Source organism: Mesorhizobium hawassense (assembly GCF_003289945.1).
GTDB classification, from domain to species: Bacteria; Pseudomonadota; Alphaproteobacteria; order Rhizobiales; family Rhizobiaceae; genus Mesorhizobium; species Mesorhizobium hawassense.
This window is the reverse complement of the sequence record NZ_QMBP01000024.1, coordinates 1-54037: the sequence shown is the minus strand read 5'-3', so window position 1 is coordinate 54037 and position 54037 is coordinate 1. Positions and strand designations below refer to the sequence as shown.

The 54037-nt window shown below is 65.5% G+C and carries 62 protein-coding genes and 1 pseudogene (1 of these 63 cut by a window edge); 34 read left to right on the top strand and 29 right to left on the bottom strand.

Features of this window, described 5'->3' with window-relative positions; all coding sequences use genetic code 11:
- From DPM33_RS31785 to DPM33_RS31775, 3 genes are all read left to right on the top strand, one after another.
- Positions 1 to 832, top strand: partial view of a tagatose kinase gene (locus tag DPM33_RS31785; RefSeq protein ID WP_112101314.1) — the 3' portion only. Its footprint begins 146 nt before the window's first position; the window shows 832 of its 978 coding nt (coding positions 147-978); the start codon falls outside the window, past its left edge; it ends in the stop codon at positions 830 to 832.
- Positions 829 to 2106 (top strand): D-tagatose-bisphosphate aldolase, class II, non-catalytic subunit, encoded by a 1278-nt coding sequence (locus DPM33_RS31780; protein WP_425373606.1) that lies wholly within the window; start codon positions 829 to 831, stop codon positions 2104 to 2106. The genes DPM33_RS31785 and DPM33_RS31780 overlap by 4 nt, the downstream gene beginning before the upstream one ends.
- 65 nt (positions 2107 to 2171) lie before the next feature.
- Complete coding sequence (locus tag DPM33_RS31775; protein WP_112101312.1) at positions 2172 to 3173, top strand: aldo/keto reductase; 1002 nt, start codon at positions 2172 to 2174, stop codon at positions 3171 to 3173.
- 12 nt (positions 3174 to 3185) lie between these two features.
- Here DPM33_RS31775 and DPM33_RS31770 read toward each other — a convergent pair whose 3' ends face one another.
- From DPM33_RS31770 to DPM33_RS31750, 5 genes are all read right to left on the bottom strand, one after another.
- Complete coding sequence (locus tag DPM33_RS31770) at positions 3186 to 3413, bottom strand: hypothetical protein (RefSeq protein ID WP_112101311.1); 228 nt, start codon at positions 3411 to 3413, stop codon at positions 3186 to 3188.
- Positions 3414 to 3529: 116 nt separating this feature from the next.
- Complete coding sequence (locus DPM33_RS31765) at positions 3530 to 4159, bottom strand: glutathione S-transferase family protein (RefSeq protein ID WP_112101310.1); 630 nt, start codon at positions 4157 to 4159, stop codon at positions 3530 to 3532.
- A 91-nt stretch (positions 4160 to 4250) separates the two neighbouring features.
- Positions 4251 to 4607: a hypothetical protein gene (locus DPM33_RS31760; protein ID WP_112101309.1), complete on the bottom strand. Its 357-nt coding sequence runs from the start codon at positions 4605 to 4607 to the stop codon at positions 4251 to 4253.
- A gap of 47 nt (positions 4608 to 4654) precedes the next feature.
- Positions 4655 to 5752 (bottom strand): flavin-containing monooxygenase, encoded by a 1098-nt coding sequence (locus DPM33_RS31755; protein WP_112101308.1) that lies wholly within the window; start codon positions 5750 to 5752, stop codon positions 4655 to 4657.
- A 71-nt stretch (positions 5753 to 5823) separates the two neighbouring features.
- Positions 5824 to 6072 carry a hypothetical protein gene (locus tag DPM33_RS31750; RefSeq protein ID WP_112101307.1) on the bottom strand — a complete coding sequence of 83 codons (249 nt, stop codon included), beginning with the start codon at positions 6070 to 6072 and terminating at the stop codon, positions 5824 to 5826.
- A gap of 132 nt (positions 6073 to 6204) precedes the next feature.
- Between DPM33_RS31750 and DPM33_RS37190 the strand changes: the two genes are divergently transcribed.
- Both DPM33_RS37190 and DPM33_RS31745 read left to right on the top strand, forming a co-directional pair.
- Positions 6205 to 6603: a hypothetical protein gene (locus tag DPM33_RS37190; protein WP_245442565.1), complete on the top strand. Its 399-nt coding sequence runs from the start codon at positions 6205 to 6207 to the stop codon at positions 6601 to 6603.
- Positions 6600 to 7196 (top strand): DUF922 domain-containing Zn-dependent protease, encoded by a 597-nt coding sequence (locus tag DPM33_RS31745; protein ID WP_245442562.1) that lies wholly within the window; start codon positions 6600 to 6602, stop codon positions 7194 to 7196. Before DPM33_RS37190 ends, DPM33_RS31745 begins: the two co-directional genes overlap by 4 nt.
- On the opposite strand, the gene DPM33_RS31740 is transcribed toward DPM33_RS31745, so the two are convergent.
- Positions 7193 to 8614 (bottom strand): LuxR C-terminal-related transcriptional regulator, encoded by a 1422-nt coding sequence (locus DPM33_RS31740; protein ID WP_112101305.1) that lies wholly within the window; start codon positions 8612 to 8614, stop codon positions 7193 to 7195. The two genes, DPM33_RS31745 and DPM33_RS31740, sit on opposite strands and share 4 nt — an antisense overlap.
- Before the next feature lie 261 nt (positions 8615 to 8875).
- On the opposite strand from DPM33_RS31740, the gene DPM33_RS31730 reads away from it, so the two are divergent.
- A complete protein-coding gene (locus DPM33_RS31730; RefSeq protein WP_146770358.1) occupies positions 8876 to 9076 on the top strand; it encodes a hypothetical protein in 201 nt (66 codons plus the stop codon).
- Positions 9077 to 9126: 50 nt separating this feature from the next.
- Here the strand turns inward: DPM33_RS31730 and DPM33_RS31725 are convergent, their stop codons facing one another.
- Complete coding sequence (locus DPM33_RS31725; RefSeq protein WP_112101302.1) at positions 9127 to 9546, bottom strand: VOC family protein; 420 nt, start codon at positions 9544 to 9546, stop codon at positions 9127 to 9129.
- Between the two features lie 423 nt (positions 9547 to 9969).
- On the opposite strand from DPM33_RS31725, the gene DPM33_RS31715 reads away from it, so the two are divergent.
- Both DPM33_RS31715 and DPM33_RS31710 read left to right on the top strand, forming a co-directional pair.
- Positions 9970 to 11178 carry an MFS transporter gene (locus DPM33_RS31715; protein ID WP_112101301.1) on the top strand — a complete coding sequence of 403 codons (1209 nt, stop codon included), beginning with the start codon at positions 9970 to 9972 and terminating at the stop codon, positions 11176 to 11178.
- A gap of 160 nt (positions 11179 to 11338) precedes the next feature.
- Positions 11339 to 11974, top strand: coding sequence for an ankyrin repeat domain-containing protein (locus tag DPM33_RS31710; protein ID WP_112101300.1), 636 nt, complete (start codon positions 11339 to 11341; stop codon positions 11972 to 11974).
- 109 nt (positions 11975 to 12083) lie between these two features.
- On the opposite strand, the gene DPM33_RS31705 is transcribed toward DPM33_RS31710, so the two are convergent.
- A complete protein-coding gene (locus DPM33_RS31705) occupies positions 12084 to 14303 on the bottom strand; it encodes a cation:proton antiporter domain-containing protein (RefSeq protein WP_245442573.1) in 2220 nt (739 codons plus the stop codon).
- A 247-nt stretch (positions 14304 to 14550) separates the two neighbouring features.
- Between DPM33_RS31705 and DPM33_RS31700 the strand changes: the two genes are divergently transcribed.
- Both DPM33_RS31700 and DPM33_RS31695 read left to right on the top strand, forming a co-directional pair.
- Complete coding sequence (locus DPM33_RS31700) at positions 14551 to 14757, top strand: hypothetical protein (RefSeq protein ID WP_112101298.1); 207 nt, start codon at positions 14551 to 14553, stop codon at positions 14755 to 14757.
- Between the two features lie 122 nt (positions 14758 to 14879).
- Entirely contained in the window at positions 14880 to 15665 is a 786-nt protein-coding gene (locus tag DPM33_RS31695) for a DUF2270 domain-containing protein (RefSeq protein ID WP_112101297.1), read from the top strand.
- Positions 15666 to 15799: 134 nt separating this feature from the next.
- Here DPM33_RS31695 and DPM33_RS31690 read toward each other — a convergent pair whose 3' ends face one another.
- Positions 15800 to 16402 (bottom strand): sulfotransferase family protein, encoded by a 603-nt coding sequence (locus DPM33_RS31690; RefSeq protein WP_112101296.1) that lies wholly within the window; start codon positions 16400 to 16402, stop codon positions 15800 to 15802.
- A 40-nt stretch (positions 16403 to 16442) separates the two neighbouring features.
- Complete coding sequence (locus tag DPM33_RS31685; protein ID WP_112101295.1) at positions 16443 to 17342, bottom strand: VOC family protein; 900 nt, start codon at positions 17340 to 17342, stop codon at positions 16443 to 16445.
- Between the two features lie 147 nt (positions 17343 to 17489).
- Between DPM33_RS31685 and DPM33_RS31680 the strand changes: the two genes are divergently transcribed.
- Positions 17490 to 17789: a hypothetical protein gene (locus DPM33_RS31680; protein WP_112101294.1), complete on the top strand. Its 300-nt coding sequence runs from the start codon at positions 17490 to 17492 to the stop codon at positions 17787 to 17789.
- Positions 17790 to 17940: 151 nt separating this feature from the next.
- Positions 17941 to 18314 (top strand): annotated as a pseudogene (locus tag DPM33_RS31675) (endonuclease domain-containing protein).
- 120 nt (positions 18315 to 18434) lie between these two features.
- On the opposite strand, the gene DPM33_RS31670 reads toward DPM33_RS31675, so the two are convergent.
- The 4 genes from DPM33_RS31670 to DPM33_RS31655 form a co-directional block, all read right to left on the bottom strand.
- The gene (locus tag DPM33_RS31670) at positions 18435 to 19397 is read right to left on the bottom strand and encodes a substrate-binding domain-containing protein (protein WP_112101293.1); all 963 of its coding nucleotides are present in this window, start codon (positions 19395 to 19397) and stop codon (positions 18435 to 18437) included.
- A 130-nt stretch (positions 19398 to 19527) separates the two neighbouring features.
- Entirely contained in the window at positions 19528 to 20538 is a 1011-nt protein-coding gene (locus DPM33_RS31665) for a sterol desaturase family protein (protein ID WP_112101292.1), read from the bottom strand.
- Between the two features lie 8 nt (positions 20539 to 20546).
- A complete protein-coding gene (locus DPM33_RS31660) occupies positions 20547 to 21338 on the bottom strand; it encodes a 3-methyl-2-oxobutanoate hydroxymethyltransferase (RefSeq protein WP_112101291.1) in 792 nt (263 codons plus the stop codon).
- A gap of 313 nt (positions 21339 to 21651) precedes the next feature.
- Entirely contained in the window at positions 21652 to 22656 is a 1005-nt protein-coding gene (locus tag DPM33_RS31655) for a LacI family DNA-binding transcriptional regulator (protein ID WP_112101335.1), read from the bottom strand.
- Between the two features lie 243 nt (positions 22657 to 22899).
- On the opposite strand from DPM33_RS31655, the gene DPM33_RS31650 reads away from it, so the two are divergent.
- The 3 genes from DPM33_RS31650 (at position 22900) to DPM33_RS31640 (ending at position 25808) form a co-directional block, all read left to right on the top strand.
- Positions 22900 to 23172 carry a hypothetical protein gene (locus DPM33_RS31650; RefSeq protein WP_112101290.1) on the top strand — a complete coding sequence of 91 codons (273 nt, stop codon included), beginning with the start codon at positions 22900 to 22902 and terminating at the stop codon, positions 23170 to 23172.
- 167 nt (positions 23173 to 23339) lie between these two features.
- Complete coding sequence (locus tag DPM33_RS31645) at positions 23340 to 23630, top strand: hypothetical protein (RefSeq protein WP_112101289.1); 291 nt, start codon at positions 23340 to 23342, stop codon at positions 23628 to 23630.
- 84 nt (positions 23631 to 23714) lie between these two features.
- Positions 23715 to 25808 carry an alpha/beta fold hydrolase gene (locus tag DPM33_RS31640; protein WP_112101288.1) on the top strand — a complete coding sequence of 698 codons (2094 nt, stop codon included), beginning with the start codon at positions 23715 to 23717 and terminating at the stop codon, positions 25806 to 25808.
- Here DPM33_RS31640 and DPM33_RS31635 read toward each other — a convergent pair.
- From DPM33_RS31635 to DPM33_RS31625, 3 genes are all read right to left on the bottom strand, one after another.
- Complete coding sequence (locus DPM33_RS31635) at positions 25805 to 26635, bottom strand: aldo/keto reductase (RefSeq protein ID WP_112101287.1); 831 nt, start codon at positions 26633 to 26635, stop codon at positions 25805 to 25807. The genes DPM33_RS31640 and DPM33_RS31635 overlap by 4 nt on opposite strands.
- Before the next feature lie 312 nt (positions 26636 to 26947).
- Positions 26948 to 27184, bottom strand: coding sequence for a hypothetical protein (locus tag DPM33_RS31630; RefSeq protein WP_112101286.1), 237 nt, complete (start codon positions 27182 to 27184; stop codon positions 26948 to 26950).
- A gap of 8 nt (positions 27185 to 27192) precedes the next feature.
- Positions 27193 to 27789, bottom strand: a complete 597-nt coding sequence (locus tag DPM33_RS31625) for a TetR/AcrR family transcriptional regulator (protein WP_112101285.1) — start codon at positions 27787 to 27789, stop codon at positions 27193 to 27195.
- Positions 27790 to 28312: 523 nt separating this feature from the next.
- On the opposite strand from DPM33_RS31625, the gene DPM33_RS31620 reads away from it, so the two are divergent.
- From DPM33_RS31620 to DPM33_RS31595, 6 genes are all read left to right on the top strand, one after another.
- Positions 28313 to 28813, top strand: coding sequence for a (2Fe-2S)-binding protein (locus DPM33_RS31620; RefSeq protein ID WP_167449281.1), 501 nt, complete (start codon positions 28313 to 28315; stop codon positions 28811 to 28813).
- Positions 28810 to 29793, top strand: a complete 984-nt coding sequence (locus DPM33_RS31615; protein ID WP_112101284.1) for an FAD binding domain-containing protein — start codon at positions 28810 to 28812, stop codon at positions 29791 to 29793. The genes DPM33_RS31620 and DPM33_RS31615 overlap by 4 nt, the downstream gene beginning before the upstream one ends.
- Positions 29790 to 32084 (top strand): xanthine dehydrogenase family protein molybdopterin-binding subunit, encoded by a 2295-nt coding sequence (locus DPM33_RS31610; protein WP_112101283.1) that lies wholly within the window; start codon positions 29790 to 29792, stop codon positions 32082 to 32084. The genes DPM33_RS31615 and DPM33_RS31610 overlap by 4 nt, the downstream gene beginning before the upstream one ends.
- 210 nt (positions 32085 to 32294) lie before the next feature.
- Positions 32295 to 32504, top strand: a complete 210-nt coding sequence (locus DPM33_RS31605; RefSeq protein WP_112101282.1) for a hypothetical protein — start codon at positions 32295 to 32297, stop codon at positions 32502 to 32504.
- A 36-nt stretch (positions 32505 to 32540) separates the two neighbouring features.
- Entirely contained in the window at positions 32541 to 32924 is a 384-nt protein-coding gene (locus tag DPM33_RS31600) for a VOC family protein (protein ID WP_112101281.1), read from the top strand.
- A 275-nt stretch (positions 32925 to 33199) separates the two neighbouring features.
- Positions 33200 to 33685, top strand: coding sequence for a hypothetical protein (locus DPM33_RS31595; RefSeq protein ID WP_245442560.1), 486 nt, complete (start codon positions 33200 to 33202; stop codon positions 33683 to 33685).
- Between the two features lie 56 nt (positions 33686 to 33741).
- Here DPM33_RS31595 and DPM33_RS31590 read toward each other — a convergent pair whose 3' ends face one another.
- On the bottom strand, positions 33742 to 35667 hold the full coding sequence (locus tag DPM33_RS31590; RefSeq protein WP_167449280.1) for a diguanylate cyclase: 1926 nt from the start codon (positions 35665 to 35667) through the stop codon (positions 33742 to 33744).
- A gap of 46 nt (positions 35668 to 35713) precedes the next feature.
- On the opposite strand from DPM33_RS31590, the gene DPM33_RS31585 reads away from it, so the two are divergent.
- The gene (locus tag DPM33_RS31585; protein WP_281004840.1) at positions 35714 to 36898 is read left to right on the top strand and encodes an autotransporter outer membrane beta-barrel domain-containing protein; all 1185 of its coding nucleotides are present in this window, start codon (positions 35714 to 35716) and stop codon (positions 36896 to 36898) included.
- A gap of 78 nt (positions 36899 to 36976) precedes the next feature.
- Here the strand turns inward: DPM33_RS31585 and DPM33_RS31580 are convergent, their stop codons facing one another.
- The 4 genes from DPM33_RS31580 to DPM33_RS31565 all read right to left on the bottom strand — a co-directional run bounded on the left by DPM33_RS31580 (position 36977) and on the right by DPM33_RS31565 (position 39943).
- Positions 36977 to 37735, bottom strand: coding sequence for a slipin family protein (locus tag DPM33_RS31580; protein ID WP_112101279.1), 759 nt, complete (start codon positions 37733 to 37735; stop codon positions 36977 to 36979).
- A complete protein-coding gene (locus DPM33_RS31575) occupies positions 37732 to 39102 on the bottom strand; it encodes an NfeD family protein (protein ID WP_112101332.1) in 1371 nt (456 codons plus the stop codon). The genes DPM33_RS31580 and DPM33_RS31575 overlap by 4 nt, the downstream gene beginning before the upstream one ends.
- A gap of 207 nt (positions 39103 to 39309) precedes the next feature.
- On the bottom strand, positions 39310 to 39621 hold the full coding sequence (locus DPM33_RS31570; protein WP_112101278.1) for a hypothetical protein: 312 nt from the start codon (positions 39619 to 39621) through the stop codon (positions 39310 to 39312).
- Positions 39622 to 39748: 127 nt separating this feature from the next.
- Positions 39749 to 39943: a hypothetical protein gene (locus DPM33_RS31565; RefSeq protein ID WP_112101277.1), complete on the bottom strand. Its 195-nt coding sequence runs from the start codon at positions 39941 to 39943 to the stop codon at positions 39749 to 39751.
- 320 nt (positions 39944 to 40263) lie between these two features.
- Here DPM33_RS31565 and DPM33_RS31560 point away from each other — a divergent pair, with 320 nt between their 5' ends.
- Positions 40264 to 40662, top strand: coding sequence for a low affinity iron permease family protein (locus DPM33_RS31560; RefSeq protein WP_112101276.1), 399 nt, complete (start codon positions 40264 to 40266; stop codon positions 40660 to 40662).
- Positions 40663 to 40832: 170 nt separating this feature from the next.
- The gene (locus tag DPM33_RS31555) at positions 40833 to 41072 is read left to right on the top strand and encodes a hypothetical protein (RefSeq protein WP_112101275.1); all 240 of its coding nucleotides are present in this window, start codon (positions 40833 to 40835) and stop codon (positions 41070 to 41072) included.
- A 25-nt stretch (positions 41073 to 41097) separates the two neighbouring features.
- On the opposite strand, the gene DPM33_RS35995 is transcribed toward DPM33_RS31555, so the two are convergent.
- Positions 41098 to 41298, bottom strand: a complete 201-nt coding sequence (locus DPM33_RS35995) for a hypothetical protein (protein WP_146770357.1) — start codon at positions 41296 to 41298, stop codon at positions 41098 to 41100.
- A gap of 124 nt (positions 41299 to 41422) precedes the next feature.
- On the bottom strand, positions 41423 to 42889 hold the full coding sequence (locus tag DPM33_RS31545; protein WP_245442557.1) for an MFS transporter: 1467 nt from the start codon (positions 42887 to 42889) through the stop codon (positions 41423 to 41425).
- 135 nt (positions 42890 to 43024) lie between these two features.
- Here DPM33_RS31545 and DPM33_RS31540 point away from each other — a divergent pair, with 135 nt between their 5' ends.
- A complete protein-coding gene (locus DPM33_RS31540) occupies positions 43025 to 43924 on the top strand; it encodes a LysR family transcriptional regulator (protein WP_112101331.1) in 900 nt (299 codons plus the stop codon).
- Positions 43925 to 44127: 203 nt separating this feature from the next.
- Positions 44128 to 44331: a hypothetical protein gene (locus DPM33_RS35990; RefSeq protein ID WP_146770356.1), complete on the top strand. Its 204-nt coding sequence runs from the start codon at positions 44128 to 44130 to the stop codon at positions 44329 to 44331.
- Between the two features lie 40 nt (positions 44332 to 44371).
- Here the strand turns inward: DPM33_RS35990 and DPM33_RS37550 are convergent, their stop codons facing one another.
- A complete protein-coding gene (locus tag DPM33_RS37550) occupies positions 44372 to 44494 on the bottom strand; it encodes a hypothetical protein (RefSeq protein WP_263497842.1) in 123 nt (40 codons plus the stop codon).
- A gap of 852 nt (positions 44495 to 45346) precedes the next feature.
- Here DPM33_RS37550 and DPM33_RS31535 point away from each other — a divergent pair.
- Positions 45347 to 45694, top strand: coding sequence for a hypothetical protein (locus DPM33_RS31535; protein WP_112101272.1), 348 nt, complete (start codon positions 45347 to 45349; stop codon positions 45692 to 45694).
- Between the two features lie 86 nt (positions 45695 to 45780).
- Here the strand turns inward: DPM33_RS31535 and DPM33_RS36460 are convergent, their stop codons facing one another.
- Positions 45781 to 45996 carry a hypothetical protein gene (locus DPM33_RS36460; protein WP_167449279.1) on the bottom strand — a complete coding sequence of 72 codons (216 nt, stop codon included), beginning with the start codon at positions 45994 to 45996 and terminating at the stop codon, positions 45781 to 45783.
- A 50-nt stretch (positions 45997 to 46046) separates the two neighbouring features.
- Positions 46047 to 46979: a hypothetical protein gene (locus DPM33_RS31525; RefSeq protein ID WP_112101270.1), complete on the bottom strand. Its 933-nt coding sequence runs from the start codon at positions 46977 to 46979 to the stop codon at positions 46047 to 46049.
- Between the two features lie 218 nt (positions 46980 to 47197).
- On the opposite strand from DPM33_RS31525, the gene DPM33_RS31520 reads away from it, so the two are divergent.
- From DPM33_RS31520 to DPM33_RS37670, 5 genes are all read left to right on the top strand, one after another.
- Complete coding sequence (locus DPM33_RS31520) at positions 47198 to 47419, top strand: hypothetical protein (RefSeq protein WP_112101269.1); 222 nt, start codon at positions 47198 to 47200, stop codon at positions 47417 to 47419.
- Between the two features lie 253 nt (positions 47420 to 47672).
- Positions 47673 to 48182: a RidA family protein gene (locus DPM33_RS31515; RefSeq protein WP_425373605.1), complete on the top strand. Its 510-nt coding sequence runs from the start codon at positions 47673 to 47675 to the stop codon at positions 48180 to 48182.
- Between the two features lie 69 nt (positions 48183 to 48251).
- Positions 48252 to 48467 (top strand): alkylphosphonate utilization protein, encoded by a 216-nt coding sequence (locus tag DPM33_RS31510; protein WP_112101267.1) that lies wholly within the window; start codon positions 48252 to 48254, stop codon positions 48465 to 48467.
- Between the two features lie 363 nt (positions 48468 to 48830).
- Positions 48831 to 49916, top strand: coding sequence for an acyltransferase family protein (locus tag DPM33_RS37675; protein WP_112101265.1), 1086 nt, complete (start codon positions 48831 to 48833; stop codon positions 49914 to 49916).
- Positions 49835 to 50926, top strand: a complete 1092-nt coding sequence (locus tag DPM33_RS37670; protein ID WP_146770354.1) for an SGNH hydrolase domain-containing protein — start codon at positions 49835 to 49837, stop codon at positions 50924 to 50926. Before DPM33_RS37675 ends, DPM33_RS37670 begins: the two co-directional genes overlap by 82 nt.
- A gap of 266 nt (positions 50927 to 51192) precedes the next feature.
- Here the strand turns inward: DPM33_RS37670 and DPM33_RS31490 are convergent, their stop codons facing one another.
- The gene (locus DPM33_RS31490; protein WP_112101263.1) at positions 51193 to 51546 is read right to left on the bottom strand and encodes a cupin domain-containing protein; all 354 of its coding nucleotides are present in this window, start codon (positions 51544 to 51546) and stop codon (positions 51193 to 51195) included.
- Between the two features lie 496 nt (positions 51547 to 52042).
- Positions 52043 to 52228: a hypothetical protein gene (locus tag DPM33_RS31485; RefSeq protein ID WP_112101262.1), complete on the bottom strand. Its 186-nt coding sequence runs from the start codon at positions 52226 to 52228 to the stop codon at positions 52043 to 52045.
- 207 nt (positions 52229 to 52435) lie between these two features.
- Here DPM33_RS31485 and DPM33_RS31480 point away from each other — a divergent pair, with 207 nt between their 5' ends.
- Both DPM33_RS31480 and DPM33_RS31475 read left to right on the top strand, forming a co-directional pair.
- A complete protein-coding gene (locus DPM33_RS31480) occupies positions 52436 to 53218 on the top strand; it encodes a class I SAM-dependent methyltransferase (RefSeq protein WP_112101330.1) in 783 nt (260 codons plus the stop codon).
- Positions 53219 to 53594: 376 nt separating this feature from the next.
- A complete protein-coding gene (locus DPM33_RS31475) occupies positions 53595 to 53738 on the top strand; it encodes a hypothetical protein (protein ID WP_167449278.1) in 144 nt (47 codons plus the stop codon).
- The last annotated feature ends 299 nt before the right edge of the window (positions 53739 to 54037 follow it).

Genomic DNA, 54037 nt, shown 5'->3' with positions numbered 1-54037 from the left:
CATCTTCATCGATCAGGTGGCCAAGCTCGGCGGCGGCGCCGGCATCATCGCCTGCGTCGGCCGCGACGATTTCGGCACCGTCAATCTCGAACGGCTGCGGCGCGACGGCGTCGACGTCTCGGCCGTGTCGGTCAGCGATCGCTATCCGACGGGCAGCGCCTTCGTGCGCTATCGGCCCGATGGCGGCCGCGACTTCGTCTACAACATCGCCGAATCCGCCGCCGGCCGCATCAGCCTGACCGATGAAGCGCGGCGGCTGGCCGACGGCGCCGGCCATCTGCATGTGATGGGTTCGGCACTGTCGATCGCCGGGCTGAAGGAGATCGTCGCCTATGCCGTAAAGGCGGTGCGCGCGCGCGGCGGCTCGACCTCCTTCGACCCCAACGTGCGCAAGGAGTTGATCGAGGGCGCCGACGGCGCGCATTTCGCCGCGCTGGTCGACGACGCCGACCTCCTGTTGCCCTCCGGCGACGAGCTGCTCGCGGCGGCCGGCCTCGAGGACGAGCGCCAGGCGGTGGCGGCGCTCATTGCGCGCGGCGTCGGCGAGATCGTGCTGAAGCGCGGCGCCGACGGCTCCACCCGCTTCGGCGCCGACGGCAGCCGCACCGACTGTCCAGGCTTCGTGGTCGAGGAAATCGACCCGACCGGCGCCGGCGACTGTTTCGGCGCGACGTATCTGACCTGCCGGCGCCAGGGCATCGAGCCCGGCAAGGCGCTGCTCTATGCCAATGCCGCCGGCGCGCTCAACGTGACGCGGCTCGGGCCGATGGAGGGGCTCGCCGGCTTCGACGCACTCGACCGCTTCATCGCGGGAACCGATCGGGCGAAATGACGATGACGACCAATCCGCTTCAAGGCCTCGCCACTGCCCGCCGCAACGGCAAGCCCTACGGCATCACTTCAGTTTGCTCGGCTCATCCGCTGGTCATCCAGACCGCGATCCGGCGCGCCGTCGCCGACAAGGATGCGGTGCTGCTGATCGAGGCGACCTGCAACCAGGTCAACCAGTTCGGCGGCTATACCGGCATGACTCCGGACCTGTTCGTCGCCTTCGTCAAGGAGATCGCCGGCCGCCAGGGGCTCGGTGCCTCGCGCATCATCTTCGGCGGCGACCATCTGGGGCCGAACCCGTGGAAGAACGAGCCTGCCGCGCAGGCGATGAGCAAGGCCGAGGCGATGGTCACGGCCTATGTCTGGGCCGGCTTCAGCAAGATCCATCTCGACGCCTCGATGGGTTGCGCCGGCGAACCGGCGGCGCTCGACGACGAGACCATCGCGACACGCGCCGCGAGGCTGGCCAAGGCGGCTGAGAAAGCGGCGCGCTCGCGCGGCGGCGCCCTGCCCGTCTACATCATCGGCACCGAGGTGCCGGTGCCTGGCGGCGCCGACCATGTCATCAGCGACCTGAAGCCGACGGAGGCCGGGGCGGCGCGTCGCACCATCGATATCCATCGCGAGATCTTTGCCCGCGAAGGGCTGGAGGAAGCGTTCGGCCGCGTCATCGCCGTGGTCGTGCAGCCCGGCGTCGAGTTCGGCAGCGAGAACGTCGTGGCCTACCGGCCGGAGGCGTCGAAGCCGCTGACCGCGCTGCTCGACCAGGAAACCGCTTTCGTCTACGAGGCGCATTCGACCGACTATCAGAGCCGCGCGGCGCTGACGGCGCTGGTCGCCAACGGCTTTCCGATCCTCAAAGTCGGGCCCGGCCTGACCTTCGCGCTGCGCGAGGCGCTCTACGGGCTCGACCTCATCGCATCGGAGATGGTCGCAGGCTATGGCGAGCGCTCGCTCGCCAGGGCGATGGAAACGCTGATGCTGTCGGCGCCCGGCCACTGGCGTAGCCACTACCATGGCAACGAAAAGCGCCTCTACCTGCAGCGGCATTACAGCTATAGCGACCGCATCCGCTATTACTGGACCAATCCCGCGGCAAGCGTCGCGGTGGCGCGGCTCAGGGAAGCGCTGAGCGGCATCGCCATCCCCGAGACGTTGATGCGGCAGTTCCTGCCGACGCTGCCGACAGAACTTGGAGCGGGCGGCAACCCCGAGACGATCCTGCTTGCGGCCGTCGACCAGGTGCTTGCCGACTATAACGCGGCCTGCGCCTGACGCTGGACGCTTTCTCTCGCGACCCTATAATTTAGCCGGATTGCAAATTCGGCTGGAGAGAATTGATGAGCCTCGGCAAACAGAAACTTGGTAGCCAGGGCCTCGAAGTCTCGGCCATCGGCCTCGGCTGCATGGGAATGAGCCAGTCCTACGGCCCGGCCGACGAGGCGGAATCGATCGCGACGCTGCACCGGGCGATCGAGCTCGGCTGCACCTTCCTCGACACGGCCGAGGTCTACGGGCCCTTCGTCAACGAGGAACTGCTTGGACGCGCGCTGAAAGGCCGGCGCGACCAGGTGACGATCGCGACGAAGTTCGGCTTTCGCATCGTTGACGGCAAGCAGGCCGGCACCGACAGCCGGCCCGAACATATTCGTGAAGTGGTCGAGGCTTCGCTCCAGCGGCTCGCCACCGACCATATCGACCTTCTCTACCAGCACCGCGTCGATCCCGCCGTGCCGATGGAGGATGTCGCGGGCACGGTCGGCGAATTGGTGGCGGAGGGCAAGGTGCGCTTCTTCGGCCTGTCTGAGGCCGGCATCGCCAATATCCGCCGCGCCCATGCCGTGCACCCTGTCTCGGCGCTGCAGAGCGAATATTCGCTGTGGGAGCGCAACCTCGAGCCGCAGATCATCCCGGCGTTGAAGGAGCTCGGCATCGGCCTGGTGCCGTTCGCGCCGCTCGGTCGCGGCTTCCTCGCCGGCGACGTCAGGCGCGCCGAAGATTATCCCGAGGGCGATTTCCGCCGCGGCGACCCGCGCTACCAGGGCGAGAATTTCGACTTGAATGTCGCGGCGGCAAGCACGGTGCGCGACATTGCCGACGCCAAAGGCGCAAAACCCGGACAGATCGCAATCGCCTGGCTGCTCGCCAAGGGTCCGGATTTCGGCATCGACATCGTGCCGATCCCCGGCACCAAGCGGCGGAGCTATCTGGAAGAAAACGTCGCGGCGGCGGGCATCGCGCTCGACGCCACCGAGATGCTCGGGCTCGACATGGCGCTGACACCCGACAAGGTGTCGGGGCCGAGGTATAATGAGCGGACGATGTCGCTGGTGGACCGGTAGGCGTTCGAGCGCCTACTTCTTCTTGCAGTCCGCCCTCGCCTCCATCGCTTTCCTCGCCTCCCCCTCGCTGGCGTATTTCTTCTTGCCGAGATCGACGACAAGCGTGCCGTCGGGCTTCTTCGGGACGATCTCGCACTGTTTCGAGACGGCATCCCTGGCAACCCAATATTGCTCGGCCGCCAGGACGGGCGGGCTGATTATGAAGGCGGCGAGGATTGCGATGGCGATGGTGCGAACCATTGCGGATCTCCATTGCTATGGCTGGAACGCAGCACAAAACCGGCGGTCACCGGTTGAGGTGACGCCCGGCACGCTGCCCTTGGAAAACGCCCTGCCTGCAGCTCTGTTCCGGGGGCTCAGCCGCCCGAATGCGGATCGACGCTGTAGGGATGCACCGGATAGTCCGGCCCGATCACCGCGCTGACCCGCTCCACCCAGGCTTCGACCGCTGGATAATCGGCAAGCTCAAAACCGCAATCCTCCGCCCGATGGGCGTAGGCATAAACGGCGATGTCGGCGATGGTGAGCGTATCGCCGACCAGGAACGGCGTGTCAGCCAGGCTGCGCTCCAGCGCGCCGAGCGCACGCACGCCCGCTTCACGCTTGCCGGCAACCAACCCCTGGTTCCGCTCCAGTCGCCCGGTCAGCGTCCAGAAGCGCAGCGAGCCGATGACCGGCTCGACATAATACTGCTCGAAGAACAGCCATTGCATCACCTTGGCGCGGGCAAGCCGGTCCGCCGGCAGATAGGGCGTGCCCTCCGCGACGAGGGAGAGGATCGCGTTGGACTCGGCGATCGCCTGGCCATTCTCCACGGCAAGCACCGGAACGGCACCCGCCGGGTTGAGCTTCAGGAAAGCCTCGGTGCGGCTCTCGCCCTCGAAGATCGACACCATGCGGGTTTCGTAGGCGATGCCGAGCAGGCCCAGCAGGACGCGAATTTTCCAGGCGTTTTGCGACGGGAGATAATCGTAGAGCGTGAGCATGGCCGGTCCCTCATTTGGCTAGGATGGCTTCGCATACGGGTGTGGCGGTAGCCACCCGATTTAAGAGGGGCAATGGCGACAGACACCTTCGTCACTCGCTACCTGTCACGATCTCTTGGACAGTCATTGGATCGAGTCCCAAAGTTCGAGCGAGCATCAATGCATTTGGTACAATCCAGTACGGCGAGTCAGCGTCGAAAGGCGCGTTGGTATGCGTCAGATTGAAGAGCGTCTTCGCGCAGGCCTCCTCGAACAGGTATTGCGTCTCGGCGGCAGCGTCCTTCGCCCTCTCCGCGCGCAGCGTCTTGTGGCGGATGTGATCGAAAAGGTGATGCGCTCTCGGCCACGCCCCACGGTCGTCGATCATATTGCGCAGCCGGTCGAGAGTTTCCGTATCGTTGAGATGCGGACGGAAGAACTCCAACAGTTGGCGCATATGTCCCAACATAGCCCCTCCTCTAGTCCGCATGAACAAATCCTCAGTCGGGCCAATAATTACCGCCCCGCAATATCCCTCGCCACCGCCTGCGCCTCGATGCCGATCTCGCGCAGCAGCCCGGTGACCGGGTTGTAGAAGCCGACGAGATAGACGCCGAGCTCGCTCGCCCGCGCATTCACGCCGCTCTTTGCCGGCCGCAGTTCCGCCGGCAGGAAGCCGTCATAGCCCGGCCGATAGCCGGTGGCGAAGATCACCGCGTCGAATTTCTTCTCCACGCCGTCGACGAATTTCACGCCATCCGCGCTGAAGCTCGCGATATCGGGCGCGATGCCGATGCGGCCGGCCTTGATCGCCGCCACCGTGCCGACATCGATCACCGGGATGCGCCCGGCCTCGATCCCTTGCAGGATGCCCTGTTTGGGCCGCACGATGCCGTACCGCTCCAGCCGGCCGAGCGCCAGGTCGAGAATCTTTGGGAACATCCAGTCGTTCAACGCCCGCGGCATCGGCCGGCTGGCGATGCCCACCATCTGGATCGGCACGCCGAAGAGCTGGCGCGGCACGATGTGAACGCCCTTGCGCACCGAGATGGTGGGGTGAGCGCCGCTCTCGGCAAGATCGAGCGCGATCTCCGCGCCCGTATTGCCCATGCCGACGACCAGCACGTGCCTGCCGACATAGGGCGCGGCCTCGGTATATCCGGCGCTATGCAGCACCTTGCCCTCGAAGGCCTCAATGCCCGGAAAGCGCGGCGTGATCGGCTCGGCATTGTTGCCGGTGGCGACGACCACCCTGCCGGCGTTGAACGGGCCGGCATCGGTCTCGACCACGAGGTTCCCGCTCTCGCGGCGGATGGATTTCACGGTGACGCCGAAGCGCGGCTTCAGCCCGAAACGCCCGGCATAGGCATCGAGATAATCAACGACTTTTTCACGCGGCACATAACGAGGATGGGTCTTCGGGAACGGCACGAAGGGCAGCGAGGAGAAGGATTTCACCGTGTGCAGATGCAGCCGCCGATAATGCCGCCGCCAGGCCGGCGCAACCTCATTGGCCTTTTCCAGGATGACGAAATCCTGCCCCGCCTGTTTCAGGCAGGCCGCGACCGCAAGCCCCGCCGGACCGGCGCCGACAATGACGACATTGGTGTCCAACCGTTTTCCCTCCCGCCAAGGCGACAAAAGCTATGACGGGAGGGGTTCGAGGGGCAAGTAGGTGGAAACACCTACTCGCCGCCGCCCTGCTCCATCGCGCCCGGCGCTTCGGGCTCGTCCTCGGGCGGTTCGAGGATCTCGATCAGTTTCGCCACGCGGGCGCCGGGCATGGCGTGGCCTTCATTGACCAGCGCCTCGTCGGCGCCGATCCAGGCGAAGGCCTCGCGCAATTCCTCGACGCTGGCGCCGGTGAGCGCGATGTCGGCGATGACGGCCTCGTCGACCGGTCCAAGCACGGAAATGATGTCGCTGCGGGTCATCTTGTCCTCCCCATGGATCGGGATGATTGCGCAAGGAAACGGCTGAGCGGTGGAACGGGTTCCGGAAACCGCTGGCCGGCTTCTTCCGGCCGGCGCCCAATGCTATGGGTCGCTGCAAAGGAAGACCGGGCCATGCAGATCGAAATCGAAGGGGTTTCGCTTGAAGCGTTGAGAATGCTGTCGCATCCGGATCAGGACGCGCTGCTGAGCTTCGCGCGACCGGTTTCCTTCACCATGGGAAGCGCCACCGTCCTCGCCGAGTTCAACAAGGATGGTTCGGAGCTGATCGTCAATCTCGCCCATATCGACGGCGGCGGCGAAGGCGTGCTCCTGATCCTCTGGAAGGCCGTGCGCGGCTATGCGACCGAGCGCGGCTATCGCTCGATCCGATGGAACGTGCATGCGCTGACATGCGCCAGGCCCAATCCGAGGCTGCAGCGCCTCCTGCGCACGCATGGCTTCGACGAGGTCGACGATCCATCCTACGGACCGATCTTTTCGCGCACCATCCAACTTTCGGTGACCGCTTGAAGCCTGCCCCTATCCTGCTTTGCGCCCTGCTTCTTGCCTCCCCTGCGCGGGCAGACTGGAAACCCATCGAGAAAATCGACACCTATGCCGTGTCGGGTGAGAGCGCTGAGCAGCTCTATCTCTCGATCGGCGAGAAGGGACCGGCGGTCGGCGCGGACGGCAACGCGCGGCGCGTCATCGCGCATACTTTCTTCAAGCTGACCTGGCAGCGCGACTACCAGCCGCAAGGCGGCGCCTGCGTGCTGAAGTCGGCGCGGCCGAAGCTGATCATCACCTACACGCTGCCGAAGCCGGTCGGAAAACTTCCGCCCGCCCTGCAGGCGCGCTGGGACACTTTTTCCGCCGGGCTGATCGCGCATGAGAAGGTGCATGGCGCCGGCATCGTCGACATGGTCGACAAGATCGTCGCCTTCAGCACCGGCCTCACCGCTGAGGACGATCCCGGCTGCAAGAAGGTCAGGGCGAAGTTGACGACGTATCTCGACCAGCTTTCCAAGGCGCAGCGCCAGGGCAGCCGCGACTTCGACAAGGTCGAGTTCGGGCCGGAAGGAAATATGCTGAAGCTGATCGCGGCGTTTCTGGGCGGGGGTTAACGGATCGCCACCAGCTTCGCCGCGTCGCGAAGGGCGCGGACGGCTTTCGGGTTGCTGACCGGGTAGCCCACGATAAAGCCCTCGACCGAAAAGTCAGGAAACTCGGAATTGAGCCGAGCTGCGATTGCGGCTGCCTCCGCGTCCTCGCCCGCGGCTGCGTGGGCAAGCGCCAGGAACATCAGCACATTTGGAGAATCCGGCGTGCTTCGGCGCAGCGCGATGATCGCCTCCTTGTGACGGCCGACGGTGAACAGGACGCGGCCTTGCATGCCGAAATACCAGGGCGGCGCGAGCGGATTGAGGCGCATGGCACGCTCGATGAGCGGGAGCGCCTCGTTCGGGTCGCCGACAACCAACGCCTTGCTCCCGGCAAGCAGCGCCAGATTGTCGGCATGGTTGGCGCCATATTCGAAGGCGCGCCGGTGGGCACGCTCGGCCGCCTCGAGGTCTCCGTAGCAACCCATGAGATCGCCGAGGCAAAGCCAGGCGCCGCCATGGGTGGGATCGAGCCGCAGGGCCTCTTCGACCGCCTGGCGCCACTTCTCGATCGATGCGGCAGGATCGCTGCTGAAACCATTGCAGCATTGGATCGCGTAGGCCCAGGCGAGCTCGACCCAGGCCTTGACCAGACTGCCGTCGAGCTCGATCGCGCGCGAAAACAGCCTGATTGCCTCGGCATTGTCGGCGCGGCCGAATGTGTTGTGATGCTCGACGCCCATCAGGTAATAGTCATGCGCGCGCAGATTGGCGGGCGCCTTGCGGCGGATGGCTTTGCGCCCCGCGGTGGCGATCACGCCGAAGCAACCCGCCAGCACGTTGATGACGCTTTCGGTCAGGCTGTCCTGCAAGGCAAAGACGTCCTCGACCGAACGGTCGAAACGCTCGCTCCACAGATTGACGCCGCAGGTCGCGTCGACCAGTTCGACGGTAAGCCGGATGCGAGCATCGTCGGCGCTCAGCCGGCCCGACACGATATAGGTGACGCCCAACGCCTTGCCGTCGGCGATGAAGTCGGCGGCCTTGCTGCCCAGTTTCTTCATGGTGTGGAAGGCCACGACCGGCATGTCGGCGTAGCGCGCAAGGTCATGGGTGACGTCCGAGGACAGGCCGTCGGCGAACCGGCGCCAACGGTCGTCGCCGCTCAGGCATTCGATGGGAAACACGGCGAGCACGGGCGAGGCGTCGGGCAAGGCTGTCGCGGGCGCCGCGCCAGCGACGGTGCTGATACGCCGCGCAAGCGCGACCTTGTTGCGTACGCCAAGCTTCTCATAGATCGCCGCCAGATGCGTGCGCACCGTGGACGGCGCTATGAAAAGGACCTGGCCGATCTCGCGATAGGTCATGCCGGCGGCGAACCTCTCCGCCACCGCGCGCTCGCGGTCCGACAACGCCTCCGAGGTCGTCACGATCCGGTTCATGCCCCGTCCTGCCAGCGGACATAGATGCGTTCAACCGTAGAACCATCAAAATACTACAAATGCAGGACCCAAAACACTGCATGCGGCCGATATCGGCGCACGCCGTGCCGGCGCAAGCTTCGCTTCATCGATATCTCGATCAGCCGAAGGGAGGTTTCCATGCGCCGTGTCTCGATAGCGATGGCCTTTGCAATTCTGAGCTTGCCCGCTGCCGGACGAGCCGCATTCGCGGACGAATGCCGGCAGCTTTCGGAGTCGAATGTGAAGATCGCAAGCATGCGCCAATATGCCGACATCCTCACCAGCGCCGCCCGAAACGGCTGGACCTACGCGCCGGCGGCGATCGACAGCGGCTCGAAGCGGCATTTCGAGGAGATGAAGCTGCAGCTGATCGCTGCCGGTTTCGAGGTGGTGCCTGTCAGTGCTCGGCCGCGATGCCCCGACGAAGTGGCGAGCAAGTAGCGAGGTGGTGCGTTATCTCCCCGGGGAAATAGTTGCTGCGGTGGCTTCCCTCAGAAACTGATCTCCACCGCCGCCGCGCTCCGCTTCGCCTCGCCGTGGAACACGGCCTCGATATTGTTGCCGTCGGGGTCGAGCAGGAAGCAGGCATAGTAGCCGGGGTGATAGCGGCGCTCGCCCGGCGCGCCATTGTCCTTGCCGCCAGTGGCGAGGCCCGCCTGGTAGAAGGCATCGACCATGGCGCGGTCCTTGGCCTGGAAGGCGAGATGGTGGCGGCCGGTGAGCACGCCGAGCGCGGCGCGGCTGTCGGCGCTGGAGACGAACAATTCGTCGGCCCAGAAATAATCCCGCGCCTCGCCGCCGATCGGAATGCCCAGCACCTCGAAAAGAGCGCCGTAGAAACGCGGGCTGGCCGCAAGGTCGCGCACCACGAGCTGGATGTGGTCGATGAGCCGGCCGCGATAGAGTTCCATGGGGTGCTCCTGGTTGAGCGTTTCAATGTAGATGGGAGCGGTGTGCGGTCAATGCGGGTGCGGAAGGCTGCTGACAGTTGGAGGGTCGGCGGGACAGCGCCCCTCTCTGTCCTGCCGGACATCTCCGCCACTTGGGGGGAGATCAGATGTCGCGTCCGCCTTCGCCAATTACCAACGCAGCAGGAGAAAGGCCGGCACGGGAACCGCCAATCTCCCCCCTCGTGGGGGAGATGTCCGGCAGGACAGAGGGGGGCGCCGTAGAGTGCTGCCTCCTCAGGCAATCGGCGAAAAACCAGATAAAAAATGCAACCGGATTTGTAGGATCGGCTCCCGGCCCGGCGTCCTCCGGACGCAAGTGGCGCGGCGGAACTGGAAAAACCGCGCCGCATCAAACAGGATGCCTTACGGCATGGGAGAAGAACCATGAACCATTCCTATCGTTGGGTCATCGTCGCGGCCGGCGCGCTGATGACCTGCGTGGCGCTCGGCGCCATGTTTTCGCTGGCGATCTTTCTGGAGCCGATGTCGCTCGACACCAACTGGTCGCGCACCGGCATTTCCAGCGCCATGACCTTGAACTTCCTCGTCATGGGGCTCGGCGGCTTCGCCTGGGGCGCGATCTATGACCGGGTCGGCGCGCGACCAGTCGTGCTTGCCGGCGCGGTGCTGCTCGGCCTGTCGCTGGTGGTGGCGAGCCGCGCCAACTCGCTGCTGGTCTTCCAGCTCAGCTACGGCATCATCGTCGGGCTGGCGGCCAGCGCCTTCTTCGCGCCGATGATCGCGCTCACCACCGCCTGGTTCGACACCAACCGCAGCCTCGCCGTGTCGCTGGTGTCGGCCGGGATGGGCGTGGCACCGATGACCATCTCGCCCTTCGCGCGCTGGCTGATCACGGCCTATGACTGGCGCACCGCCATGTTCGATATCGGCGTCATGGCCTGGGTGCTGCTCATCCCCGCCGTGTTCCTGGTGCGCCAGCCGCCGGCGGCGACCGCGGCAAGCAACGGCACGCCGGCGCCCGTCACAGACGATCCCGGCATGAGCGTCGGCCAGGCGCTGCGCTCGCCGCAATTCATCGTGCTGGGCCTCACCTTCTTCGCCTGCTGCGCGGCGCACTCGGGCCCGATCTTCCACATGGTGAGCTATGCCATGTCCTGCGGCGTGGCGCCGATGGCGGCGGTGTCGATCTACAGCGTCGAGGGGCTGGCCGGTCTTGGCGGGCGCGTGCTCTATGGCGTGCTCGGCGACCGGCTGGGCGTGAAGCCGGTGCTGATCACCGGGCTCGCCATCCAGGGGCTGGTGATCGCTGCTTACCTCACCGTCGGCCAGCTCGAGCAGTTCTACCTCCTGGCCGTCATCTTCGGCGCCACCTATGGCGGCGTGATGCCGCTTTATGCGGTGCTGGCGCGCGAATATTTCGGCCTGCGCATCATCGGCACCATTCTCGGCGCCGCCACGATGCTTTCAAGCCTCGGCATGTCGCTCGGACCGCTCGCCGGCGGCATGATCTATGACGCCACCGCCAGCTATCACTGGCTGTTCATCGGCTCGGCGCTGATTGGTCTCGGCGCCGCCGGCATCGCCATCGCCTTCCCGCCGCAGCCCAGCCGGCAGAAGCTGCAGATGGCGTAGGCGCTGACGACATTCCGGCGGTCCCAGGCCTGCGGGACCGCCGGCCCGTCGCGCGAAATCCATTTGCGGGACGGTGGCGAGTGTGAAACTCTGAGCCGAGACGCTGCATCTGAATTGCCGGCTCCATGCCGGCGCGATCCTTGGTCCGGAGGGCATCGCAGTGGCCGCAGGCCTGGAAGCCGACGACGCCAAAGGCTGGTCCGACCTGCTGGTTGCGGCGGAGAAAGGCGACGCGAAGGCGGTGCGCGCCGAACTCGCGGCGGGGGCGGACATCAACCAGACCGACGAAGGCGGCTGGTCGGCGCTGCATCTGGCCGCCCACAATGCCCGCATGGCGGTGTTGGAAGCCTTGATCGCGCAGCCGGCGATCGACGTCAATTCCAGGAACAAATGGAAGAGCACGCCCTTGAGCCTGGCCGCGGCCAAGGGTCACTACGAATGCATCCAGGCATTGGCGAGACACCCCGAGATCGATATCGATGCCCGCGCCGATTATTATGGCAGGACGGCCCTGATCGAGGCGGCGAGGAACGGGCATCTGGATATCGTCAAGCTGCTCGTCGACAATGGCGCGGACGTCAACCTGGCCGACAAGACAGGACGCAACAGCGCGCTGATCGAGGCGATCAAGGGACGGCACCACGAGGTCGCGGATTATCTCCTGGCGTCCCGCAAGGTGAATTTCCTCAACAAGGACATGCGGCTCAATGCGCTGATCTGGGCCGGCAGCGCCGGCAACGCCGAACTCATCGAGAAGCTGGACCTGGCGATCCACAGCTTCTTTGAAGGCAAGTAGCGGCCGACCTCGGCCCCCGCAGTCGCTAGTCGCTCGACGCGATCACCCGATCCACCACCCAGCGATGCTTGCCGATCTGGCGGTTGCGGCTGAAACCCTGCGCCTCCCCTCACCCCGTACGCACCGCTTCGCGGTCGCTTTCGCCCCGCCTTACCCGCTCGTCGGAGATCAGCACCACCGGGCATGGGCTGCGCCGCAGGACGGCCGTCGTCGTCTCGCCGAAGATCAGTTCCTCGCCCTGGCGCCGGGCCACGCCCATGACGATCAGAGCAGCGTTCCGCCCGGCCTGGCGGGCAATGGCATCGGCGGCGGCGGCCCGCGAGCGGATGGCGGTCTCGATCTCGACGCCGTAGCGGTCGGCAAGCGCCACGATGTCCTTCAGCACGGCCTCCCGGCGGCGATGCGAAACGGTGTCGCGCGGCTCCTCGCGGCCGGCGCGCGCGACATAGAGCATCTTCACCGGTGCGCCTGTGACGGACGCGATGGCCAGGGCCAACTCGGCGCCGCGGCGGGCAACCGCGGTGCCGTTGACGGGCACCAGGATCTTGCCTGTATCCGGACCGAGCTGCGGAAGCTGGCGACCGGCTGTCGCCGGCTTCAGCACAAGACAGAGTGGCCCGTCGAAGGCGCTGGTGACCTCGTTCAGCCGATGCGAGAAGGCGCCCTTGGAGGTGACCGCGCGGCCGAGGCCGACGAGCAGCATGCCGTAGCCCTTGCGCGCTTCCTTCGCGACCGCCTCGGCCGAGAGCCGCTCATGCTGGCGGCGGGTGACGGGCGTTTCGCGCACTGGCGTCTCATCGGATTTCTTGGCCGCCTCGCGGCTTTCCTCCGCACCCTTCTCGATCTCGTCCAGATGCAGCCCCTCGGTCGGTTCGGCATCGATCTCGCCGCTGGAATGCAGCACCGTCGTCGGCTTGCCGGCGCCGATGACGCCGGCGAGATAGGCGGCCAGGCGGCCGACGACGCCCTCGTCGACGACGACCAGAAGCCGCTCCAGATTGGCGACGAAGCCGCGCTGGTCGATCTCCTCGCGCTCCAGGCGCTTCTTCTCGTTGTCGCCGATCGGCAGGCGGCGCAGCGCCCAGCGCAATGTCGGCGGCATGACAAGCGTGGTGATGACGGCCATGGTGAGGATCATGGTGAAAAGATTGTGTGACAGCACGCCCATCGACAGGCCGATCGAGGCGACGATCACTTCGGTCGAGCCGCGCGCGTTCATGCCGCAGCCGACCGCGATGCCTTCGGCGCGGCTCATGCCTGCGACCTCGGCGCCGATGAAGGCGCCGCCGAACTTGCCGATCGAGGCAATCACCACCAGCGCCACGGTGAGCAGCGCAAGCTGCGGGTCGAGAAGCACGGTGAGATCGGCGGACAGGCCGGCGACGCCAAAGAACACCGGCATGAACAACGCGGTGATGATGCCGCGCAACTGCCCCTCGATATGGCGCGACAGGATCGGCGATTCACCCACCAATATGCCGGCGACGAAGGCGCCGAGCACGGTGTGGACGCCGATCAGGTCGGTGATCAAGGCCATCACGCCCATGATGGCGAGAATGACGGTCACCACCGCATATTCGGAGCGGAAGGTGTCGTTGGTCCAGCGGATGGCGTCGAAGACGACGCGGCGTCCGAGCGTGAAGGAAAACGCCATGAAGGCGGCGACGCCGAGGACGGTGAAGGCGAGGCTGCCGATCTCGATGCGGCCCTTGGTGGCGATGCCGATGGTGATGGCGATGATGACCCAGCCGATCGTGTCCTCGATGATGGCCGAGGAGACGATGACCTGGCCGAGGTCGCGGCGCATGAAGTTCATGTCGCGCACCACCATGGCGACGATCTTGACCGAGGAGATGGAGAGCGCGGTGCCGAGGAACAGCCCGGCGACGATGCGCTCGCTGCCGGCGGCAAGCAGCGTATCGGGCATGAACTGCGCGGCGGTGAAGCCAAGTACGAAGGGCACCGCCACGCCGGCGGCCGAGATCGAAAAACAGGCGCTGCCGACGCGGCGCACGAGCCGCAGATCCGTCTCCATGCCGGTGAGCAGAAGCAGCATCAGCACGCCGAGCTGCGCGATGGCGTTGATCATCGATTTCTGCGTGGCGTCGCCCGCGAAAACCAGCCGCTCGGCGGCCGGCCAGACCCAGCCGAGCAGCGACGGCCCGAGCAGGATGCCGCCGATCAGCTGACCCATCACCGCCGGCTGTCCGAGGATTTCCAACAACTCGCCGATGCCGCGGCCAACGACCAGGAGCAGGATCAGTTCGGCAAGGAAGATGCCCTCCGAGGACATGCCGGCCTTCTCGGCGGCGAAGGCGACGGCGGGCATGAGCAGAAGTGAGACAGCGGCAAGCGCGACCCGGATCGACAGCGACCGTCGCCGCTCGAGCATGTTGGACAATGTCTGCACCCCTCAATCCTCGCACCGCCACAACGGTTTGGCGAGAGGATCGGTTGCACGGCTGGTGGAACTGGCACCTCCCTACAATTCTAATCAAATGCAACCGCCGATCTTTTCTCCCCGGTAAAGCGACTCGACGATGTTGGCCGCGAGGCGGGGCAATAAGGAGAAGCTAATGAAAAGCGACTATGCCGCCGCCCACCTCCACCTCGACCGGGCGTGCCATTACCTGCGTGGCGACGATGAGACGAGCCGCGCGGCACTGGCGGCGCTCGACCTCGTGATCGAGGCGGTGGCGGCAGCCCAGCATGCCCGGCCGATCGCCGACGTGCTGCCGTTTCCGCGGCCCGTGAACGGTGGCCGGCCGCCCCTTGCATCCTGACTTATCCGCCTGAAAAGGCGGGAACATTTTGGGTCGGCCGCACGTTGTGCTATATGGGGTGTGGCCGGCCTGTTCTCGAGATCGGGACGCGGCCGGCCATGGCGGCGGGAGGCGCATGGCACATGTCCCAGACGAAGGCCGCAAAATCCACCGACGCGGCCAGTGCCCCGAAATTCATCGAGGCGACCGCGCCGGCAACATCAAACGAGAAGGCGGCGCCGCCGCGAGCTTCCGACGCGTTCGCGCTGAAGCTCACCTCCTCCGAATTCACCACCACGCTGTCGCATTTCCACCGCGCCGAGATCGCGCGCATGGCCGGCTGGCGCGACCGGCTCGACCGGACCAGCAACTGGGCGATCACCGTGGTGGCGGCGATGCTGTCGGTGTCGCTGTCGACGCCCTCCGCGCATCACGGCGTGCTGCTCTTCGCCATGCTTTTGATTACGCTCCTGTTGTGGATCGAGGCTCGGCGCTACCGCTTCTTCGACGTCTACCGCGCCCGCGTGCGCCAGTTCGAGCGCTATTATTTCGCGCAGATCTTTTCGCCGCAGCCGGACTACGCTTCAAACTGGCTCGCCATCCTCGGCGAGGGCCTGCGCTCGCCGCGTTTCCTGATCTCTCAGCGCGCGGCGCTGATCCGCCGGCTGCGCCGCAACTACATCTTCATGTACACGATCCTGCTGCTTGCCTGGATCCTGAAGATCACCACGCCGAGCCTGCAGCGCGAAGGCTCGCCCATCGGCTTCGGCGCCTCGCTCATCGACACGTTCCGGGTGGCGACACTGGGGCCTATCCCCGGCGTCGTCGTGGTGTGCGGGGTCGTGGCCTGCTACCTCGCGATGCTTGCCGCCGCCTTCCTCATCCGCGCCGATGATGGCGAGCTGTCGGTCGGCAACGTGCATGTGTGACGGAAGGAAATAGGCAGTAGGGATTAGGCAGTAGGAAAATCGGACCGCGCGGACGCCCCCTACTGCCTACTGCCTACTGCCTACTGCCTACTGCCTACTGCCTACTGCCTACTGCCTACTGCCTACTGCTGCCTTCACTGCAGCGACAGCGCCGTCCGGAACTCCCGCGTCGAGTTGCGGCTTGGATAGGGCTCGTCCGGCGCCGGAACGCCGAGATGGGCGCAGAGCGGTGCCCAACCGTCGCCGAGCTTGTGGACCAGCAGGCGCTCCGCCGGCACCGTGTTCAGCACCGCCTCGACATTGTCCCGATAGACGGCGATCGCATGGGCGCGATCCTGCGGGCGGCCGCCGAAGACCTGATTCGAGACGAGCGAAATGCCGAGCGACTCCTGATCCGTGCTGCCGGCGATGGCAGGCAGTATGGTTTTTTCGAAACTCTCCCACCAGCTTTCGGGCGAGCGCCAGGTGAGGATGACGCGGGCCTGCGGATAGACTTCGATCAGCTCGCGCCAATAGTGCGCCGAGGGCCAGTCGACGCAGGATTTGTACCCCGCGAAGAGCCGGTCCCAGCCGGGCGCCTCGCCCTTGGCCAGCGCCCGCCAGAGCCGCTTCTGCTTGGCGTGCGCCATCACCTCGGACATGTGATGGCAAGGGCCGAAGCCGAGCATGGTCAGCGCCTCGCGCATCGAATCCGTGCCGGTCCGGCCGAAGCCGGTTCCAATCACCATCAGCGACATTTCCCCTCCTCCATGTCTGCCCGTCTTCAAGCGTGCCCGGTCAATCTCCCTGGACCACGAGCCGCATGCGATTGCCTTCCGGATCGGCGGTCGAAATCACGCCGCCGTCCCTCTTTGCTCGTATGTCGGCCGCTTCGAGCCTGCGCCCCACGGCGGCAAGCTCCCCCTCCGAAGCGAGCTCGATGGTGAAATGGTCGAGGCCCGCCGCACCCGGCGGCGGCTCGCGCAGCTCGTCGCGCGCCCAGATGTTGAAGGCCACCATATGGGCGCGGCGTTCGGTGCCGCAGTCGAACATGCCGAAGGTCCGGGACTGGATATGCGGCCGGAAACCGAGCACGCCCAGATAGAATTTCATCAGCATCTCGGGCGCCCGGGCGCGCAGATGGATGTGGCCGATGAAGGCGTCCGGCGCCAGCTTCGGCTCGACATGGCCGGAATTGCCGAGGTCGCGCAGCAGCCCCGGGACGTCCAGCGGCTCGATCCCCGAATGCGCGCTGCCGTCGGTGGCGATCAGCGCCACGCGGCCGCCGGGCGACACGTCGCGGCGCAGCAAGCGCTGCGGCGTGTCGAAGCAGATCTCGATGCCGTTGCCGGACGGATCGGAGACATAGAGCGATTCTGAAACCAGATGGTCCTGCGCGCTGTAGCGCAAGCCCGATGCCTTGAGGCGGGCCGCCGCATGCGCGAGATCGCGGCGGCTGGTTGCGTGGATGGCGACATGAAAGAGATCGCGCGATTTTTGCGACAGCGGCACCTCGGCGCCGGCATGGAGCACGATCAGCATCCGGCCGCCGGCGCCAAGTTCCGCCAGGGCGGCGTTCTCGTCGAGCACTTGAAGCCCTAACGTGTCGCGCCAGACATTCAAGGCCGCCGGCACGTCGGTCACCCTGAGATGGACCGGGCCGAGACGCGTAACGGGAGACAGCAATCCTTCGTCCATCGTCGTCTGTCCGATTGCGGTCGAGAAGCATATTAGCTGTGAATGAAATGACTGTCGCGCCCCAAGTTCGGGTTGACCCCTCCCCGGCGCGCGGCGACTATTGCGATGGCCGGTTTTTCTGGAATTGGTTCAGCAGGAGGAATTCGCATGGACGAGACCGAACAGTGGCGCAACATGGCGAGCGCGCCACGGGACGGCAGCCGCATCCTGGTGACGGTGCGCTCTTCCGAGCAGGGACCGGCCGAGGTCGACATGGCCTACTGGTCGCGCGCCGACCAGTTCGGCGAGGAAGGCTGGCGGGCCTCGGACTCCTCGCCTGGGCGCGTGGTCGAATACGCCGAGCCGGAGCTCAGGTGCTGGATGCCGTTGCCGACCGCGGGACGCGGCTCCATGCCCAGCCCTTGGGAAGGCGAGGACGTGCCGCTGGTGGATGGCGAGGGGATTTAGGCAGGCACCCCCTTCTCCCCTTGGCGATTGGCGAAAGCGGCCGCGATGGCCGATCTCCCCCCTAGTGGGGGAGATGTCCGGCAGGACAGAGGGGGGCGCCGTAGAGCAGAAAACCTCGGCGAAGGCCCCTCAGGCTCCAACGGCTCCAGCGATGACCCATACGCCTCTACCGCCGCGACAGCGCGCCAATGCGAAATCGATGCGTCGCGTCATGACTGATGCCGAACTGAAGCTCTGGAACGAGCTTCGTGCACACCGGTTGATGGGACTTGGTTTCCGTAGGCAGTTTCCGATAGCGGGCGATATCGTCGACTTCGCTTGCCCGGAGAAAAGGCTTCTTGTCGAGGTCGACGGTTCCCAGCATGGCGATGGCAGTGTTGCCGAGGCTGAGGCGCGCTGCGGACGAGACGTCTGAAAAAGGATGGCTGGACCGTCTTGCGGTTCTGGAACGACGATGTGATCCGCGACATCGACAATGTCTGCCAGCACATTGTCATCGTCGCTGGATTGGCTGATCCGGCCTGAGAGGCTGGCGGGACAGCGCCCCCCTCTGTCCTGCCGGACATCTCCCCCACTAGTGGGGGAGATTGGCAGCTTCGGCGCCGGCGCCCACAAGGGGAGAAGGGAAGAACGCCGACGCCGCCTTCAATTCTTATGCAAATACTCCGCCGCGTTGGCCGGCGTCACCAGCTCGAACGGCACGTAGACCACACGGTCGACTTTCTCGCCCTTGGCGAGCGCCAGCGCCGCATCCACACCGCCGCCACCCTGACCCTTGGCGTTCTGGAACACCGTCACCGAAAGCTCGCCGGCCTTCATGGCCTGCAGGCCGTCCTGCGTGGCGTCGATGCCGCCGACCACGACGTTCTTCATGTCGACGCCGTTGGCCTTGAGCGCCAGGATGGCGCCGATGGCGGATTCGTCGTTGTTGGCGATGACGGCGTCCGGCGCCGGGCCTGCGGTCAGCCAGTTGGTCATCAGGTTCTGCGCGTTGTCGCGCGACCATTCCGACGACTGCTTGTCCGTGATCTTGATGAAGTTGCACATGTCGGTCGAAAAGATCTGCTCGACATCCTTGGTGCGCTGAAGCGCCGCCTGGTGCACCAGGCTGCCCATGACGATGTAGGCGCTGGCGCCGGCCGACTTGCCCTTGGCGCGCAGCATCTTGCAGACCTCGAAGGCTTCCAGCGTGCCGGACTCGGTTTCGTTGGAGCCGACATAGACCTGCTTGTCCGGCAGGCTCTTCATGTCCGACGGCTCGAGGTTGACGAAGACCAGCGGGATGCCGGCCTTGGCGGCCTCCTCGCTCAGCGTCTTCGAGGCGTTGGTGTCGACCAGCGTGACGATGATGGCGTCGACGCCGGAGGCGATGAAGTTCTTGACCTGGTCGAGCTGCTTGGCGACGTCGTTATGCGCGTCCTCGACCTGGATGTCGGCGCCCTTCTCCTTGGCGCGGTCCTGCATGCCATGCATCAGCAGCGTTTGGAAATTGTTGTCGAAATCGACGATCGAGACGCCGAGCTTGGCGGCGAAGGCGCTGGTCGAGACAGTGGCGAACGCGGTTGTCATGAGCGCGGCCAAAGCCGTCGAGATGAGAAGTTTCTTCACGAGGTTCCTCCCTTTGCGGATGGGTGCCGGTTCACCCCGCTTTGTCTCCGGCCCTTTCGGGATTCATGCGGATGGCCGAAGGCCATCTCGCAGGTGGATGGCCAAGGGCCATCCCACAGGCATCTCACCGTCACTTCGCGGCGGCGGCGTTGGCGCGCGCCTTCTTCTTTTCGTAGCGGGCATCCATGCGCGCGGCGGCTTCCTTGCTGCCGTCATGGAAGGTGCCGAACCAGAGGTCGAACGGGATGAGGCCGTCGCCGTAATTCACCTCGAAATGCTTGTGGTGGAGGTAGTGGATATAGGCGTGGCTATCGACCGACTTGTCTTCGGTCAGCTCGACCTTGTCGAAGCCGACATGGCCGGGAATGGCGCCGAAGCCGGCATAATGCAGCTGGTAGAGCGCCAGCAGCGGGTTCGAGGGGATGATCAGGTGCCAGACGGCGACGCCGAGATAGCCGAGCTGCTCCACCGGGTGCATCGACAGCGACGACCATGGCGACGGGTTGACCGAATTGTGGTGCACCGAATGCACCCATTTGTAGAGCGGCCCCCAATGGATGGCGCGGTGCAGCAGGAAGAAATGCGTCTCGTGGATGATCGGCACCACCAGCGCCAGCAGGAAGAGATAGACCGGGTGCTCGGTGACGGTCAGCCACGGCACGTAGCCATTGGCGTAGGCGTAGAGGATCGCCACCTCGATCGCCGTCCAGATCGGCATGCCGGTGCCGAAGGTGCGCAGCATGTTGTCGATGTTCTGGTTCTCGAAGAAGAACGCCTTGTTCTTCTGCTCCGACGGCCATTTGCCATTGTATTTGAAGCGGTTGCCCTGGGCTTTCAAAATGTAGAGTCGAAGCTCGAAGGCGCCGAAGAAGACCAGCAGCGCCGCGCAGTTGACGAGGAACAGGCGAAGTATCCAGCCGACGGAAAGCGTCTTCATCGTCTCCACGTCGGGCAGCACGTAGCGCCACCAGACGACGGCCGTGAGCGCGAAGAGCAGGTTGTAGGGCAGGAAATAGCTCGGCAGCCATTTCAGCACCGCCAGCGGGCGCGGCGGAAAGGAAAAGAGCGGCGCGGTGCCCGCCGGTTCGTTCGGAGCCCAGTCGCCCCTTTTGTTGCGCGTGCCGAATTGCAAATCGTCCATGGCTATTCTCACAAAGACTGAGCAAGGCTGAGGAAGCGGTCATAGGCGGCATCGTCCATGTCCACCTGGTGTTTCGCTTCCGGATAGGTTGCGCCGGCGACGTCGCGGCCGAACGCGCGGAAAGCGGCGATGCGCTTTTCCTGCAGCTCGGCCTCCAGCGTGAGGAAGTCGGCATAGCGCTTGGCGTGACGCGGATAGTGGCCGGCATGGGTGCCCAGCACATCGCAGGAGAACAGATACTGGGTGTCGCAGGCCGTGCCGCAGCCCATGCCCATGGTGATCAGCGGGGTCGAGCGGGTGATGTGGTGGGCGAGGCGCACCGGCACGACCTCGACCTCGATGCAAGCGGCGCCGGCGTTTTCCAGGTCCTTCGCCGCGCGCAACACCTTGAAGGCTTCCTCGGCGGTGCGGCCGATGGCGCGGAAGTTCGTCCAGGTGGCGCGGTTGGGCACCAGGCCGACATGGCCGGTGACGGGAATGCCCTCGGCCGCCATGGCCTCGATAAAGCGCGGCGAGTGCGATGAATAGACCGCATCGGCGCCGCGCTTCATCATGGCGAAGCCAAGCCGCACCGCCTCGTCGGGCGAAGCGACCGCGCCATGCGGCATTCCGACGGAGAGGAACGCGTGGGGTGCCGCCTGGCGGATCAATTCCAGATTGTGATCGGGCTCGCAGGACAGGATGACGATATCGCAGGCGACCGCGGCTGCGGCCTCGGCCGGCGTGTCGACATGCAGCTGCAGCCATTTCTTGCTGCCCTTGGCGCTTTGCAGGTCGTAGGCCGTCAGCCGTCTCGCCACCGATGATCCTCCCGTTTCGCGGGCAGCGATGGCGGAAAAGTCCCCCTCACCCGGATTGCCAGCCGAATTGCCAAGCGCAATTCGGGACAAACCGACCTCTCCCCGAGGAGAGAGGAGCCGATCGGCGCCGGCGCTCTTCCCGTGGAGGAGAGGAGCTCGTCAGCGCCGGCGCCAGCCTCTTCTCCCCTGAGGGAGAAGGAGGCTACGCAGCGGCCGGATGAGGGGGAGACTTCGCACGTCTTCATCCTCCCGTTCGCGGTCGAGTTAGCACCGCGACGCCAGCGAAGGCGCGCGCTACCTTGATCAAATCAGATCAAAGGTTCTCGGCGGTGAAGGTGATGAAGCGGATCGGCGGGTTTTCGACCGGCAGGTCGTGCAAATTGAGCACCGCCAGCACCAGGTCGATCGCGCGGCGCGCTTGCGCTTCGGGCGCCTGGTCGAGCACGACATCCATAGTGCCCTCACGCAGACCGCGCGTGCTGCGCTCGGTCAGTTCATGGCCGACGAAGAAGATCTCACGACCTCTGCCGTGCTTGCGCAGCACCTCGTTCAGCGCCGTGTTGGCGCCGCCGGCATTGTAGAGGCCGGCAAGATCGGGCCAGCGCTTGAGCGCCTCGTGCAGCTGTTCGGCATTGCGGTCGCCGTCGTCGAAACCGAACAGGGCAGCGATCGGCTCGAAGTCGTGCCCTTGCTCGATCAGGTAATCGAAAAAGCCACGCACGCGGTCGCGGTGGACGCGATAAATCTGGCTGTGGCAGATGGCGACCACCTTGCCCGGCCGCCGCTGCATCTTCGCCATCAAAAGCCCCGCCATGCGGCCGGCGGCGTAATTGTCGATGCCGACATAGGTGCTCCTGGTGCGCGAGATCTGCGTCACGATCTGCACCGTCGGGATGTCTTCCGCTTCGAGCTTCCGCAAGGCCGCGCTCACCAGCGGATGATCGGGCACGGCGAGGATGAGCGCCGCGCGGCGCATCTCCGGTTCGAGGATGCGTTTTGCGATCGCCGCCGGGTTCGCCTCGTCGAGAAAGGTGCGGTGGACGGCGATCGTGCGATCGAGCGTCGCGGCGATGCGTTCGAAGGCGCGCGACAGCCTGGCGAAGAAGGTCGCGTCGGGCCTGACCAGGATCACCTCGATACGGATGACGCCGCGATGCGCCTCGGGCAGCCGGCGCGGATAATCGAGCGAACGCGCCGCCGCCACGACCTTCTCGACGGTCTCGGGGCGCACCCCGCCCCTGCCGTTCAGCACGCGCTCGACCGTCGCCGTGCCGACGCCGGCGCGGCGAGCGATTTCGAAGAAGGTGGGCTTTGGAATGGGCTGGGCTCCCGGGGGTGTCGGCGCGAGCCTAGCCCTTCTCCCCTTGTCGGAGAAGGTGGACCGTCTCGCCAAAGCCGCCAATCCCCGAACCGCGGGGAGAACAGCCGTTCCGCCCTCGCCATCAACATATTAGAAAATACTAATTGACAGCCCGAAAAAAGCAGCGCTCATTCGAGGCGTACGGATCGCAGCCAAGGCGGGCGATTTCGACCCGCCGACGTCACCTCGGGAGGGTCTCAAATGCCAACGATCATCGGCTATCACGATATCAGCAAAGATGTGAACCACTGGCTCACATCGCCCAAGCGCAAGGAACTGTTCGGCCCGCTCGGGATCACCAATATCCGCACCTTCGTCGACCCGCAGAACCCAAAACGCGTGGCGGTGATGATGGACGTTCCGGACATGGACAAACTCCAGGCGGTGATGCAGAGCCAGGCGGCCGCCGACGCCATGGCCCATGACGGCGTGGTACCGGAGTCGCTGGTGATCGTGGTGGAATCGAAGGGGTAGGCGAGCGCCTTCTCCCTCGTCAGGACAGAGGTGCGTACAGGAAGCTGAGCTATCGCTTCGTCATTTTAGGGTCTGCGGGCGTCGCTTGGCACCTTGCTCCGCCCTAGAATGTCGAAGCGATCGGTTGGCGGCGGAAGCAGAGCCTTTTTTCGGCACGCGCCGAGACAGTGCCGTCCAACCCGCGCCGCCGTTGCAAGAAGCTGACGCGCGAACCCTTCAAGATCGACGATGGGCATACCCACCTGCCGGTGCTCGCGCTGCCGGTCGAGGTACCGCGCCAGTGCTATCTCATGCCGCAACGGCGCGCCGATGTCCTGCCCGCTGGGTCGATCGTCGCCATGCCAGAGTGGCCATTCGCTTGGGCGTTGCACGGCATCCTCCTGAGATCGGTGTCCAGTGCGGACAATCTGCTGGAGGCCCGTGAGAGAGGCGCAGGTACAGGCGTGATCAAATCGTGAAAAACGCAGACCGCAGGAGATCGCGGTTGAATTAGTGACAGCCAAGCGAAAGAATTGTCTCGAACATTATCGGGGTGTCTTCCGATGACGGCGCCGCATCTTCACCTGCTGGGTGGTTTCGACTTTACCGGTATCGGAGCAACGGCTCCCGCCTTCAGCCGCAAGGCGCGTGGGATGGTGGCTTATCTTGCGCTACAGGCCGGCCAGGCGCAGTCGCGCGAGAAGCTGGCGGCGCTGCTCTGGAGCCTCAATGGCGAGGCCCAGGCGCGGATGAGCCTGAGGCAGGCTGTGTCGTCGGTCCGAAAGGCCATGAGCGTCTCTGGCGGCGGCCGCTTCCTCACCGAGGGCGCGAACATTGCGCTGCATCTTGACGATTTCGATTTCGACGTGGCGCGCTTCGAGGCGCTGGCGGCGAGCCCCACGCCAGAAGATCTCGAACAGGCCGTTGCCGTCTATCGCGGCGACCTGCTCGACGGGCTCGGCCTGCGGGAAGAGCCGTTCGAGGAATGGCTGCGGGTCGAGCGCGAACGCCTGCGGGTGATCGCCGTCGCGGCGCTGGACAGGCTGATCAGCCACTACACGGCTGCCGGTGATCCCGCCGCCTGCATACGGGCCGCCATGCGCCTGCTGGCGATGGAGCCGCTGCGCGAGGATGCACATCGTGCCCTGATGCGTGGCTACGCGGCGCAAGGGCGCATCAACCTGGCGCTGAAGCAATATGAGCTCTGCCGCGACGCGCTGCAGCGCGAGCTGCGGCTGATGCCGGAAGCCGAAACCCGGAACCTGCACGAAGAGCTCCGCGCCCGCCGCGCTTCTTCGCCTGCCCGGCCCGCGGCTTCGAGCGCCGAACCCGAATCCGCGCGACCGCCGACCCACTATGTCAAATCGTCGGGCGTCAACATCGCCTACCAGGTGACAGGCGATGGGCCGGTCGATCTCGTCTATGTGCCGGGCTGGGTCTCCAATCTCGACCTTGCCTGGGCATCGCCGCGCTTTTCGCATGTGCTGAAGCGGCTCGGCTCCTTCTCGCGGCTGATCCGCATCGACAAGCGCGGCACCGGTCTCTCAGATCGGGATGTCGGCCTGCCGACGCTGGAAGCGCGTATGGAAGACGTGCGCGCCGTGCTGGACGCGGTCGGATCCAAACGCACCGTGCTGTTCGGCAGCTCGGAGGGTGGACCGATGTGCATGCTGTTTGCCGCTACCTATCCCGAACGCACGTCAGCGCTGGTGCTCACCGGCGCCTATGCCAGGGGCACATGGTCGAAGGACTATCCCTGGGCGCGAACGGTCGATGAGGTGCAGCAGGATATCGACACCGTCGAGCGGGAGTGGGGCAAGCCGGCCGACATGAGCAGAGCCGCCCCCAGCCTGATCGAAAACATGGCCGAACGCGAGTGGTTCGCCGCCTATCTCAGGAACTCGGCCTCGCCGGCGGATGCGATCGCGCTCTGGCGCTGGGGCACCGAGATCGACGTGCGCGACATACTGCCGGCGATCCATGTCCCGACGCTGGTGCTGCAGAGGACCGGCGACCGCTGGGTGAAGCCGGAGGAAGGACGTTATCTGGCGACGCATATCGAAGGCGCCAGATATGTCGAGCTTGCCGGCAGGGACCACGTGATCTGGGGCGAGGACTGCGACGGCCTGGTCGACGAGATCAGGGATTTCGTGACCGGCGCGCTACCGGCGGCGCCCGGCGAGCGGGTGCTCGTATGGGTGCTGGCGCTCGCCATCGACGGCGCGGCCGAGGGCGCGAAAGCCTCCGAGCAGTCGGCTATCGTTCGCGACGAATTGCTGCTCGGCGGCGGCACCGAGATCAGGCGGTCGCGCGGCAGGCTGCTTGCAGCGTTCCAGCGGCCGACGCGCTCGATCGAATGCGCGATGGCGATCGCCGACCGCCTGAAGCCATGCGGCGCCGAGGTTCGCGCGGCAATTCACATCGGCGAGTGCGAGGCGCGCGGCGATGACTTTTCCGGCATTGCCATCGAAGTCACGTCGCGGCTGTTGGACCATGCCCGGCCGGGCCAGATCATCGCATCGCGAACGACGCGCGACCTGGTCGTCGGCTCCGGCCTGACCTTCGAGGAACAGGGCGAGATGAAAGCCAGCGGCCTGCCTGGCGCGCTCCCGTACTTCGCCGTCACCGGAGCTCCGCTGGGCGCTGACCTTCGTTAGAACAGGAACGCCGCCGTCGCCGGATCCGGCCCGGTGCGGCCGTCGCGCACATCCATCCCACGGATGGTCTGCATGTCGCCCGCATCCAGCTCGAAACCGAACACGTCGAAATTGCCGGCGATGCGGTCCTGGTTGACCGATTTTGGGATGACGACCAGCCCCTCCTGCAAATGCCAGCGGATGATCACCTGCGCCACCGACCTGCCGTGCTTCTTCGCCAGCTTCTCCAGCGTCGGATCGGCCAGCAGCCGGCCGCTGCCCAGTGGGCTCCAGCTCTCGATATGGATGTCATGCTTGGCATGGAACTCGCGCTTGTCACGCTGCTGGAAGCGCGGGTGGAGTTCGATCTGATTGACGACGGGCGTCACGCCGGTCTCGCCGATGATGCGTTCCAGATGGTCCTGGTTGAAGTTCGAGACGCCGACCGATTTTATCCGGCCGGCCTTCTGCAGCTCGACCAGCGTCTTCCAGGCTTCGACATATTTGTCTTGGGAAGGCACCGGCCAGTGGATGAGGAAGAGGTCGATCTGGTCGACGCCGAGCTTTTGCATCGTGTCGTCGAAGGCGCGCAGCGCCGCGTCGCGCTGATGCGCGCCGTTGCGCAGCTTGGAGGTGATGAACAGCTCGCTGCGCGGCACGCCGGCGGCGCGGATCGCCTCGCCGACGCCTTCCTCATTGCGGTAGCCTTCGGCGGTGTCGATGAGGCGATAGCCGGCCCCGATGCCCCAGCGCACCACCTTGGCGGTGATATCCGGATCGACCTGCCACACGCCGAGCCCGATCTGCGGGATGGTCGAGCCGTCGTTGAGTTTGAGCTGTTCGGGCATGGGCGGTTCCTTTTGGGAGGGAGGATGGTGCGGTCTATGTAGGCCGTGGGTTGTGGAATGCCAGTGGAAATGCCAGTGGAGAAGATGGAGCGGCGCCGAAGCTGCTGATCTCCCCCCTCGTGGGGGAGATGGCCGGCAGGCCTGAGGGGGGCGTGAAGGAATGCCAGCCTATCCTTCGCCATTCTAGGGTCTGCGCGCGCCGCTTCGCTCCTTGCTCCGCCCTAGAATGGCGAAGGACAGGCTGGCGGGACAGCGCCCCTCTGCCCTGCCGGACACCTCTTCAACACGGAGGAGATTGGCAGCCTCGAGACCTCAGCTCTTGGTCTTGAGATAAGTCTGAAGGCGGGACAGCCGGCGCTGCATCTCGGGTGTGTCGAACAGGAATTCGCCACCGCCCGGCCTATATGAGGCCAGATCCACAACGACATCCTGGACAGTTTCATCCTCTGGATAGGCCGCATCCAGAAGCACTTCCAGACTGTTGGCGGTTGCCAGGCTGGTACCTTCTCCGCTCAAGAATCTGGTCAGCGCGAAGGCAAGGTCATCCATGTACCGAGCTACCCCCTCGCCCCGAACCGCAACCCATCCATCAAGAGCTTCACCAACCTTCCCGACCGCTCACGCCAATCCGGCGTGTTCGGCGCAGAGTAGATCCCGCCGAGCGCGTGCATGACGTCGGAGGCGTCGATATCGGCGCGGATTTTGCCGGAAGCGGAGGCCGCATCGATCAGGCCCCGCATGGCGCCAGAGACGCGGCCGGAGGTGTCGGAGAACAGCGTCGAATTGGTGGTCAGCAGCAGGCGCAGGCTGGTGGCGAGGCCGCGCTTGGTGGCGATGTAGTCGACGAAGCGCTGCATCCAGAGTTCCAGTGCGACATCGGCCGGGTGTTCGCGCGCCAGTTCCTCGGCGGCGTGGCAGAGGCCTTCGACCTCGCGCCGGTAGACCACCTCGACCAGGTGCTCGCGCGTCGGAAAGTGGCGATAGAGCGTGCCGATGCCGACCCCTGCCCGCTTGGCGATGTCCTCCAGCGAGGCGTCGACGCCGTCGGCCGCGAAAGCCTGCGCCGCCACCTCGACCAGTTTTTCGCGGTTGCGCTGCGCGTCGGCGCGCAATGCCTTTGGCGCCGGCGCGTCGCGCGTCGCTTCAGCGGTCATTTCCTGGTCGGGCACTTTTTTCTCCACCAAGGCAATATGGGGGGTTGAACCATGACTGGCCAGACCCCAGTTAAATAAACGGAGGCACCTCCGCTTTAGTGGAGTGCTTTTATCATATAACCAGGGGAAGCGGTATGTCACGCAGAGAAGGACTGGAAACGCACCCTGGCCGCTGGAGTGGGGCGCCGGAACTGCTGATCTCCCCCCTCGTGGGGGAGATGGCCGGCAGGCCAGAGGGGGGCGCTGTCCCGCCAGCGTATCAAAGCTTGGGTTCCTCGCCCCCGCTGAAGGCGGGGAGTGGCCGCGAAGCGGACGGAAAGGGGGACTTCGTAGGGGCGCAGCCCTCTCCGTCTCGGCTTCGCCGAGCCACCTCTCCCCCATTTCATGGGGGCGAGGAACCTGGTCGTTCAAACGCCTCATTCCTTCGCGCCCCCCTCTGCCCTGCCGGGCATCTCCCCCACAAGGGGGGAGATTAGCAGCTTCCACGCCTTGCCCGCGTCCAGCAATCGGAGCCCGACGCCCCATGAATGACCAAGTCACCATCAGTCCCACCACGCTTTCCATCCTTCTCAGCATCAACGGCCGCGACCATGCGCTCGACGTCGAGCCGCGCGTCACCCTGCTCGACGCATTGCGCGAGCGGGTCCACCTCACCGGCACCAAGAAAGGCTGCGACCAGGGCCAGTGCGGCGCCTGCACCGTGCATGTCGACGGCGAGCGCGTGCTCGCCTGCCTGACTTTAGCCGCCCAGGTCGAAGGCCGCTCGATCACCACGATCGAGGGGTTGGCCGGCGAGGACGGCACGCTCAACGCCGTGCAGGCCGCCTTCCTCGAGCAGGACGCCTTCCAGTGCGGCTATTGCACACCGGGGCAGATCATGTCGGCGGTGGCCTGCATCCGCGAAGGGCATGCCGGTTCCGACGACGAAATCCGCGAATACATGGCCGGCAATCTCTGCCGCTGCGGCGCCTATCCCAACATCGTCGCCGCCGTCCGCCAGGCCGCACAGGAGCTGCGCTCATGAGAGATTTCGCTTACGTCCGCGCCGATAGCGTGGAAGCCGCGCACAATGCCGCCGCCCTTCCCGGCGCCATGCTGCTCGCCGGCGGTACGACATTGGTCGACCTCGCCAAATGCGGCGTCGCCGAACCGTCGACCGTCATCGACATCAGCCATATCGAAGGGCTCAGCGCCATCGACGTGACCGCCGACTACGCCTTGATCGGCGCGCTGGCGAAGATGAGCCATGTCGCCGACGACCGCCAAGTGAAGAGCCTCTTCCCGGCAGTGTCGGAGGCGCTCTGGCAGGCGGCCTCGGCGCAGTTGCGCAACATGGCGACCATCGGCGGCAACCTGATGCAGCGCACGCGCTGTCCTTACTTCCGCGACCCCACCAACTTCCCGGCCTGCAACAAGCGCGCGCCGGGCAGCGGCTGCTCGGCGATCGGCGGCGTGACGCGCGGCCATGCCGTTCTCGGCACGAGCGAAGCCTGCATCGCCACCTATCCGGGCGACCTGGCGGTGGCGCTCGTCGCCTTCGACGCCGAGGTCGATCTCGGCGAGCGCAAGCTCAAGGTCGAGGACTTCTTCCTCTCGCCCGGCGCGACCGCCGAGCGGGAGCACGACATCCGCCCCGGCGAGGTGATCAGGGCGATCGAGATCCCCGGCTCGGCGGCCGCGCGGCGCTCGACCTACATCAAGGTGCGCGACCGCCAATCCTATGAATTCGCGGCGGCCAGCGCCGCCGTCGGACTGGAGCTCGAAGGCGACGGCCGCACCGTGCGCGACATCCGGGTGGCACTTGGCGGCGTCGCGACCAAGCCGTGGCGGGCGCGCGCCGTCGAGGACGCGCTGAAGGGCAAGCCGCTTTCCGAAGACACGGTCCGCAAGGCGAGCGAGCTCGCCATGGCGGGCGCCGTCGACCATGGCGCCAACCACTACAAGATTTCGCTGGCGCCGCGCGTTATCGCGCGCGCCATCCTCAAATTGGGAGAGACGGCATGACCGTTCATGACTTGAAACACGCCGCGTCCGACAGCGCGCGGCTCGAAGCGGTCGGCGGCCGGCTGTCGCGCGTCGACGGCCCGGCTAAGATCACGGGTGCGGCGAAGTATGCGTTCGAGCAGCAGCTCGATGGGCTGACGCATGCGGTGCTGGTCGGCGCGACGATCGCCGCCGGCAAGGTCACCGCCATCGACACCCGCGCCGCCGAAACCGCGCCCGGCGTGCTTGCCGTGCTGACGCCCGACACCATCATGGAGCTGAGGGGCGCGTCGGACTGGTTCGGCAACCCGCCGGCGCTGTCGACCTACTGTCCCCTCGCCCGCGAGGTCACCTTTTCCGGCCAGCATGTCGCGGCCGTGGTGGCCGAAACCTTCGAGCAGGCGGTGGCGGCGACCGCGCTCGTCAAGGTCTGGTATGACGAGACGCCGGCCATCGTCGACCTCAGCGACGGCAAGGCCGGCGACGGCATCGCGATCGACGCCATGACCAAGGAATGGGGCGACGCGCAAGCTGCTTTCGCCGAAGCGCCGGTGCGCATCTGCGCGGCCTACAACACGCCGCGCGAATTCCAGGCGGCGATGGAGCCGCATGGGCTGATCGCGCGCTGGGAGGGCGACGAGCTGACCATCTGGGAGCCGAGCCAATGGCTCGACGGCATGGCGCGCACCTACGCCGAGTGGTTCGGCGTGCCGTTCGAGAATGTGCGGCTGGTGTCGCCCTATATCGGCGGCGGTTTCGGGTCGAAGGCGCTGGCGCTCGCGCACAGCGCGGTGGCCGCGGCAGCAGCGAAAATGCTCGGACGTCCGGTGAAGCTGGTGCTCAACCGGCCGCAGAATTTCACGTCTTACGGCGGCCGCGCCGCGACGCGGCAGACGGTGGCGATCGGCGCCGACAAAACGGGCCGCATCCAGTCGATCGTCCATCGCGGCGTCAACGAGACGGCGGTCGACGGCATGTGGGTCGAGCCGCTCGGTTCGGTCACCTCGATCATGTACGCGACGCCGAACTTCTCCTCGAAGCAGAATGTGGTGCGGGTGAACACCGTGGTGCCGGGCGCCAAGCGCGCGCCGGGCGAGAACCCGAGCGCCTTCGGCATCGAATGCGCCATCGACGAGCTGGCGCATGAGCTCGGCATCGATCCGCTTGAGATGCGGCTGATCAACTATGCCGAACAGGACCCGCATGCGAAGAAAGCGTGGTCGACGCGCCAGCTGCGCGAAGCCTTTGCCGCAGGGGCGGAAGCCTTCGGCTGGGCCAAGCGCTCACCCCAGCCACGCTCGATGCGTGACGGCCGCCAACTCATCGGCTGGGGCGTTGCGGCCGGCACCTATCCGGTGCGGCGCGCGCATGGCGAGGCGGTGGTGAAGATCATGGCCGACGGCTCGGTCGTGGTCGAAAGCTCCTCTATCGACATGGGCCAGGGCACCTACACGATCCTGGCGCAGACCGCCGCCGAGACGCTCGGCGTGCCGGTGGAGCAGGTTTCGGTAAAGCTCGGCGACTCGCACTTTGCCCGCGCCGGCGTCACCGGCGGCTCGCGGCTTGCCGGCGTCATGACCGGCGCCGTCTACAAGGCGGCCGGCCAGGCGCTGGACGAGCTGATCGGACTGGCGCTCTCCGACCCGCGCTCGCCCTTCCAGGCGCTGCAGGCGAACACGCTGTCGGTAAAGGACGGCCGCATCGCCTCGCCGCGCGGCGAAGGTCCGGAGCTGTCGATCGCCGAGTTCATGGCCGCTGTCGGCCGCGACCAAATCGAGGCCAAGGGCGACACCATGCCGGCGAACTCGACGCCGGAGCAGCGCTACAAGAACTACACCACCATCGCCATGGCGCTGCCGCATACCGAGGGCGACTGGTCGCGCTATTCCTGGTGCGCGCATTTCGTCGAGGTCAAGGTCGACGAGGATTTCGGCACGGTGCGCGTATCGCGCGTGGTCTCGGCGCTGGATTCCGGCCGGCTCTATAACCCCAAGCTTGCCGAAAGCCAGTGGAAGGGCGGCATCATCATGGGCATCGGCCAGGCGCTGCTCGAGGAAGGCATCGTCGACCGCCGCCACGGCCGCATCGTCAACGGCAATTTCGCCGACTATATGCTGCCGACCAATGCCGACATTCCCGACATCCAGACGATCTCGGTCGGCATCCCCGACCCGCACTCCTCGGCGCTCGGCGGCAAGGGCGTGGGGGAACTGGCGATCGTCGGCATCGCTCCGGCGATCGCGAACGCGGTGTTCCACGCGACCGGGAAGCGGGTAAGGGATCTGCCGATCACGCTGGAGAAGTTGATTTGAGGCAGAAGCTGCTGATCTCCCCCCTCGTGGGGGAGATGGCCGGCAGGCCAGAGGGGGGGCGCCTCGCGCCAGCGTCTCAGTCCGTCCCACCCCTGCAAAATGCCCTACCCCACCGTTTCGTACCGCTTGCCAGCCGCGAGTGCCCGGCGACGGAACCCGACCTGCGTCGCCCGCGTTGCCACGGAGCACTCCACGACATGGAGATGGAAAATGGCAAGCGATGCCGACCGCGATCCGCGGCATCATACCCAGAAAATGCAGAAAGCCTTCCAGCAGATTCAAGACCACCTGCGGGAAGACATTACAAAGGTCGACGAGCCCCAGCTGAAGGCGATGTTCGAAACGTCGGCGGAGGTTCTGGGCGGCTTGATCAAGGCATTCCGGGATTATGAGCGGAAGAACGAGGCAGCCTGGCGGTAATCCTGCTAGAGTGCTTCACCGTTAGAGGGCGAGACGATGTCGGCAATTGTAAATGTTCGATACATGGTCAACGACGTCGATGATGCCGTGGCCTGGTACACGAAACACCTCGGCTTCAAGCAGCTTTCGAACCGTGCACCAGCCTTCGCGGACGTCACGCGGGGAGCACTTCGGCTGCTGCTGAGCGGTCCGACCAGTTCGGCGGGCAGGCCGATGCCCGACGGCGAGCGGCCAGGCCCGGGAGGCTGGAACCGCATCCACCTGATCGTCGAGGATCTCGCGGCGGAGGTCGCGCGGCTCAAGGCGGCGGGCCTCAGCTTCCGCAATGAAATCGTGACGGGTCCAGGCGGCTCGCAAATCCTGCTGGTCGATCCTTCCGGCAATCTGGTGGAACTGTTCCAGCCGGCCCAGGCCCGGTGACCGCAGTCCCACGCAGTGGCGGGTAACTGCGTGGGCGAACTGGCGATCGTCGGCATCGCGCCGGCGATTGCCAATGCCATGTTCCACGCGACCGGGAAGCGGGTGCGGGATCTGCGATCACACTTGAAAAGTTGATCTGAGGCAGAAGCTGCTGATCTCCCCCGCAAGGGGGGAGATCAGCCGTCACATCGGCTTTCGCCAATCTCCAACCCATCAAGTACTGTCAGAGCTTCATTTGCCCTGTATGCTTCACCGCATCACGAGGGGGAGAGATCATGAAATCTACGCTGACAACACTCATCCTGGCACTGCTCACCGCCCTCCCCGCCCATGCCGCCTCCTGCTCCTGGTCGGCCAAGATGGAGGAGGACGAGGGCGGCAGCGTGATGACGGCTTCGGTGTGCGGCGGGCCGAAGGGCGATGCGCATCTGATGCTGACCTGTTTCGAGAAGCCGATGCTGAGCTACGACCTCGGCGCCGCGGGCGGGCAGTTGGAGCCCGGCATCAGCGGCTCCTTCACCTTCAAGGCGGGCGACAAGAGCGTTACCCAAAAGCTCGAGCTCGAGGCGATGTATAATTACTTCACCGCCGAGCTCTCCGGCCCCACCGATCCGTTGCTTTCGCTTTTGCGCGGCAAGGGCGACGTGACGGTCTCGGCCGACAAATATGGCCAGGCGAGCTTTCCGCTGAAGGGCTCAGGCGCCGCGATCGGCAAGGTGCTGGCCGAGTGCGGCAAGGGTCAGGGTGGTGAAGCGGATTGATCCCTGGTCGCGGACGCCTGGGCTTCCGCTGCCATTGCACACCGCGCCTTACCGCTTCACGCCTTGCGCGGAAGCGGAATCGGTTGGAAACCAACGTCCGGCTCGGCCAGTCGCGTGGCGTCGCGTCCGGCTGCCTTGGCGGCGTAGAGAGCCTTGTCGGCCTGCAGGATCAGGCTGGTCGGGTTGTGGCGGGCGGTAGGGCTGCTTACGGCGACGCCGACGCTGATGGTGACGACCTTGCGCTCGCTGCGGGCATGCTCGAGCGCCCGCTCGCGCACCGCGGCTCTCAGATTGTCGGCCACGCGCATGGCGCCGGCAGCCGAGGCCTCGGGCAGGATGACGGCGAATTCCTCGCCGCCATAGCGCGCCACGAAATCGCCGGCGCGTGTGCGCTGTCGCAGGCAGTCGGCGATCTGGCGCAGGCACTCGTCTCCGGCAAGGTGCCCGTAATGGTCGTTATAGGCCTTGAAGAAATCGACATCGATCAAAAGCAGCGCGATTTCCCGGTCGGACTGGCTTGCATCCGTAACCACGCCGGCCAGCGCCTGGTCGAACGCGCGGCGATTGCCGAGGCCCAGCAGCGGATCGGTGTTGGCGAGCTGCGCCAGCTGGTTGCTGAGCGTGGTGAGCTCCCCCTCGGTGCTCTTGATCTCGGTGATGTCGGAGACGACCACCAGCGCCAGGCCGGCCTGCGTGGGCCGCGTGCGCAGCATCAGCCAATGGCCGTCGAACAGCTTGATCTGCTGCTCGCCGGGCACATGAAGCGCGCCGACCACATTGTCTATCCATTCCCGCTCGTGGCCCTTGGGGATGCCCACCTGCTCGCCGGTCACGGTCACGGCTTCCAGGATGTCGCGCAGCCTCGTGCCGGGAACGCGCAGGTCGCCGGTCAGCGGAAACAGCTCGCGGTATTGCTGGTTGCAGAAAACCAGAACCCCCTCCGCATCGAACATGGCAAGGCCGTCCGACATCTCCGAGAGCGCATAGGAGAGCTGGTTCTTGGCCTCGAGCAGCGTCTGTTCGAGCTGCTTCTGGGCCGTGATGTCGCGCGTGACGCCGACAAGGCCGATGACGTTGCCATCGGCGTCGCGCAAGGGTGTCTTGGAGGTCGAGAACCAGCGAAGATTGCCCTTCAGGTCGGGGACCTGTTCCTCGAAGTCGGCGATCCCCTCGCCTGATTTCAGCATCCTCTGTTCCAACCCGGAAAGGATGCGGGCGCGAGCGGCGTCGGCTACGTCGAAATCGGTCTTGCCCGTCATCTGCATGGGGTGGGCGTAGCCATTGTGGGCGGCGACGGTCTGGTTCACGGCGACGAACTGGCCGCGCGCGTTCTTGACGTAATAGAAATCCGGCGCCTGGGCGACCGCGGCGCGCAGCAGGTCGCGCTCCTTGGCGACGAGCTGCGTGTGCAGCACGACGAGGCCGGCCACGGCGGTCGCCGCGATATTGAGCGCGATGAGCGGCAGCACGAGGTGGACATCGATATCGGGCGCCGCCGTTTGCGGCAGGACCGACATCGGCACAAGCCCGGACAGGCCTACACAAACCGCAAACACGAGCACTTGCCAGGCGCGCGTTTGGCGGCGCCCGATGAGGCGGTTGGCAAGAACGCCGGCGGCGAACGCAACGGCAATGCCGATCAGGCCGGCAGTCAGGCCGTGACCGCCGATCGCGATGCGGTATCCCAACGGAAAGGCGGCGGCCACCAATGCCCCCGGCGCACCGGCGAACAGGCCGGCCGTCGCGACCAGGGACGTCCTGAGATCCAGGAGGACCCCCGGCTTGACCTCGACTGCCAGCAGCATGGAGGCCAGCGCGCCCCAGCCCATGATGCAGCCGAAAGCGAGCAGCCTGAACTTCTGCGAACGGCCCTCGAGCCAGGGCTGCACGTAGTTCCAGCCGGAGACGAACAGCGCCACCGCAACGAGATTTGCAGTAAGATGCTGCCACATGGCTCCGATACCCGATCTCAATCGGGCCATTAAAAGCACCTGAAAGGTTGTTTCCGGGTTAAAGCCGCCACCCAAGGTGGTTGCACGGTTGCGTCTTGGCGGGTGGCGGGCGAAGCGAAGCCGCGGGCCTGCGAATGGGGCGGGAAAAATACCCCCTTGGCGAACCCCTACTCCCCGCACCATATCAATCCCCGCCGCGTCAATGAGGCGCAAGGGGCGTGCCTATATCCGAAACGAGTTTGAGGCGCGCGCTGCGTTCGACCAGCTCTCGGGCGAGGTCCATGCATCGGCCAAGGGTATGCTGATCGAGGACAGCGGTCTCCTGCGCGACGCGGCCACCAGCCGCGTCAGCGCCGCTTTCGGCGACGGCAGCGCCGCGCCACTGCCCGTCATGGCCTATGGCGAGGGCGGACCGGAGATCGTCGCTGCCGACACCGATCGTTTCGCGGTCTGGGGCCAGGCCTTTGGTTCGTGGGGCAACACCGGCAGCGACGGCAATGCCGCCGCCTTCGACCGCTCGAGCGGCGGCCTCCTGATCGGCGCCGATAGCCTGGTCGGCGACTGGCGTGTCGGTCTCCTCGGCGGCTACAGCCATTCGCCCTTCGACGCCGACGCCCGCAATTCCACCGGGAACAGCGACGACTACCATCTCGGCCTCTATGGCGGCACCAACTGGGGCGCCATCGCTTTCCGCACCGGCGCCGCCTACAGCTGGAGCAGCATTTCGACGAAACGCTCGATTGTCTTCAACGGCTTTGCCAACCAGTTGTCGGCCGACTATGACGCCGGTACCGCGCAAGTCTTTGGCGAACTTGCTTACAAGCCTGCCGATGCCGGGCGCTTCAAGTTCGAGCCCTTCGCCAATCTCGCCTATGTCAGCGTGCATACCGACGGCTTCATTGAACAGGGCGGTGCCGCGGCGCTGACCAGCGCAAGTTCGACCACCGATGCGACCTTCACCACGCTCGGGCTGCGCGGCTCGACCGACGTCGCGCTTGGCGGCATCAACGCCACCGCGCGCGGCACGCTCGGCTGGCGCCATGCCTTCGGTGCGGTCACGCCGACCTCGAGCTTCGCTTTCGCCGGCGGCGATGCCTTCACCATCGCCGGCGTGCCCATCGCCAGGGACAGCGTGGTGATCGAGGCCGGATTCGACCTGCCGCTGTCGGCCAATGCCACGCTCGGCCTGTCCTATGCGGGCCAATTCGGTGCGGATTCCGCCGACAACGGCGCCAAGGCCACCCTCGATGCCAGGTTTTGATAAAGCCAAGTAGTGATCGGCGAACGCCGAGGCGACATCCAATCTCCCCAGGTGGGGAGATTGGCAGCTTCGCCCCCCTCACTTCTCCTGCCCCTTCAGGAACTGGCTGAGCAGGTCCACCGGCAGTGGGAAGACCACCGTGGAGGAGCGCTCGCCGGCGATGTCGTGCAGGGCTTCGAAATAGCGCAACTGCATGGCCTGCGGCTCTGCCGCGAGCATCTTGCCCGCCTCGACCAGCTTTGCCGCTGCCTGCTGCTCGCCATCGGCGTTGATCACCTTGGCGCGACGCAGCCGCTCGGCCTCTGCCTGCTTGGCAATGGCGCGGACCATGCTCTCGTTGAGGTCGACATGCTTGATCTCGACATTGGAGACCTTGATGCCCCAGGCATCGGTGCGCTGGTCGAGTATCTCCTGGATGTCGCTGTTGAGCTTGTCGCGTTCGGCCAGCATCTCGTCGAGCTCGTGCTTGCCGAGCACCGAGCGCAACGTGGTCTGCGCCAGCTGGTTGGTGGCGGCCATGAAATCCTCGACCTGGATAATCGCCCGCTCGGCATCGACGATGCGGAAATAGAGCACGGCGTTGACCTTGACCGAGACATTGTCGCGCGAAATGACATCCTGCGGCGGCACGTCCTGCACCACCACGCGCAGATCGACCCGCACCATCTGCTGGACGAAGGGCACCAGGATGATGAGGCCGGGTCCCTTGACCCCTGTGAAACGACCGAGCGTGAAGACCACGCCGCGCTCATATTCCCTGAGGATGCGGACGGCCGCCGCCAGGAAGATGAGCACGGCCACCGCGACGATGAGATAGGCCACGTAACCGACCATCATTTTACTGCTCCATTGTTGCTCGCATCGCGACGCCGCACCGTCAGCACGAGGTCGCTGACATCGGTCACCTCGACGTGGTCGCCGGGCTGCATCGGCTCGCCTGCCCTCGCCCGCCAGCGTTCGCCCAAGGCCAGCACATGGCCCTCGCCGCCCTGCCAGTCGAGGATCTCGACGGGAAGGCCGCGCATGGCCTCGCCGCCGACGCGCGGCGGGTTCCTGCGCGCCGCCCAGACATAGGTGCCGGTGAGCAGCGCCAGCCCCAAAGTCAGCGCGGCAGCGGAGCCGATGACGGCCCACGACATGGCAAAGCCCGGACCCTCGACCCTGAGCAGCATGGCCGAGCCGAGCAGGAAGGCGGCGACGCCGCCCAGTCCCAGCACCACGGTGGGGTTGAAGGCCTCGACGATCAGGAAGGCGACGCCGAGCAGCATCAGCGCGAGACCGGTATAGTTGATCGGCAAGAGGTTCAGCGCATAGAGCCCGAGCACCAGGCAGATGGTGCCGATGACGCCCGGCGCCACGGCGCCCGGGCTGGTGAACTCGAAGACGAGGCCGTAGACGCCGACCAGCATCAGGATGATTGCCGTGTTCGGGTCGGTGATGACGGCCAGCAGCCGGATGAACCAGCCGGGCTCCAGCGTCTCGACCGGCAGCCCTTTGGTCGCCAGAACCACTTTCCTGCCGGCGACCTCGACGGTGCGCCCGTCGGCAAGCTGCAAGAGCTCGGTCGTGTCGCGGGCGACGAAGTCGACGACATGTTCCTGCAGGGCGGCATTGGCCGACAGGCTCGCCGCCTCGCGCACCGCCTTCTCGCCCCAGTCGCCGTTGCGCCCGCGCATCTCGGCGAGCGAACGGATGAGCACCACCGCGTCGTTGGTCACCTTGGCCATCATCGCGTCGCCCGCCGGCTGCCCGGTGGCGTCCTTCTGGTCCTTGTCCTTCTCGGGGCCCGGAAGTGACGGCAAGCCGCCGAGTTCGACCGGCGTCGCCGCACCGAGATTGGTGCCGGGCGCCATTGCCGCGACATGGGTGGCGTAGAGGATGTAGGTGCCGGCGCTGGCCGCATGGCCGCCGGCTGGTGCGACATAGCCGATGACGGGCACCGGCGAGGCCAGAATGTCGGCGATCATCTCGCGCATCGAGGTGACAAGCCCGCCAGGTGTGTCGAGCTGAAGGATGAGGACCGCGGCATCGCGCTTGGCGGCGGTGTCGAGCGCTTCCTCGAGCTGCCTGGTGCTCGCCGGCCCGATGGCGCCGTCGATGGCGACGCTCAACGCGACCCTCCCGCTCCCGGCGGAGGCGAAGGGAGAAACGACGGCCGCGGCCATGAGAGCAGCGGCAAAAAGGGCCACCCGCGCGATGCTCACGCTCAAAGCTCCATGGTTCAAATATGGGTTGTGTCGCGGCGAAGTCCAATGGGGCGCAACCCGGCGGCGGCGCTGGTTCAGGCCGGCGTGCCGAAAAGCGCGGCTTAGGGAGATTGCGTTCTACCGGCGCTGCATGAAAAATCCGGCCCGGCTCGCGCGTCACCGCGCATCAGCCGGACCGGATTGTTTTCAACGATCGACGGGATCTCAGTAGTCGGAGCCGCCCTCGACGACGACCGGACGGTGATGGTGCCGGTGGCCGATCGAACCGGTGACGACGACGGTATCGTCGCGGCGGTGGTGGCGGTGACGCCAGCCGCGCTCGCCATTGTCATAGAAGGCGACCGTGCCGTGATGGCGATGGTGAAGACGGTGGCCTTCCTCATTGATGACGACCGCCGGGCGGTGGTGATAATAATGCCTGTGATGCGTCCTGATCATGATATCGGCCTCGGCCGCGGAAGCCACGGCAGGCGCGGCGACACAGAGCGCCAGGGCAGCAAGAAGCACTGTTTTCATTGCTCTATTCCTAATTCCTGAATCATCCCTTCGCCGTGTAAACCGCTGTTCGCCGCTTTGGTTCCGGCCCGGTTGCGTCGGGATGCGGGCTCGCGGCGGACGCGCGAACCCGCGTCGGCGGCGAGGCTCAGCCTCCATGCTGGCGCCGGAGCGCGACATAGCGCAGATAGGTCGCGGCGGCGGCATCGCAGGCGCGTCGCCCGCCGCCATTGGCCTCGATCATCGTCTTGGCCAGCCGCGGCGGCAGGCCGTATTTGCTGGCGAAGAACGCCGGCTCGTATGGCTGGTCTTCCGGATCGTCTATCGGTCTATCGAGGCTCATGTCTGCTCCCTTTGGGCGCGCGCGAAAATCGGCGCGCTTGCCAATGCGAAGGCGGGGCTTTGGTTGCGGCGCTCAGCCATCTTTGCAGGTCTGTCCGACTTCAGTCCGATGCGGGCCTCGGACCGTCGCCCGATCGGCGGAACGAAGGCCTTCCGCCCTCGTTTGCCGGCATCGGATTTCGCAGCATTGGGCTGCCAACTGGAGCAACGGACATGAACGACGACCGCAACAGTGTTCTGGAGGCGCGCTGGCTTCTCGCCGTGCCGGCCTCGATGCTGCTCACCGTCTTGATAGCCGGCCTGCTGCTTGGGTAATCGCCGATGAACCGTCTGCTGTTTCTGGCGGCCGATTTCCTGTCGCGGCCGCCCGGCTTCTACGCGCTGCTTGCCGCCATGGCCGCCTGCACGCTGCTGGTGCCGTTCGGCCTCACCAACGCTGTGACCTACGCACTGTCGGTGGCGGCCATCATCATCACCGGGGTGGTGCTCATCCAGGGTTACCGCGACACGGCGGCCATCCACGCCAAGCTCGACGAGATCGTCATCGCGCTCAAGCAAACGCGCAACGACGTGGTCGGGCTCGAACATGCGGAACCGCATGAGATCAAGTCGAAGCTGACGGAACTTGAGATGGAGGCCGAGCGCCTCGCGGCCGCGGCAACGTTGAACGACGCAAGGGATGAGGCCGGTGCCGCAGTGGGCGGGGGTTCGTTGGGGTAGCTGAGGCACCGGCCGAAGGGCGGAATGGGCACCGCCGCCTGACAAAGATAGGCTTCGCGGGCGGCGGCGAAATTACGCGATCGCGGAAGCCCCGAAACCATCCCAACGCATCGTTATCAGGCGGGCCGATCGGAACAAACGCCCGGGCATCGCCGTTTGCGGGGATGGTTATGTTCGCACCACTCGATATGCACGGCGAGAAGCGCGCCGATCTCCACCGGGCCGCAAAGCTGTCTATGCTTCATGACCGGGTGGTGAGGCGCTTCGACAAGGTCGACCATTCCGCCGATGCCGTCGAGATGGCCGCGGCCGCTTTCGTCGAGGCTACCCATCGGCCGACCATCATCGCCGCACCATTCAGGCCAGGCAGGAAACTTCAAACGACGGTCGGCTGGACACTCGGGCTGTGAGCTCCCGAGGGGCAGCAGGAAAGGATCAGTGGGGACGCCTGCTGCGTTCCCTGACCAGATCGCGCGTCCTCAATTCGGCATATACCGCCTCGCGGTCTCCACGATACCGCCCGAGCAATCTCATCGCCTCGTCGCGTTGCAGACGCCCGAGCTTCATCATAAAGCGAAGTTCACGTTCCGGAATCAGAGGCTGGTCTTCCCGCCGCCGCCACCAGGTTTCATGCATCGCTTCGACCTCCCCGCCACGCCGTCTTAACCGTTCGGCAGACCCGCTAGCGCGCCAAGCGCCCTGCCGGTGGAGACGTTATAGACCAGCCGTGCATTGGCCTGAGTGACAATGCCCACACTTCTCAGCCCTGGCACTTGCATTTGTTAGTGATGACGCTTCCTCCAATCGCCAACAACGCAATCACCATCGCAGCCACGACCAGCCCCGCCGCCACCGCAAAGGTCAATCCCATTCCGTGCGCGACAGATGCCGGTGCCGCCGCCGCGATATCCTTGGTGCCCACCGCGAAGGCGAACACCGCGCCCATCACCGCCGTGCCGGTGACGAGGCCGAGATTGCGCGAGAGGCTAAGCATGCCCGACACCACGCCGCGTTCGCTGCTGTCGACATCGGCCATGACGGCGGTGTTGTTGGCGGCCTGGAAGAGCTGGTAGCCGGGCGTGAGCAGGACGATCGCCGCCGCGTAGCCGGCGACGCCGAAGACGCCCGGCAGCCAGGCCAGCGCGGCGCATCCGGCGGCCATCAGCACCAGGCCGGCGATGACCATCGCGGCGGCGCCGAGGCGGTCGACGACGCGCCCGGCAAGGACGCCGCAGAAGGCTGAGACCACGGGGCCGATCGACAGCACGGCGCCGGTCTCAGCTTCGCTCAAGCCCAGCGCGCGCGACAGGAAGAACGGGCCGACCACCAGCGTCGCCATCATCACCGTCGAGACCAGCGCGTTCATGGCAAGGCTCGGCGCCAGCACCGCGTCGCGCAACAGCGTGACCTTGACCAGCGGCGACGCCACCCTGGCCTCGGCGACGACGAACAGCGCCGCGCCGGCCACTGCGACGGCGAGCAGCGCCAGGTTCAAGCCACCGAAATGGCCGCGCCCGATGGTCATGGCCAGCGCATAGGCGGCAAGCGTGGCGGCGAGCAGCAGCGTGCCCAGCATGTCGAAGCCTCCTCTCGCCTCTCCACCGGCGGCGCCCGGCTTGCGTGCGGCACCCGTAGCGTCGCCCGCCGGCAGAAAACGCCAGGCGGCGGCCACCGCGACGACGCCGAGCGCGGCGTTGACGAGGAAGATCGAGCGCCAGCCGACAGCGGCGATCAGCACGCCGCCGAGCGAAGGCCCGAGCGCGGTGCCGATTGCCGACATGGTGCCGAGCAGGCCCATGGCGCTGCCGGTGCGCTCCTTCGGCACCGTCTCGCCGACGAAGGCGATCGTCAGCGCCATCATCACCGCCGCGCCCAGGCCTTGTACGGCGCGCGCGGCGATCAGCAGCGCCAGCGACGGCGCCAGTGCCGCGGCAAACGACGCGGCGCTGAACAGCGCGAGGCCGGCGATCAGCAGCAGCCGGCGGCCGACGAGATCGCCGAGGCGCCCGACGCTGACGATCAGCGCGGTGATGGCGAGCAGATAGGCGAGCACTACCCATTGCACCGCCGGGAAGGAGGCGGCGAAGGCCAGGCTCAGCGTCGGCAGCGCGACATTGGCGATGCTGGTGCCGAGCGAGGAAATCAGCATGGCGAGCGAGAGGCTGGCCAGCGCGCCCGCCGTCGAATGGCGCACGGGCGCGGCGCGGGTTTCGGCAATGTCGGCCATGATGTCTTCTCCATCGATTTGAATTTCGCGGGGAAGATAGGCGCGCGGCTGATATGGCGGAATGCGCAGCATTTGCACTTCATCAGTGCATCAAACGCCATGTCATCGAGCGACAGCCATGCTATGGTTGCGCTTATGTCGCGACCCGATCTCAACCTGCTCGTCACGCTGGACGTGCTGCTTGCCGAAGGCAGCGTCGCCAAAGCGGCGCGGCGCCTGAAGCTCAGCCCCTCGGCGATGAGCCGGGCGCTGGCGCGGCTGCGCGAGGCGACCGGCGATCCGCTGCTGGTGCGCGCCGGGCGCGGCCTGATGCCGACACCGCGCGCCATCGAGCTCGGCGCCGAGGTCGGCCGGCTGGTGAAGGAAGCTGAAGCGGTGCTGCGGCCCGCCGAGCGGCTCGATCTGGCTCGGCTCACCCGCAGCTTCACCTTGCGCAATAGCGACGGCTTCGTCGAGAATTTCGGCCCGGCGCTGCTGGCCCGCGTGGCTAAGGAAGCGCCGGGCGTGCAGTTGCGCTTCGTGCCCAAGCCCGACAAGGACAGCGGCCCGATGCGCGAGGGCGCGGTCGATCTGGAGACCGGCGTTGTCGGCGGCTCGACCGGGCCGGAGGTCCGCGCGCAGGCGCTGTTCCGCGACCGCTTCGTCGGCGTCGTGCGCGCCGGCCATCCCTTGAGCGAAGGCAAGATCAGCGCCGCACGCTTCGCTGCCGGCCGCCATATACTGATCTCGCGACGTGGCCTCGATCGCGGCCCGGTGGATGACGCGCTGGAACTCGCCGGACTGACGCGGACGATCGCCACCGTGGTCGGCGGCTTCGCCGAGGCGCTGGCGCTGGCGCGCGGATCGGACCTCATCGCCACCGTGCCGGAGCGCTATACCGGCACGCTACGCGACGGCCTGTTCAGCTTCGCGCCGCCGGTGAAGCTCGCCGCGCTGACGATCTCGCTTCTGTGGCATCCGAGGCTCGACGCCGACCCGGCGCATCGCTGGCTGCGCGGGCTGGTGCGGGACGTGTGTGGCGGGCGCAGCGCCTGACCTTTCCGGTGGGCAAGGATGCCGCGAGAGGAACCGCTGACCATCTCGCCAACCTCCGCCCTCGCCGCCGAGGCCATGACGAAAGTCATATTGCCGGAACATTAGATACGGCTAATTATACCGATTGAGCCAACGTTCCTCGCGCGGAACCCGAAGCCGGCCTTGGACGTTGCTGGGCGCTTGGGAAGGAGGCGGGAGGCGGATTGAGCGATTTCAGGAGATTTGCCTGCCCTTTGTGCCAGGGCGCGGGCAAGGTGTTCGTCTGCGAGAAATGGACTCTCTCCAACGGCACATGCTGTCCGCCGGGCACGCTGCACGACAATTGCCCTGGACAACGGGTTCCCTGCCAGGCCTGCAACGGAACCGGCCTGCGCGGCTACGGCGCGCCCTCGGTGCTGCAGGATTAGCCCTGCCCGCTTCCTGGTTCAGCGCCTTCCCCGGAACAGCCTAAGTGCTGGCGCCGCCCATCAGCGCGGCGACCAGTGTCGCCAGGAAGACAAGCAGGCCCAATGCGACCCGATCCAGCCATGACCGCCGTCTGGCGAGAACCTCGAACAACCGATTGGCCATCGCAACTTCCCCCGTTGGATGCACGGCATTGTACCACGTCTTTCCCGAGCACATCATGAAACGTCTTACAAAGGTTATCGGATGCCCTCGAAGACCGCAGCCGGGCACCAATGCTGCACTGCCGAATTACCCCCAAAAAAAGTCGGGGTTGTGGCAAGGCCTCGACCGGCGAAAAATCAGCCTATTCAAGCGGATAAGCATATATCCCCGGCGAAGCCCGCAGGCTGCCTGAAAAGCCCGGAAATCCGCCATTTCGCGGTCTTGCGCCGCGGCTTGGGCGTGACGAAAAAGGTCGCTTTCGGCCCGAAAAGACGGCCAAAAAGCGCTTGCCGGCCGCCGGCCGGCGGCGTTGACAGGACACGGCGCCAATGGCACTGCGCAATCACTGGTCACGCCATGACCGTTGCTGTTGGGGACGGACGGGGTTTCAGCAGCTTGGCGGCGGCGCCGGACGGGCGGGCACCTGCGTGTGTACCGCCCGCTCCTGGCCGGGCCGGCTTCCATCTCTAAGATCGCCTGCTTGAAACCGCCCGAAGGCGCCGAGGCGTTCTTCGATCTCAGCTTTCCCGGAATATCAGAAAGAAAAGCCGGAAGACGGCACGGCGGCCGTCACCGCGGAAAGCCTGTCACGCCTGGCAAGCGTCGGTTTGCAGTACGACTTCTTCATCGGCTGTCTCGACCCGGTCGACGACGAAAGATGGGACAGTAAGATATGCCCGGCGTCCGCCGCGTCAAGAAAACTTCCTTGCTTGTTGCAACCTCTATGGTCGACGCAAGATCGTTGCGAGAAGATGGACCCCGTTGCGCGCCGGAGCCGGACAAGCGCGGCGCCAAAAAAGACAGGGCTAACCGATGTCGGCCAAATACCTCAGAGATCGTTACGATGTTGAACCCCTGAGGCTGAAGCCTGACGAATCCGCCCGCGACTTAACCCTGATTGAGGCCGTATCCTCACTCGGATTGAGCGGCACTGTCTTCCATCTGATGAGAGACATACCGGACCAATATGATGACGAATACGTCGTGCTTATCGATGCAAAAATCGTGGTCCAATTTGAAATGCAGCGCGCCGCCGGAGCTTCTCCGGAGGACGTAAAGATCTGGTTCCTCGCAGAGTATCGACGCGAGATAGGACAGGGCCGGGACAGAATCCTATTGGACCGAGCTGCCGAAGTTGCGCGTTCGATTGTTTCAAGCTGACCCGCTGCCGAAATCTGGCGACATGAACTCGGCGAAGACACGGCCGAAAGAATTGGCCGGCGAGCCGATAGGCGCGCCAGCCAATTTTACCCGCGCGCCGATGTCACGGCTTGAGGATCGAGGCGCTCGCGACGACGCTCGATAGCTTCTGGCGCTTCGACAGCACCGGCTTCTCGTAAGTCTTCTTCATAGGTAACCCCTTTGCCCAGTTTCGCGCCCGCAACACGCAGCGCGAAGAGGTTGCCGTCAAAGAACATTTGCGTGATCGACGTGCAATGAGGACCGACCACAACCGAACGCATGCGGGTTGTGGCGCGCCGGCAACATCCGGCGTCACCGTCTTGGCCCCGGCTTAGCCGGCGTGCCGCAGCCAGTGGCGGTCGAACACGTCGAGGATGGCGCGGAAGTCGGCAGGCGGGATCTGGATGGCGCTGTCGCCGCTGTCGGCGTCGAGGAACCCGTCGAGTTGCCGGTCGACCGCTTCCGGATGCTCCAGGGCTACGCCGAGGCTCGCCAGGTCGGCGGCGATCGAGCCGCCGGCCGGCATGTATCCGCCCCATGTTCCGGTGCCGGGTGACGCATCGCGCAGCCGCACCAGCAGAATCCTGGTCAACGAGGGCTGGGCTTCGGGGCCGATGACGGCGGAGCCGCACATATAGCCGCCGAGCGCGCTGACCGGCTGCGTCTGCGGAAACAGGCAAAGGAAGAACTGCGTGTCGCCGCCGACATCCTTGAGATGCAGGTAGAGGCCGCGCTTTGCCGGCATCACCGGGCCGACGAGCTGCAGGTGGCCCGTCGGTAAAATCTCGTTGTAGGTTGCCGTCAGCCCATGCGCGCCCGGCCCCGCCTCGATCGACAGGCGGCCCTTGATCATCTGGCCGCGATAATAGGGCGACCAGGCGCGCGAATAACAGGCGTAGGACCCGACTAGCCCGGAGCCGACACCGCGCTCGTCATGCGCGGAAGCGTCGAACTGCATGCCGGCGCGACGCTCCAGTTCGGCGCTGTCGATGCCGTGCCGGGCAGCGATCGTGGCGGTAAAGGCCGGCAGCTCGCTCTCGGCGACCCAGGCACCGGGCTGTTCCAGCCCGAGCAGCCTCGCCCAGTCGTCATAGACGCTGACCTGGCGCGGCTGCGCGCGGCCCTGCAGCCATTTGTCGGCGCGGCCGAGATCGAACGTCGTCTTCGGGTTGATGGCGCGGAACGCCGCCGCGAGCTCCTTGCGGGTCACCGTTCCGAGCACGGCCGACGTCAGCCTCAGTTTCTGCGCGATATGCTGCGCCATGCCGCGAGCACCTCACTGCCTTTCGCCGCCAGGGCGTCACGGCGATCGGCGGGATTCGCCGAGATGCCCTGAAGATTGACCCAGCCGTTCGGCCTCGCTGATTTCCACTTCCTAATATTACAGGAATTCCAAAGATTTCCAGAATATTCCACGCGCGTCGTCTTTGCGACCGGGCGACCAGCGCTAGGCTCGCCTCGGGGTGGGTGCAGGGGAGTGTCATGAAAGTCGTTCTATCCGTGCTTCTCGTAGCGCTTGCGCTGTCGCAAGCCGCCGAAGCCAAGACCAAAAACCTGGCGACCGAGACAAGAACCAGCGCCGAGAAATGCCGGCCACCGCTCGACCAGACGAGCACCGGCGGCATTGCGCCCGCCGGCGTCAAGACGACGCCGCAAGGCGAACCGGGCCAGGCCTATCCGCCGGCGCTGTGGATCCATTTCTAGCGCGGGAGACCGCGTTCCCCGGTGGCGCATCGGGTCGGCGAGGAAACGGAAACGGCCCGCAGAGGCCGGACCAGAGCCATCCGGCCAGCCTGAGGGTCGGGGGCTTGGCGTGCCGGCGGCAGCTGGCACCCGCCCGCGCGGATCGCAAAGCTGCGGCCCGCGCGGGTTCAGGCTTTTTGGGCCCAGCGAACTTAGGCCCACGTCATCCTTGACGAATGGACGGCGAACCGGAAAGCTCGGACACGGCGCTGAAATGGCGTCGAGGGGAAACCGCGCCATGCCGGGTGCCGACGAAAAGCTTGCCGCGCTCGGCATCGTGCTGCCGCCGCCCTTGAAACTTGCGCCGGGCATGGTTCTGCCCTTTCCCTGGGTCAATGTGCGCGGCGACCGCGCCTACATCTCCGGCCACGGGCCGCAGGAGCCGGACGGCTCGCTCGCCGGTCCGTTCGGCGCCGTGGGCGAGAGCGTGTCGCTCGACCAGGCGCGAGCCTCGGCCCGCAAGGTCGGGCTGTCGATGCTCGGCAGCCTGAAACGCGAACTCGGCAGCCTCGACCGCATCACCGGCTGGTGCCGCGTGCACGGCATGGTCAATTCGGCAATGCGCTTCACCGAGACGCCGGCGGTGATGAATGGCTTTTCGGAACTCATCCTCGAGGTCTTCGGGTCGGAGATCGGGCGCCATGCGCGCACGGCCATCGGCGTCGCCGCCCTGCCCTTGAATTTCCCGGTCGAGATCGAGGCGGAAGTGACGATCGAGAGGTGATTGGCTTGACCAGCTTATCGGCGGCGCGATAGGCGGGCGCACAGCCATCCAACCGATGAAAGATCCACCATGACAGACGTAAGAGACAGCAACGGCACGCCGCTGAAGGATGGCGACTCCGTGACCCTGATCAAGGACCTCAAGGTCAAGGGCACGTCCGAGACGATCAAGCGCGGCACGCTGGTGAAGAACATCCGCCTCAACGGCAATCCCGGCGAGATCGAATGCAGCACCAAGCAGGTGAAGGGCCTGGTGCTGAAGACGGAGTTCCTGAAGAAGGCGTGATAACGGTGTTCCTCGCCCCACATAGTGGGCACGAAGTGGGGAGAGGTGGCTCGGCAAAGCCGAGACGGAGAGGGGAATGCCTTACGAAACCCCCTCTCCGTCCGCTTCGCGGCCACCTCTCCCCAGCCTCTGGCAGGGGCGAGGAACCCAAGAACTGACAGGCTGGCGGGACAGCGCCCCCCTCTGCCCTGCCGGGCATCTCCCCCACAAGGGGGGAGATCGGCAGTTCCGGCGCTGCCGTGCGCCCTCGCCACCTCCCCTTATGTTGCGCTGCGTTAGATTTGTTGCATTGCGATATCGACGCCCAGGGCCGAGGCTTTGCCGCAGGCGGGATACGAACGAACAGTCAAGAGGTTCGTATTCGTGTCAGCATCAGCGCAGGATTTCCGGCCCGATATCGAAGGATTGCGGGCGCTGGCCGTGGCGGGCGTCGTCGCCTACCATTTCGGCCTGACGGCGCTGCCCGGCGGCTTTGCCGGGGTCGACGTCTTCTTCGTGATCTCGGGCTATCTGATCACCCGCCACCTCGTCGCCGAGATTTCCGACACCGGCCGGCTCGACCTGTTGCGCTTCTACGCCCGGCGCGCGCGCAGGCTGTTGCCGGTGGCGCTGTTCGTCATCGCCGCGACGCTTGCCGCCGGCGCGGTCATCCTGTCGCCGGAGGAGCAGGCGCTCTATTCCAAGGGCGCGATGTTCGCCCCGGCCTATATGATCAACCTGTGGCTGATCCGCTGGTCGTTCGACTATTTCGCCAATGACGCCACATCGAACCCGTTCATCCACTACTGGTCGCTGTCGGTCGAGGAGCAGTTCTATCTCGCCTGGCCGGCGCTCCTGATGCTGGCTGCGTGGCTAGAGCGTTTCACCGTTTCACGGAAACGGCGAACCGCTCCAGCTTTTCATTTTGACGCAATTCCGGACGGAAAACCGCTGCGCACTTTTCCTGGAATTGCTCTGCAACCCGGCAAGCGCGCCATCATCGTCGCGATCGGCGCCGTCGGCCTCGTTTCCTTCATCCTCTGCGCCTGGCTGACGAGCGTATCGCAGCCCTGGGCCTTCTATTTTTCGCCGCTGCGCGCATGGGAATTTGCCGCCGGCGGCCTCGCATCGATGATGCCGGCGCGGCTGTTGCAGGAGCGTCCGCTGCTGGGGCGGGCGTTGAGCCTGACCGGCTTGACGATGATCGGGGTCGCTTATCTCACCTTCAGCGAGGACGCTCCCTTCCCCGGCTTTCTGGCGCTTCTGCCTGTCGCCGGCACGGTCCTTCTGCTCAAGGCGGGAGCGGCCGGCGCCAGGGTCGGCACTCCTCGTTCACCCAATTCCGAACGGAATTGGGTGAACGCCGCCCTGGCGCTGTCGCCTTTGCAATGGATCGGCAAGCTCTCCTATTCGATCTATCTCTGGCACTGGCCGGAATCGTCTATGCCGGCATGCTGGCGCCGGAGTTGACGGCTGCCGAGCGGCTCTACTGCCTGGCACTGACGCTGGTGCTTTCCACCTTCAGCTACCATGTCATCGAGAACCCGATCCGCCGCAACGGCTGGCTGATGGCCAATGCGGCGCGGGCGCTGGTGCCGGCCCTCCTCCTGACCGGCACCGGCGTCGCAGCCGCCTATGGCAATGCCAGGCTCGCCGTGCACGATCTCGATCCGGAACAGCGTATCATCGCCGCCAGCGCCGCCGAACCGTCCACGGCGCGCGCCAAGCCGGGCTGCGTGCAGGACTACGAGACGGTGACGCCGAAGCCTTGCGCGTTCGGCGATGGCCGGCGCGTCATCGCTCTCTTCGGTGACTCCCACGCCGACCATTGGTCGACGCCGCTGATCGAGGCCGGCCGCAAGAACGGCTACCGGGTGGTGACCTGGCTGAAGAACTCCTGCCGCGCCTCGCGCATCAGCGTCTGGTCGTCCGATCTCAAGCGCCCCTACGCCGAATGCGATCGCTGGCGCGAGCAGGCGATCAACGAGATCATTCAGGCGAAGCCGGCGCTGGTGGTCATCTCGGAGCTGGCGCTGACCAGCGGGCGAAAGATGGCGGGCCGCGGCGGCGATACGCAAAGCCAGGACGCCGACTGGCGGGCCGGCCTGCGCTCCACCCTCACCAGCCTCAGCAAGGCCGGCCTCAAAGTGGCCTTCATCCGTGACGTGCCGTTCAACAACGCCAATGTCGACACCTGCGTGGCGCGGGCGCTGTGGCGGGACGAAACGCCCTCGCGCTGCGACCAGACGCGCGCCTATGCCGCCAACGACGCCATGGCGGCGGTGGAACGCGACATCGTCGACAGCATCCCCAACGCCGCCTATGTCGACCTCACCGACCGCTTCTGCAGCGCCACCATTTGCCACGTCTTCATCGACGGCAAGCTCGCCTTCCGCGACCAGCACCATATGGCGACGCCGTTCGCGCAATCGCTGGAGCCGGAGGTGGAGAAAAGGGTGATTTCGAAGGTGGGGCAGTAGGGGCGACGCCCACTCCTTCGTCATTCTAGGGCGGAGCAAGGAGCGCAGCGACGCGCGCAGACCCTAGAATCCATGCCGTTACGCTAAGGCGTTGCGGCGGTTGCAGAATTCGGCACCGCTGCACCCTACGGCAAGAGTCACGGCATGGATACTCGGGTCAAGCCCGAGTATGACGACCGGAGGGGCGTCGGCGCTTCACGCGCGGCGACCCCCTCTGTCGCCTTTTCGGCGACATTTCCCCCTCGAGAGGGAAGATCATCCGACCCTCACCCCACCGCAACCACAAAATGCTTGGTCACCGGCTCAAGGATCTTCCAGGTGCCCTTGAAGTCCGCCTCGACCACGAAGGCGTCGCCGGGGCCGACCTCGACCGGCTCGCCGCCGTCGGGCGTGATGACGATGCGGCCGGCGATCATGTGGACGAATTCATAGTCGGTGTAGGTGGCGTGGTAGGTGCCGGGCGAGGCGCGCCAGGTGCCGGACATCACCTTGCCGTCCTCGGTGGTGTGCTGCACGGCGGTCTGCATGGTCGGGTGGCCCTCGACGGCGACCCAGCCCGGCAGGTCGCCGCCATCGGCATGCTCGACGGCGCCGAATTTGAGGATGGTGGGTCTGGTCATGGAGGGCTCCTGGGTTTGCCGGTATTGGCTGGCGACGGCATAGCCGATGACGGCATGCGTTGCACGCGGCGATGCGACAACGGGAGGTGATGCGGCGACGCATGCCTTCGGCTTTGCCGGGCGGCTAAAGATCCTGCGGGCTTCACATCCGCCGCCTTGGAATCAAAAAGCCCGCCGGATGGCGGGCCTTCAGTTTTCCGGCTAGCTCAGGTTAGAACGGAAGATGGTGGCCTGGCGGTGATGTCGCTCAGCTTTTCGCGCCTGGCCAGAACAGGCTTCTCATAGATCTTCTTCAAAAGTGCCCCCTTTCAAGGTTCCAAGGTCCGCATGTGGAACCTTACAGCTGCCGCGGGCGATAGGCTGTAGCGCACCAGCAACACTCCAGCACCGCCATGGGTCGCGTCGCGGCCGCCCGGTCTGAGCGGCGCGTGACGTTGCATTGGCTTGCACGCTGCCTGTTATGACTGCTGTTGGTGCAGCCCGTCCTGTCGCCCGGTCACTGAGGACGAGGTCGCCGACGGCCATACCATTCCGCCTCGACATCGCGCATGACGGCCTGTGCGGCCAGGAGATCGTTGGCCATTTCATAAAGCTGCTCGTCGGTGAGATTGCGCAACACAGTCTCGTCGAAGCTGTCCTGCTTGGGCGCGGTCTCGGCAACGTCAGTCTGAGTGCTTGCCATGGGGGCGATCCTCCACCTTGCGGCAAGAAACACTTGACGGGCTCTAATGTTCCAAGGCTCGGGAACAAGGTGTCCAGCCCGGGCTCCGCGCCGTCTTATCCTGCATTCGGGGGATGTGGACTTCCGGGAGCCACGCTAATCAGACATGGATTCCGGGGCAAATCGCGGGCAGACACTGATATGCGGAAGCACGCCGCCGCCTCGGGCATGATCTCGGAACTATCCGCCTCGCAACCACGCGAGGTGCCATCCGACTACCGGTTGAGCCACGCCAAGCGGGGCTACGGTGCAAACTACAACCAGACCTATCAATCCGGTTACTATGCCGCTCTTTGGGAAAAGATCGAGAGGCCGATCGTTGAAGATATCCTCGCTTCGCTCGGCGGCGAGGGTCGCAAATGCCTCGACTTTGCTTGCGGCACCGGTCGGATAACTAACGTGGCTGCCGGATTTTTCGACGAGGTCGTCGGCGTCGATGTATCCAAATCGATGCTCACCTCGGCCGTGCCGGTTGGAAACGCGAACCTTTTGCTGAGAGACATCACCAAAAAGCCTTTGCGAGACACCTTTGACGTCGTCACGGCATTCCGCTTCTTTCTGAACGCCGAAGACAGTCTACGGCGGGATGCGCTCTCTGCCATACGCGGCCATCTTGCCGAGGGCGGCCGCATGGTTTGCAACATTCACGTCAATGCAAGTTCACCGACTGGATTGGCATCCAGGTTGCTCAACAGGGCCCTCGGACGGACGGTCTATAACACATTGAGCATCGACGGCATGCGCGAGTTTCTTACCGAGGCTGGGTTCGTCGTCGAGAAAGTCATCTCGTACGGCTTTCTGCCCAGACCGGGCCGGTTCGCACCGAGCCTGTGCGCGACATTGCTCGAGCCCACTGAACGGTGCTGCAAGGCGCTTGGCGTTCCTTCCCGGATGGCCCAGCACTTCATCTTTGTTGCCAGCAAACCGGTTCGGCCCCAACCTCGAGGGTGATCGCTATCGGAAAATTGGGTCGGAGCCCCGCGTCATTCGTTCGGATGGCGGTCGTTTTAGCAATCTCTCATATAAATTGGTCAGCCGGTGCCCGTGAGTATCTAGTCGTGCCCCGCCGGTCAGGCCCGGCCTGTGGCCTACCCCGCTGCCGGCCGGGCCGCCAAGAAAGCCGCCTTTCTTGACTTTGCCGTTCGGTGGAATTCACCGCGCAACCTGCTTGCTGGCGAGGCAGGGGCAGCGACGTTAGGCCTATTGCGATCGGGCATTCGGTCCAAATTGCCGGTCTTCATCACGCCGAATAACTTCGCACCGAGGCGAAAGGCAGGGGCGCATGGCGGGCAAACGGACGATAGCGGTCAAAGACTGGTCTTGCGCCATGAGTGACGAGATCGGCCGGGTGGTCCTGGCCATAAACTCGACCGAAGGCGAAACGACCTACATTCTCATGACCATCTTCCAGGCGGCGAAAATGGCCCAGGAACTGCGGTCGCCGAAGCTGGTTCCCCGCTACGACATATAGCCGGCGCCGAGCGGCACATGGGCTGGGCGGCCCATGAAAAAGCCCGCCGGCCGAAGCCGACGGGCCGATCTGTGCGCCCCTTTCCCAGATGGTCCGCCCGACCCAGGAACCCCGCACAAGAGACTCCTAATATAATCTCGACTGAAGCGCTGTAGCTTGGCGGCAACAATCACGAGGATTCACAACGGCGACGACCGATCCGACGGCCTACGTGATCGCGCCATGTCGCCGGCCTGTATTTTAGCTATCTTGAATATGCGGCGAAATTGCCGTGGCCGGCGTCCTGCCCACCCCACCCT

Excerpts from the sequence above, each read along its gene's own strand:
- DPM33_RS31705 (WP_245442573.1), bottom strand. The coding sequence starts at position 14,303 with ATGCCCGCCGTCGCCTTCGCCGCCGAGAAGGCCGGCATGTCCTCGGAG.
- DPM33_RS31480 (WP_112101330.1), top strand. The coding sequence starts at position 52,436 with ATGATCTCGGAACTATCCGCCTCGCAACCACGCGAGGTGCCATCCGAC.
- DPM33_RS31600 (WP_112101281.1), top strand. The coding sequence starts at position 32,541 with ATGTCGGCAATTGTAAATGTTCGATACATGGTCAACGACGTCGATGAT.
- DPM33_RS37550 (WP_263497842.1), bottom strand. The coding sequence starts at position 44,494 with ATGGCCAATCGGTTGTTCGAGGTTCTCGCCAGACGGCGGTCATGGCTG.
- DPM33_RS31580 (WP_112101279.1), bottom strand. The coding sequence starts at position 37,735 with ATGATGGTCGGTTACGTGGCCTATCTCATCGTCGCGGTGGCCGTGCTC.
- DPM33_RS31775 (WP_112101312.1), top strand. The coding sequence starts at position 2,172 with ATGAGCCTCGGCAAACAGAAACTTGGTAGCCAGGGCCTCGAAGTCTCG.
- DPM33_RS31750 (WP_112101307.1), bottom strand. The coding sequence starts at position 6,072 with ATGACCCGCAGCGACATCATTTCCGTGCTTGGACCGGTCGACGAGGCC.
- DPM33_RS31515 (WP_425373605.1), top strand. The coding sequence starts at position 47,673 with ATGGCGTCGAGGGGAAACCGCGCCATGCCGGGTGCCGACGAAAAGCTT.
- DPM33_RS31760 (WP_112101309.1), bottom strand. The coding sequence starts at position 4,607 with ATGTTGGGACATATGCGCCAACTGTTGGAGTTCTTCCGTCCGCATCTC.
- DPM33_RS35995 (WP_146770357.1), bottom strand. The coding sequence starts at position 41,298 with ATGCATGAAACCTGGTGGCGGCGGCGGGAAGACCAGCCTCTGATTCCG.
- DPM33_RS31740 (WP_112101305.1), bottom strand. The coding sequence starts at position 8,614 with ATGAACCGGATCGTGACGACCTCGGAGGCGTTGTCGGACCGCGAGCGC.
- DPM33_RS31595 (WP_245442560.1), top strand. The coding sequence starts at position 33,200 with ATGAAATCTACGCTGACAACACTCATCCTGGCACTGCTCACCGCCCTC.
- DPM33_RS31565 (WP_112101277.1), bottom strand. The coding sequence starts at position 39,943 with ATGAGCCTCGATAGACCGATAGACGATCCGGAAGACCAGCCATACGAG.
- DPM33_RS31715 (WP_112101301.1), top strand. The coding sequence starts at position 9,970 with ATGAACCATTCCTATCGTTGGGTCATCGTCGCGGCCGGCGCGCTGATG.
- DPM33_RS31685 (WP_112101295.1), bottom strand. The coding sequence starts at position 17,342 with ATGGACGAAGGATTGCTGTCTCCCGTTACGCGTCTCGGCCCGGTCCAT.
- DPM33_RS31640 (WP_112101288.1), top strand. The coding sequence starts at position 23,715 with ATGACGGCGCCGCATCTTCACCTGCTGGGTGGTTTCGACTTTACCGGT.
- DPM33_RS31555 (WP_112101275.1), top strand. The coding sequence starts at position 40,833 with ATGTTCGCACCACTCGATATGCACGGCGAGAAGCGCGCCGATCTCCAC.
- DPM33_RS31490 (WP_112101263.1), bottom strand. The coding sequence starts at position 51,546 with ATGACCAGACCCACCATCCTCAAATTCGGCGCCGTCGAGCATGCCGAT.
- DPM33_RS31695 (WP_112101297.1), top strand. The coding sequence starts at position 14,880 with ATGTCCCAGACGAAGGCCGCAAAATCCACCGACGCGGCCAGTGCCCCG.
- DPM33_RS31625 (WP_112101285.1), bottom strand. The coding sequence starts at position 27,789 with ATGACCGCTGAAGCGACGCGCGACGCGCCGGCGCCAAAGGCATTGCGC.
- DPM33_RS31630 (WP_112101286.1), bottom strand. The coding sequence starts at position 27,184 with ATGGATGACCTTGCCTTCGCGCTGACCAGATTCTTGAGCGGAGAAGGT.
- DPM33_RS31605 (WP_112101282.1), top strand. The coding sequence starts at position 32,295 with ATGGCAAGCGATGCCGACCGCGATCCGCGGCATCATACCCAGAAAATG.
- DPM33_RS37190 (WP_245442565.1), top strand. The coding sequence starts at position 6,205 with ATGCAGATCGAAATCGAAGGGGTTTCGCTTGAAGCGTTGAGAATGCTG.
- DPM33_RS31780 (WP_425373606.1), top strand. The coding sequence starts at position 829 with ATGACGATGACGACCAATCCGCTTCAAGGCCTCGCCACTGCCCGCCGC.
- DPM33_RS31485 (WP_112101262.1), bottom strand. The coding sequence starts at position 52,228 with ATGGCAAGCACTCAGACTGACGTTGCCGAGACCGCGCCCAAGCAGGAC.
- DPM33_RS31560 (WP_112101276.1), top strand. The coding sequence starts at position 40,264 with ATGAACCGTCTGCTGTTTCTGGCGGCCGATTTCCTGTCGCGGCCGCCC.
- DPM33_RS31610 (WP_112101283.1), top strand. The coding sequence starts at position 29,790 with ATGACCGTTCATGACTTGAAACACGCCGCGTCCGACAGCGCGCGGCTC.
- DPM33_RS31665 (WP_112101292.1), bottom strand. The coding sequence starts at position 20,538 with ATGGACGATTTGCAATTCGGCACGCGCAACAAAAGGGGCGACTGGGCT.
- DPM33_RS31700 (WP_112101298.1), top strand. The coding sequence starts at position 14,551 with ATGAAAAGCGACTATGCCGCCGCCCACCTCCACCTCGACCGGGCGTGC.
- DPM33_RS31520 (WP_112101269.1), top strand. The coding sequence starts at position 47,198 with ATGAAAGTCGTTCTATCCGTGCTTCTCGTAGCGCTTGCGCTGTCGCAA.
- DPM33_RS31590 (WP_167449280.1), bottom strand. The coding sequence starts at position 35,667 with ATGGCCCGATTGAGATCGGGTATCGGAGCCATGTGGCAGCATCTTACT.
- DPM33_RS31620 (WP_167449281.1), top strand. The coding sequence starts at position 28,313 with ATGAATGACCAAGTCACCATCAGTCCCACCACGCTTTCCATCCTTCTC.
- DPM33_RS31650 (WP_112101290.1), top strand. The coding sequence starts at position 22,900 with ATGCCAACGATCATCGGCTATCACGATATCAGCAAAGATGTGAACCAC.
- DPM33_RS31765 (WP_112101310.1), bottom strand. The coding sequence starts at position 4,159 with ATGCTCACGCTCTACGATTATCTCCCGTCGCAAAACGCCTGGAAAATT.
- DPM33_RS31570 (WP_112101278.1), bottom strand. The coding sequence starts at position 39,621 with ATGAAAACAGTGCTTCTTGCTGCCCTGGCGCTCTGTGTCGCCGCGCCT.
- DPM33_RS31540 (WP_112101331.1), top strand. The coding sequence starts at position 43,025 with ATGTCGCGACCCGATCTCAACCTGCTCGTCACGCTGGACGTGCTGCTT.
- DPM33_RS31615 (WP_112101284.1), top strand. The coding sequence starts at position 28,810 with ATGAGAGATTTCGCTTACGTCCGCGCCGATAGCGTGGAAGCCGCGCAC.
- DPM33_RS31525 (WP_112101270.1), bottom strand. The coding sequence starts at position 46,979 with ATGGCGCAGCATATCGCGCAGAAACTGAGGCTGACGTCGGCCGTGCTC.
- DPM33_RS31535 (WP_112101272.1), top strand. The coding sequence starts at position 45,347 with ATGTCGGCCAAATACCTCAGAGATCGTTACGATGTTGAACCCCTGAGG.
- DPM33_RS31690 (WP_112101296.1), bottom strand. The coding sequence starts at position 16,402 with ATGTCGCTGATGGTGATTGGAACCGGCTTCGGCCGGACCGGCACGGAT.
- DPM33_RS31635 (WP_112101287.1), bottom strand. The coding sequence starts at position 26,635 with ATGCCCGAACAGCTCAAACTCAACGACGGCTCGACCATCCCGCAGATC.
- DPM33_RS31510 (WP_112101267.1), top strand. The coding sequence starts at position 48,252 with ATGACAGACGTAAGAGACAGCAACGGCACGCCGCTGAAGGATGGCGAC.
- DPM33_RS37670 (WP_146770354.1), top strand. The coding sequence starts at position 49,835 with ATGGATCGGCAAGCTCTCCTATTCGATCTATCTCTGGCACTGGCCGGA.
- DPM33_RS31475 (WP_167449278.1), top strand. The coding sequence starts at position 53,595 with ATGAGTGACGAGATCGGCCGGGTGGTCCTGGCCATAAACTCGACCGAA.
- DPM33_RS31545 (WP_245442557.1), bottom strand. The coding sequence starts at position 42,889 with ATGGCCGACATTGCCGAAACCCGCGCCGCGCCCGTGCGCCATTCGACG.
- DPM33_RS31770 (WP_112101311.1), bottom strand. The coding sequence starts at position 3,413 with ATGGTTCGCACCATCGCCATCGCAATCCTCGCCGCCTTCATAATCAGC.
- DPM33_RS36460 (WP_167449279.1), bottom strand. The coding sequence starts at position 45,996 with ATGCGTTCGGTTGTGGTCGGTCCTCATTGCACGTCGATCACGCAAATG.
- DPM33_RS31725 (WP_112101302.1), bottom strand. The coding sequence starts at position 9,546 with ATGGAACTCTATCGCGGCCGGCTCATCGACCACATCCAGCTCGTGGTG.
- DPM33_RS31680 (WP_112101294.1), top strand. The coding sequence starts at position 17,490 with ATGGACGAGACCGAACAGTGGCGCAACATGGCGAGCGCGCCACGGGAC.